This is a genomic window from Nocardioides sp. Z43_10 (assembly GCF_059766615.1).
Map to the genome: position 1 here is coordinate 53647 of NZ_JCBAJY010000006.1, position 57525 is coordinate 111171.

At 71.9% G+C, this 57525-nt stretch carries 45 protein-coding genes and 2 tRNA genes (2 of these 47 cut by a window edge); 25 read left to right on the plus strand and 22 right to left on the minus strand.

Features of this window, described 5'->3' with window-relative positions; all coding sequences use genetic code 11:
- From AC6EI4_RS12300 to AC6EI4_RS12310, 3 genes are all read left to right on the plus strand, one after another.
- Nucleotides 1-1770: the 3' portion of a penicillin acylase family protein gene (locus AC6EI4_RS12300; protein ID WP_498451641.1), read on the plus strand. The gene continues 288 nt to the left of window position 1, outside the view; only the last 1770 of its 2058 coding nucleotides appear in the window; its start codon lies off the left edge, out of view; the stop codon is at nt 1768-1770.
- The gene (locus tag AC6EI4_RS12305) at nt 1767-2309 is read left to right on the plus strand and encodes a GNAT family N-acetyltransferase (protein ID WP_498451642.1); all 543 of its coding nucleotides are present in this window, start codon (nt 1767-1769) and stop codon (nt 2307-2309) included. Before AC6EI4_RS12300 ends, AC6EI4_RS12305 begins: the two co-directional genes overlap by 4 nt.
- Nucleotides 2310-2404: 95 nt before the next feature.
- A complete protein-coding gene (locus AC6EI4_RS12310; RefSeq protein ID WP_498451643.1) occupies nt 2405-2719 on the plus strand; it encodes an STAS domain-containing protein in 315 nt (104 codons plus the stop codon).
- Nucleotides 2720-2773: 54 nt separating this feature from the next.
- On the opposite strand, the gene AC6EI4_RS12315 is transcribed toward AC6EI4_RS12310, so the two are convergent.
- Nucleotides 2774-2849 (minus strand) — tRNA-His (locus AC6EI4_RS12315).
- 46 nt (nt 2850-2895) lie between these two features.
- Nucleotides 2896-3543, minus strand: a complete 648-nt coding sequence (gene orn / locus AC6EI4_RS12320; protein ID WP_498424273.1) for an oligoribonuclease — start codon at nt 3541-3543, stop codon at nt 2896-2898.
- Between the two features lie 86 nt (nt 3544-3629).
- Between orn and AC6EI4_RS12325 the strand changes: the two genes are divergently transcribed.
- The 4 genes from AC6EI4_RS12325 to AC6EI4_RS12340 all read left to right on the plus strand — a co-directional run bounded on the left by AC6EI4_RS12325 (nt 3630) and on the right by AC6EI4_RS12340 (nt 8317).
- The gene (locus AC6EI4_RS12325) at nt 3630-4124 is read left to right on the plus strand and encodes a MauE/DoxX family redox-associated membrane protein (protein WP_498424272.1); all 495 of its coding nucleotides are present in this window, start codon (nt 3630-3632) and stop codon (nt 4122-4124) included.
- On the plus strand, nt 4108-4851 hold the full coding sequence (locus tag AC6EI4_RS12330; RefSeq protein ID WP_498424270.1) for a DsbA family protein: 744 nt from the start codon (nt 4108-4110) through the stop codon (nt 4849-4851). The genes AC6EI4_RS12325 and AC6EI4_RS12330 overlap by 17 nt, the downstream gene beginning before the upstream one ends.
- Nucleotides 4848-5873, plus strand: a complete 1026-nt coding sequence (locus tag AC6EI4_RS12335; protein WP_498451758.1) for an adenosine deaminase — start codon at nt 4848-4850, stop codon at nt 5871-5873. The genes AC6EI4_RS12330 and AC6EI4_RS12335 overlap by 4 nt, the downstream gene beginning before the upstream one ends.
- 182 nt (nt 5874-6055) lie before the next feature.
- Entirely contained in the window at nt 6056-8317 is a 2262-nt protein-coding gene (locus tag AC6EI4_RS12340; protein ID WP_498451644.1) for a catalase, read from the plus strand.
- A gap of 64 nt (nt 8318-8381) precedes the next feature.
- Here the strand turns inward: AC6EI4_RS12340 and AC6EI4_RS12345 are convergent, their stop codons facing one another.
- From AC6EI4_RS12345 to AC6EI4_RS12365, 5 genes are all read right to left on the minus strand, one after another.
- Complete coding sequence (locus AC6EI4_RS12345) at nt 8382-8573, minus strand: DUF6767 domain-containing protein (protein ID WP_498424267.1); 192 nt, start codon at nt 8571-8573, stop codon at nt 8382-8384.
- Nucleotides 8574-8650: 77 nt separating this feature from the next.
- On the minus strand, nt 8651-10156 hold the full coding sequence (locus tag AC6EI4_RS12350; protein ID WP_498424369.1) for an FAD-dependent oxidoreductase: 1506 nt from the start codon (nt 10154-10156) through the stop codon (nt 8651-8653).
- A 2-nt stretch (nt 10157-10158) separates the two neighbouring features.
- Nucleotides 10159-11259 (minus strand): YihY/virulence factor BrkB family protein, encoded by a 1101-nt coding sequence (locus AC6EI4_RS12355; RefSeq protein ID WP_498424266.1) that lies wholly within the window; start codon nt 11257-11259, stop codon nt 10159-10161.
- Nucleotides 11260-11324: 65 nt separating this feature from the next.
- Nucleotides 11325-11555 carry a hypothetical protein gene (locus AC6EI4_RS12360; protein WP_498424264.1) on the minus strand — a complete coding sequence of 77 codons (231 nt, stop codon included), beginning with the start codon at nt 11553-11555 and terminating at the stop codon, nt 11325-11327.
- A 66-nt stretch (nt 11556-11621) separates the two neighbouring features.
- Nucleotides 11622-11695: transfer RNA gene (locus AC6EI4_RS12365), tRNA-Arg, on the minus strand.
- Nucleotides 11696-12453: 758 nt separating this feature from the next.
- Here AC6EI4_RS12365 and AC6EI4_RS12370 point away from each other — a divergent pair.
- The gene (locus tag AC6EI4_RS12370; protein ID WP_498451645.1) at nt 12454-13539 is read left to right on the plus strand and encodes a hypothetical protein; all 1086 of its coding nucleotides are present in this window, start codon (nt 12454-12456) and stop codon (nt 13537-13539) included.
- Nucleotides 13536-14138, plus strand: a complete 603-nt coding sequence (locus tag AC6EI4_RS12375; RefSeq protein WP_498424260.1) for a hypothetical protein — start codon at nt 13536-13538, stop codon at nt 14136-14138. Before AC6EI4_RS12370 ends, AC6EI4_RS12375 begins: the two co-directional genes overlap by 4 nt.
- Before the next feature lie 145 nt (nt 14139-14283).
- On the opposite strand, the gene AC6EI4_RS12380 is transcribed toward AC6EI4_RS12375, so the two are convergent.
- Together AC6EI4_RS12380 and AC6EI4_RS12385 are read right to left on the minus strand one after the other, a co-directional pair.
- Nucleotides 14284-14916 (minus strand): potassium channel family protein, encoded by a 633-nt coding sequence (locus AC6EI4_RS12380; RefSeq protein WP_498424259.1) that lies wholly within the window; start codon nt 14914-14916, stop codon nt 14284-14286.
- A 91-nt stretch (nt 14917-15007) separates the two neighbouring features.
- The gene (locus tag AC6EI4_RS12385; protein ID WP_498451646.1) at nt 15008-17035 is read right to left on the minus strand and encodes a TerD family protein; all 2028 of its coding nucleotides are present in this window, start codon (nt 17033-17035) and stop codon (nt 15008-15010) included.
- A 162-nt stretch (nt 17036-17197) separates the two neighbouring features.
- Here AC6EI4_RS12385 and AC6EI4_RS12390 point away from each other — a divergent pair, with 162 nt between their 5' ends.
- Nucleotides 17198-18193, plus strand: a complete 996-nt coding sequence (locus AC6EI4_RS12390; protein WP_498451647.1) for a GmrSD restriction endonuclease domain-containing protein — start codon at nt 17198-17200, stop codon at nt 18191-18193.
- A gap of 183 nt (nt 18194-18376) precedes the next feature.
- On the opposite strand, the gene AC6EI4_RS12395 is transcribed toward AC6EI4_RS12390, so the two are convergent.
- Nucleotides 18377-18787 carry a hypothetical protein gene (locus AC6EI4_RS12395; protein ID WP_498451648.1) on the minus strand — a complete coding sequence of 137 codons (411 nt, stop codon included), beginning with the start codon at nt 18785-18787 and terminating at the stop codon, nt 18377-18379.
- Between the two features lie 300 nt (nt 18788-19087).
- Here AC6EI4_RS12395 and AC6EI4_RS12400 point away from each other — a divergent pair, with 300 nt between their 5' ends.
- Nucleotides 19088-23944 carry a CLIPPER-2 domain-containing protein gene (locus tag AC6EI4_RS12400; RefSeq protein ID WP_498451649.1) on the plus strand — a complete coding sequence of 1619 codons (4857 nt, stop codon included), beginning with the start codon at nt 19088-19090 and terminating at the stop codon, nt 23942-23944.
- A 4-nt stretch (nt 23945-23948) separates the two neighbouring features.
- Here the strand turns inward: AC6EI4_RS12400 and AC6EI4_RS12405 are convergent, their stop codons facing one another.
- From AC6EI4_RS12405 to AC6EI4_RS12415, 3 genes are read right to left on the minus strand one after another with little or no spacing between them, the layout of a single operon-like run.
- Entirely contained in the window at nt 23949-24758 is an 810-nt protein-coding gene (locus AC6EI4_RS12405; RefSeq protein ID WP_498451650.1) for an ABC transporter permease, read from the minus strand.
- Nucleotides 24758-25783 (minus strand): aliphatic sulfonate ABC transporter substrate-binding protein, encoded by a 1026-nt coding sequence (locus AC6EI4_RS12410; protein WP_498451651.1) that lies wholly within the window; start codon nt 25781-25783, stop codon nt 24758-24760. Before AC6EI4_RS12410 ends, AC6EI4_RS12405 begins: the two co-directional genes overlap by 1 nt.
- A 40-nt stretch (nt 25784-25823) precedes the next feature.
- Nucleotides 25824-26636, minus strand: coding sequence for an ABC transporter ATP-binding protein (locus tag AC6EI4_RS12415; RefSeq protein ID WP_498451652.1), 813 nt, complete (start codon nt 26634-26636; stop codon nt 25824-25826).
- 147 nt (nt 26637-26783) lie between these two features.
- Between AC6EI4_RS12415 and uvrA the strand changes: the two genes are divergently transcribed.
- The 3 genes from uvrA to AC6EI4_RS12430 all read left to right on the plus strand — a co-directional run bounded on the left by uvrA (nt 26784) and on the right by AC6EI4_RS12430 (nt 33707).
- Nucleotides 26784-29234 carry an excinuclease ABC subunit UvrA gene (gene uvrA / locus AC6EI4_RS12420; protein WP_498451653.1) on the plus strand — a complete coding sequence of 817 codons (2451 nt, stop codon included), beginning with the start codon at nt 26784-26786 and terminating at the stop codon, nt 29232-29234.
- A 231-nt stretch (nt 29235-29465) separates the two neighbouring features.
- Complete coding sequence (gene recQ, locus AC6EI4_RS12425) at nt 29466-31289, plus strand: DNA helicase RecQ (RefSeq protein ID WP_498451654.1); 1824 nt, start codon at nt 29466-29468, stop codon at nt 31287-31289.
- A gap of 81 nt (nt 31290-31370) precedes the next feature.
- Nucleotides 31371-33707 carry a heavy metal translocating P-type ATPase gene (locus tag AC6EI4_RS12430; RefSeq protein ID WP_498451655.1) on the plus strand — a complete coding sequence of 779 codons (2337 nt, stop codon included), beginning with the start codon at nt 31371-31373 and terminating at the stop codon, nt 33705-33707.
- Nucleotides 33708-33710: 3 nt separating this feature from the next.
- Here AC6EI4_RS12430 and AC6EI4_RS12435 read toward each other — a convergent pair whose 3' ends face one another.
- The 4 genes from AC6EI4_RS12435 to AC6EI4_RS12450 form a co-directional block, all read right to left on the minus strand.
- A complete protein-coding gene (locus AC6EI4_RS12435; protein WP_498424250.1) occupies nt 33711-34748 on the minus strand; it encodes a hemolysin family protein in 1038 nt (345 codons plus the stop codon).
- Nucleotides 34741-36066, minus strand: a complete 1326-nt coding sequence (locus AC6EI4_RS12440) for a hemolysin family protein (RefSeq protein WP_498424249.1) — start codon at nt 36064-36066, stop codon at nt 34741-34743. The genes AC6EI4_RS12435 and AC6EI4_RS12440 overlap by 8 nt, the downstream gene beginning before the upstream one ends.
- A gap of 109 nt (nt 36067-36175) precedes the next feature.
- Complete coding sequence (locus AC6EI4_RS12445) at nt 36176-38338, minus strand: SpoIIE family protein phosphatase (RefSeq protein ID WP_498451656.1); 2163 nt, start codon at nt 38336-38338, stop codon at nt 36176-36178.
- A gap of 96 nt (nt 38339-38434) precedes the next feature.
- Nucleotides 38435-39883, minus strand: coding sequence for an aminopeptidase P family protein (locus AC6EI4_RS12450; RefSeq protein WP_498451759.1), 1449 nt, complete (start codon nt 39881-39883; stop codon nt 38435-38437).
- 57 nt (nt 39884-39940) lie between these two features.
- Between AC6EI4_RS12450 and AC6EI4_RS12455 the strand changes: the two genes are divergently transcribed.
- The 5 genes from AC6EI4_RS12455 to ettA all read left to right on the plus strand — a co-directional run bounded on the left by AC6EI4_RS12455 (nt 39941) and on the right by ettA (nt 46929).
- Nucleotides 39941-41062 (plus strand): PrsW family intramembrane metalloprotease, encoded by a 1122-nt coding sequence (locus AC6EI4_RS12455; RefSeq protein ID WP_498451657.1) that lies wholly within the window; start codon nt 39941-39943, stop codon nt 41060-41062.
- A complete protein-coding gene (locus tag AC6EI4_RS12460; protein ID WP_498451658.1) occupies nt 41059-42849 on the plus strand; it encodes a dynamin family protein in 1791 nt (596 codons plus the stop codon). The genes AC6EI4_RS12455 and AC6EI4_RS12460 overlap by 4 nt, the downstream gene beginning before the upstream one ends.
- A gap of 47 nt (nt 42850-42896) precedes the next feature.
- Nucleotides 42897-44549 carry a GTPase gene (locus AC6EI4_RS12465; RefSeq protein ID WP_498451659.1) on the plus strand — a complete coding sequence of 551 codons (1653 nt, stop codon included), beginning with the start codon at nt 42897-42899 and terminating at the stop codon, nt 44547-44549.
- 128 nt (nt 44550-44677) lie between these two features.
- Entirely contained in the window at nt 44678-45166 is a 489-nt protein-coding gene (locus AC6EI4_RS12470; protein WP_498424244.1) for a single-stranded DNA-binding protein, read from the plus strand.
- A gap of 80 nt (nt 45167-45246) precedes the next feature.
- On the plus strand, nt 45247-46929 hold the full coding sequence (gene ettA, locus AC6EI4_RS12475) for an energy-dependent translational throttle protein EttA (protein WP_498424243.1): 1683 nt from the start codon (nt 45247-45249) through the stop codon (nt 46927-46929).
- Between the two features lie 33 nt (nt 46930-46962).
- Here ettA and AC6EI4_RS12480 read toward each other — a convergent pair whose 3' ends face one another.
- Complete coding sequence (locus AC6EI4_RS12480) at nt 46963-47451, minus strand: MarR family winged helix-turn-helix transcriptional regulator (RefSeq protein ID WP_498424242.1); 489 nt, start codon at nt 47449-47451, stop codon at nt 46963-46965.
- Between the two features lie 124 nt (nt 47452-47575).
- Complete coding sequence (locus tag AC6EI4_RS12485) at nt 47576-48793, minus strand: acetyl-CoA C-acetyltransferase (protein ID WP_498424241.1); 1218 nt, start codon at nt 48791-48793, stop codon at nt 47576-47578.
- Nucleotides 48794-48895: 102 nt separating this feature from the next.
- On the opposite strand from AC6EI4_RS12485, the gene AC6EI4_RS12490 reads away from it, so the two are divergent.
- Entirely contained in the window at nt 48896-49759 is an 864-nt protein-coding gene (locus AC6EI4_RS12490) for an acyl-CoA thioesterase (RefSeq protein WP_498451660.1), read from the plus strand.
- A 36-nt stretch (nt 49760-49795) separates the two neighbouring features.
- Here the strand turns inward: AC6EI4_RS12490 and AC6EI4_RS12495 are convergent, their stop codons facing one another.
- A complete protein-coding gene (locus AC6EI4_RS12495) occupies nt 49796-50179 on the minus strand; it encodes a globin (protein WP_498424238.1) in 384 nt (127 codons plus the stop codon).
- 92 nt (nt 50180-50271) lie between these two features.
- Here AC6EI4_RS12495 and AC6EI4_RS12500 point away from each other — a divergent pair, with 92 nt between their 5' ends.
- Nucleotides 50272-50697: an OsmC family peroxiredoxin gene (locus tag AC6EI4_RS12500; protein ID WP_498424237.1), complete on the plus strand. Its 426-nt coding sequence runs from the start codon at nt 50272-50274 to the stop codon at nt 50695-50697.
- A 71-nt stretch (nt 50698-50768) separates the two neighbouring features.
- Here AC6EI4_RS12500 and AC6EI4_RS12505 read toward each other — a convergent pair whose 3' ends face one another.
- A complete protein-coding gene (locus AC6EI4_RS12505) occupies nt 50769-51731 on the minus strand; it encodes a mechanosensitive ion channel family protein (protein ID WP_498424236.1) in 963 nt (320 codons plus the stop codon).
- A 187-nt stretch (nt 51732-51918) separates the two neighbouring features.
- Here AC6EI4_RS12505 and AC6EI4_RS12510 point away from each other — a divergent pair, with 187 nt between their 5' ends.
- Complete coding sequence (locus AC6EI4_RS12510; protein ID WP_498424235.1) at nt 51919-52281, plus strand: hypothetical protein; 363 nt, start codon at nt 51919-51921, stop codon at nt 52279-52281.
- Nucleotides 52268-52633 (plus strand): DUF5130 family protein, encoded by a 366-nt coding sequence (locus AC6EI4_RS12515; protein ID WP_498424234.1) that lies wholly within the window; start codon nt 52268-52270, stop codon nt 52631-52633. Before AC6EI4_RS12510 ends, AC6EI4_RS12515 begins: the two co-directional genes overlap by 14 nt.
- A gap of 84 nt (nt 52634-52717) precedes the next feature.
- Here AC6EI4_RS12515 and pepN read toward each other — a convergent pair whose 3' ends face one another.
- A complete protein-coding gene (pepN, locus tag AC6EI4_RS12520) occupies nt 52718-55264 on the minus strand; it encodes an aminopeptidase N (RefSeq protein ID WP_498424233.1) in 2547 nt (848 codons plus the stop codon).
- Between the two features lie 155 nt (nt 55265-55419).
- Between pepN and AC6EI4_RS12525 the strand changes: the two genes are divergently transcribed.
- Together AC6EI4_RS12525 and AC6EI4_RS12530 are read left to right on the plus strand one after the other, a co-directional pair.
- Nucleotides 55420-57012, plus strand: a complete 1593-nt coding sequence (locus tag AC6EI4_RS12525; protein WP_498424232.1) for a CHAP domain-containing protein — start codon at nt 55420-55422, stop codon at nt 57010-57012.
- A 70-nt stretch (nt 57013-57082) separates the two neighbouring features.
- A protein-coding gene (locus tag AC6EI4_RS12530) for a mycothiol-dependent nitroreductase Rv2466c family protein (protein WP_498424231.1) crosses the window boundary here: on the plus strand, nt 57083-57525 show its 5' portion. 157 nt of this gene lie beyond the right edge of the window; the window shows 443 of its 600 coding nt (coding positions 1-443); the start codon lies at nt 57083-57085; the stop codon falls past the right edge of the window.

Below are 57525 nucleotides of genomic sequence, written 5' to 3' on the forward strand. Positions count from 1 at the left end.
GACGCCCTGCACGCCGAGACCCCCGAGTTCGCGGCGCTCGGCGCGCAGCCCCTCGCCTGGGAGCCGTGGACCCCGGTGGCGGTGTTCCTCTCCCAGCACCTGCTGTTCGCCAACCTCACCGCCAAGCTGTGGCGCACCCATGCCCGCAGCGTGCTGGGTGAGGAGGCCGACCTGCTCTCGCACGAGGGGCCGAGCAGCAGCGGCAGCAACGCGTGGGCGGTGGGCGGGCAGCGCACCGCCAGCGGGAGCCCCCTGCTGGCCGGCGACCCGCACCGGGTGATCGAGGCCCCCGGGGTGTACGCACAGGTCCGGCTGGCGTGCCCGGAGTTCGACGTCGTGGGGTTCGCCTTCCCCGGGGTGCCGGGCATCCAGCACTTCGGCCACGCCGGCTCGGTGGCCTGGGCGATCACCAACGCGATGGCGGAGACCCAGGACCTGTACGCCGAGCGGCTGCGCCGCGACGGCGAGGGCCGGGTCGAGGCCCGGGGGCCGCAGGGCTGGGAGCCCGCCCGCAGCCACACCGAGACGATCCTGGTGCGCGGCGCGGAGCCGGCCACGGTGGAGGTGGTGCTCACCGCGCGTGGCCCGGTGATCTCCGGCGAGGTGGGCGAGGGCCGGGCGATCAGCCTGCGCACCCCGCCCGACGTGCTCGGCCAGTGCGGCTTCGACGCGCTGCTGCCGCTGCTGCGAGCGCGCACCGCCGACGACGTCGACGCCGCCCTCGAGCACTGGGTGGAGCCGGTGAACAACGTGCTGGTCGCCGACACCGCGGGCACGGTGCGCTACCGGATCGCCGGCCGGGTGCCGGTCCGGGCGGAGGCGAACCGGCACACGGTGGTGCCCGCCGACGCGCCCGGGGGCGAGTGGACCGGCTGGCTGGGCGAGGACCACCGCGAGGACGTGGCACCGGTCGGGCACGTGGTCACCGCCAACGAGCGCCGCGGCCCGCACAGCGCGCGCCTCGGGGTGGAGTTCGCGCCACCGCACCGGGCCCACCGGCTCGCCCAGCTGCTCGAGGGGCGCACCGGGCTGTGCGCCGAGGACCTCGCCGCCATGCACGGCGACACCCTGCTGCTGGCGGCGCCGGCCTTCCAGGACCACGTGCGCGGGCTGCGCCCGGACGGCCCCGGACAGGGCGTCCGGGCCCTGATCCTGGCGTGGGACGGCCGGATGGACGCCGACTCGCCCGGGGCGGCGGCGTTCGCCGCCTGGCGCTCGGCCCTGACGCAGCGGCTCGTGGCCCAGGGCCCGCTCGCCGAGCTCGCCGCCACCCCCGCCCCCTACGACGAGGCGTTCCGGCCCTGGCTGGATGTGCGGGCCCGGGTGGGCCTGGCCCTGGAGGCGCTGCTCGCCGCGGACCGGCCGTTCGGGCTCGACGTGGCGCGGGCCGCGACGCAGGCCCTCGACGACGCGGCGGAGCACCTCGACCCCTGGGGAGCCAGGCACGTGCTGACCCCGGTGCATGCCTTCGAGGTCGCCGACGCCGATCTGCACCCGCCCGCGCTGGCCTCCGCGCCGCTGTCCGGGGACAACGACACCGTCCGGTGCACCTCGTCGCTGCCCGGCCTCACCGACGAGTGCTGGCGCGGATCGGCCGCGCGCTACGTCTGGGACCTCACCGACCCGGCGGCCAGCCTCTGGGTGGTGCCGCTCGGCGCCGCCGGCGACCCACGCAGCCCGCACCACGACGACCAGCAACGGGCCTGGCTGGAGGCCCGACTGGTGCCGGTCGTCACCGACTGGGCCCTACTGAGCGAGGAGCACGCATGACCTGGAGCACCCGGCTGCCCGACCTGGGCCGCCTGGACGTCGCGCCGGTGGACCCGCCGGCCGACGCCGCGCTGCTGCACGCCTGGGTGACCCAGGAGCGGGCCCGCTTCTGGATGATGGCGGACCACACCGTCGAGGAGGTGGGCGAGGTGTACGCCTGGATCGACCGCCAGCCCACGCACCACGCCTGGCTGGTCCGCCTCGAGGGTGAGCCGGTGGCGCTGTTCCAGGACTACGACCCGCGCGCCGAGGCGGTGGGGGAGACCTACCCGGTCCGCGAGGGCGACCTCGGCATCCACCTCTTCCTGGCCGAGGCCAGGAACCCTCGCCCGGGGTTCACCGCCACGGTGGTCGCCGCGCTGCTGGCGAGGTCGCTGGCGGCGCCCGGCGTACGACGCCTGGTCGCCGACCCCGACGTGCGCAACGGCGCCGCGCTGGCCCGCTTCGCGCGGCTCGGCTTCTCCCGCGGGCCGGTCGTCGAGCTGCCCCAGAAGACCGCCCAGCTGCTCTTCCTGCAGCCGCACGCCGCCGGGGCCTAGACCACCACCGCGCGCCGCGTAACCTGCGCGGCGGCGCAGGGTTGTCGGTGCGTCGTCCCTGTTCCCGTCTCGGGCACGCGCAGAAGAGAAGAGTCATGAACGCCAGCATCACCACGCTCTCCGGCCCGACCACCACGATCCGCGTCACTGGTGCGCTCGACCTCCCGGCCGCCGCCCGGCTCACCCTGGCGCTGCAGGACGTCGACCGGGCCTCGTGTCGCCGGCTCCAGCTCGACCTGGCCGGCGTCACGTTCGCCGACTGCGCGGGGCTGAGCGTGCTGATCGCGGCGCACCGCCAGTTCCGCGGGGCGCCCACCCGGCTGCGGGTGGGGCCGGTGAGCCCCGCCGTACGGCGCATCGTCGCGCTCGCCCGGGTGGAGCGGATCCTGGACCCGCTGATCGCGGCCTGAGAACGAGAAAAGACCCCCTCCCTCCTGCGTGCAGGGGAGAGGGGGTCTTTTGCTTGGGGTGAACGACGGGACTTGAACCCGCGACATCCGCGACCACAACGCGGCGCTCTACCAACTGAGCTACGCCCACCATGGTTCCGGCGCAGGGCCGGAACGCAGAAGAAGTGTAACGGGTGTCAGACGCCGGGTTGACCACCGGGGGTCGGAGCGGGATCGGCGAGCCCGGTCAGCGCCCCGCCGTGGCGGGCGGCGATCGCGCGGGCGGTCTCGCTGTCGGGGCCCGGCGGCGGCACGAAGACGGCCTCGCGGTAGTAGCGAAGCTCCTCGATGCTCTCCTGGATGTCGGCCAGGGCGCGGTGGTTGCCGCGCTTGGCCGGGGCCTGGAAGTAGGCCCGGGGGAACCACCGGCGGGAGAGCTCCTTGATCGAGGAGACGTCCACGATCCGGTAGTGCAGGAACGACTCGAGCGTCACCATGTCGCGCGCCAGGAAGGCCCGGTCGGTGGCCACCGTGTTCCCGGCCAGCGGCGGGCGGCTGCCGTCGGGGCAGTGCTCGCGGATGTAGCCGAGCACCTGCTCCTCCGCCTCGCCCAGGGTGAGGCCGCGCTCCAGTTCGGTGAGCAGACCGGACTTCTCGTGCATGTCGCGCACGAAGTCACCCATCTGGTCGATCGCCTCGGCGGGGGGCTTGATGATCAGGTCGACACCCTCGCCCAGCACGTTCAGGTCGAAGTCGGTAACCAGGGCGGCGACCTCGATGAGGGCGTCGGCGCGCAGGTCGAGGCCGGTCATCTCGCAGTCGATCCAGACAAGTCGTTCGTTCACGATCAACCACACTACCCACGGGACTTATGGCCTGCTTGCAGGGTGTTGCTCAGCAAGCCCTCAGCCGAGCCGTCTAGGGTCGAGGCGTGTGGCACTGGCTGGGACTCCTGGGGCGCGTCGTCGTCGGTGGCATCTGGATCGTCGCCGGGGCGCTGAAGATCCCCGATCCCGCGGCCAGCGTCCGCGCGGTGCGGGCCTACGACCTGCTCCCCGAGGCGATCGTCCCGGCGGTGGGCTACCTGCTGCCGGTGCTCGAGGTCGTCGTCGGCGTGTGCCTGGTCCTCGGACTGCTGGTGCGCTTCAACGCGCTGATCTCGGCGCTGCTCAACGCGGCGTTCATCGTGGGCATCTCCGCGGCCTGGGCGCGCGGGATGTCCATCGACTGCGGGTGCTTCGGCGGCGGTGGCGTGCAGGCGGGGGCCGAGGACAAGTACCCCGGGGAGATCGCCCGCGACGTCGTGCTGATGCTGGTCTCCCTCGCGCTCGCCTGGCGCCCCCGCACCAGGCTTGCGCTCGACAATTGGCTGTTCGGGCTCTCCCGCCCGGTCACGAGAGGAATGACGAATGTCGAAGAAGGCTAGCCAGCAGTCCCGCGCGGAGCGTGCGGCGGCGGCGTTGCAGGAGCAGAGGGCGCGTGAGCGCAACTCCCGGTTGGCCATCGTCGGTGCCGTGATCGCCGTGCTCGTGGTGATCGTGGGAGGTGGGGTGTGGTGGAACGCCTCACGCGACAGCACCGGCAGCGAGCCCTCCGCGGCGCCCGCCGGCACCACCGACGACTACGGCATCGTGCTGGGCGAGGAGTCCGCGCCCAAGACCGTCACCATCTACGAGGACCTGCTCTGCCCCAACTGCGCGATGTTCGAGGAGGTCGTCAGCGACGACCTGCGCGAGGCGGTCGAGGCGGGCAAGATCAAGCTGGAGTTCCGGCTGGTGTCCTTCCTGGACCAGGCCTCCACCAACGAGTACTCCTCGCGTGCGCTCAACGCCGCGCTGGTCGTCCTGGACACCTCCGGCAAGGACGTCTTCTGGGACTTCCACGACATGCTGATGGACCAGCAGCCCGCCGAGGGCGGCCCCGGCCAGAGCGACGACGAGCTGATCGAGATGGCGGTCGAGGCCGGCGCCGACGAGGACGCGATCCGCAAGCCGATCGAGGACAAGGTCTTCGAGCAGTGGGGTGCCAACGCCACCGACGAGATGTCGAAGAACGGCGTCAACGGCACCCCGACCACGCTGGTGGACGGCGAGGTGCTCGAGGGCGAGACGCTGCAGGAGATGGCGGACAAGCTCAACGAGGCCATCTCCTGAGCGCGCCGGGCGACCACTCGGAGTTCATCGCCGGGTTGCCGAAGGCCGAGCTCCACGTGCACCAGGTGGGCTCGGCCTCGCCCCGGATCGTCTCCGAGCTCGCTGCCCGGCATCCCGGCACGGTGCCCGCCGACCCCGAGGTGCTGCGCGAGTTCATGACCTTCCGCGACTTCGCGCACTTCATCGAGGTCTACGTCGCGGTCGTCGACCTGATCCGGACCCCCGAGGACATCCGGCTGCTGACCTACGAGGTGGCCCGGGAGATGGCGCAGGGCCAGCAGGTCCGCTACGCCGAGCTCACCTGCACGCCGTACACCTCGGTGCTGGCGGGGGTGCCGATCGAGGCCTACACCGAGGCCATCGAGGACGCCCGCGTGCACGCCGAGCGCGACTTCGGGATCAGCCTGCGCTGGATCTACGACATCCCCGGGGAGCTCGGCCTGCCCGCGGCGGAGGCGACCTTGGAGTACGCGCTGAGGCACCGCACCGAGGCGCTCGTCGGGTTCGGGCTGGGCGGTCCCGAGATCGGCGTCCCGCGCGCGCAGTTCCAGCCGCACTTCGACGCCGCCCGCGCGGCCGGGCTGCACAGCGTGCCGCACGCCGGCGAGACCACCGGCCCGGAGACGATCTGGGACGCGCTGCGCCTGCTCGGCGCCGAGCGGATCGGGCACGGCACCTCCGCGGTGCGCGACCCGGCCCTGGTCGCGCACCTGGCCGAGCACCGGATCCCGCTGGAGGTCTGCCCGACCTCCAACCTCGCCACCCGGGCGGTGCCGAGCCTCGCGGAGCACCCGCTGCGCGCGCTGCACGAGGCCGGCGTCGTGGTCACCGTGAACAGCGACGACCCGCCCATGTTCGCGACCACGCTGAACCGTGAGTACCAGCTGGCCGCGGGCCTGCTCGAGCTCGACCGGGCGGGCGTCGCGGCCCTCGCGGTCGCGGCCGTCGACGCGTCGTTCCTCGACGAGGCGGGCAAGGCAGGCCTGCGCGCCGAGATCGCGGCGTACGCGGCGAGCGTCTGAGGGGGGTCATGCCCGGCCCCAGGGCCAGGCGCACGTCGTCCCCGGCGTGCCTCTCCTGATGGCGCCGCCTTGTCTGGAGTCGTTCCATTTCTTGTCTGCTTCGCGGGGTGTGTTCGAGGCCCCATCGGGTACTGCGAATCGCGTTGACCGAACGCAGCCAGAGGCACGAGAAGGAGACAGGAATGGATCCGAGCAAGCCGGCCAAGGCCGTCAAGGAAGCACTCGAGGCGACCGCCGAGAAGGCGGCCGACATGGTCACCCCCAGAGTTCCCGGTACGCCGGGAGCCGCCCCGGCGACCCTCGAGGAGCCGACGGAGCCCACACCTCCGCTGCCGCCCAAGGACGACCAGGGCACACCCGAGACGCGCACCCCCACGGGTGCCGAGACCGGGGCACCGCCCACCGCGGTCGCCCAGCAGGGCGCCTACCTGACCACCGCGAACGGCGCGCGCCTGCGCGACACCGACCACTCGCTGAAGGCGGGTCCGCGCGGCCCGACGCTGCTGCAGGACCACCACCTGCGCGAGAAGATCATGCACTTCGACCACGAGCGCATCCCGGAGCGCGTGGTGCACGCCCGCGGAACCGGCGTGCACGGCTCCTTCGAGGGCTACGGGACGGCCGAGAACGTGACCAAGGCCGGGTTCCTGGCCAAGGGCAAGAAGACCGACGTGTTCGTCCGGTTCTCCACCGTGCTCGGCTCGCGCGGCTCCGCGGACACGGTGCGCGACACCCGTGGCTTCGCGACGAAGTTCTACACCGACGAGGGCACCTTCGACCTGGTCGCCAACAACATCCCGGTCTTCTTCATCCAGGACGGCATCAAGTTCCCCGATGTCATCCACGCGGCCAAGCCGCACCCGGACCGCGAGATCCCGCAGGCCCAGAGCGCGCACGACACGTTCTGGGACTTCGTCTCGCTGCACACCGAGGCGCAGCACCACACCATGTGGAACATGTCCGACCGGGGCATCCCGCGCTCCTACCGGATGATGGAGGGCTTCGGCGTGCACACCTTCCGCCTCGTCAACGAGGCGGGGGAGACGGCGCTGGCCAAGTTCCACTGGAAGCCCAAGCTCGGCGTGCACTCGCTGACCTGGGAGGAGGCGCAGCTGATCGGTGGTCTGGATCCGGACTACCACCGCCGCGACCTCTTCGACGCGATCGAGTCGGGCGCCTACCCCGAGTGGGAGCTGGGCATCCAGGTCTTCCCGGACACCCCCGAGGAGATGTTCGAGGGCATCGACCTGCTGGACCCGACGAAGTTCGTGCCCGAGGAGCTCGCGCCGGTGCAGGCCGTCGGCAAGCTGACCCTGAACCGCAACACCACGAACTTCTTCGCCGAGACCGAGCAGGTCGCGTTCCACGTGGGGCACCTGCCGCCCGGGATCGACGTCACCAACGACCCGCTGCTGCAGGCCCGTCTGTTCTCGTACCTCGACACTCAGCTCACCCGCCTGGGCGGGCCGAACTTCGTCCAGATCCCGATCAACCGCCCGCACGCGCCGGTCAACGACCTGAACCGGGAGGGCTTCCACCAGCACGCCGTGCACGGCGGGGTGGCGGCGTACAAGCCGAACTCGCTGGACGGGGGGAACCCCTCGCCGGCGAGCACCGAGGAGGGCGCGTTCATCGACGTGCCGGTGCGGGTGCCCGAGGCGACCAAGGTGCGGGAGAACCCGGCGACCTTCGACGACCACTACAGCCAGGTGCGTCTGTTCTGGCGCAGCATGAGCCCGGTCGAGCAGGAGCACATCATCCGGGCCTACACCTTCGAGCTGGGCAAGTGCTACGAGCAGGCCATCAAGGAGCGCCAGCTCCAGTGCCTGGCCAACATCGACCCGGTGCTCTGCTCGGAGGTGGCCACGGGTCTCGGCCTGCCGGTGCCCAACCCCACCGTCGAGCTCGTCGACTCCGACCCGAGCCCGGCGCTCTCCCAGGTCGGCCAGGTCTGGCCGCCCGACGGCCGGATGGTCGGCATCGTGGTCGACCCCGACGGTGACCTCGACGGCGTCCGCGCCCTGCGCCAGGCGGTCTTCGCCGCGGGCATGGTGCCGCTGCTGATCGGGCCGCACGGCGGGATGGTCGGCGAGATGCCGATGCAGCGCAGCTTCTCCACCGGTCGCTCGGTCGAGTTCGACGTGCTGCTGCTCGCCGGCTCCCCGGTCCCGGCCCCCGACGCGCTGCCGGCGCGTGAGGCCGAGGCTGCTGCCGCGAGCACGACGTCGCTGGACCCGCGTGTCGTGATGATGATCGAGGAGTCCTGGCGCCACGCGAAGGTCATCGGCGCCTGGGGTGCCGGCGTCGACGCGCTCACCACGACCGGTGTGGTGGGCTCGCCCGGCGTGGTCACCGGTGAGGACGCCGCGAGCGTCTTTGCCGAGGTGCAGCAGCTGATGGGCTCGCACCGCGTGTGGGAGAGGTTCCCCGCCACCGTGGCGTGATGCCTACGAACGGCGATACGTGCCGGTCACCCCGCCTGGGGTGGCCGGCACGTCGTCGTTCGGGTCAGGCCGTTGAGCGCTGCTCGGCGCGGAGCTCGGCGAGCCGCTCGCGGAGCTCGGGGTCCTCCATCACCAGGTAGACCAGTCCGCAGTCCTCGGGGCCGGCGGCGCCGGGGAAGCACAGCAGGCAGTCCTCACCCGGGCGGATCGGGCACTTCGGGTTGGGGCGCACCTTCGTCCGGTGCAGGTCGCTCATCGCCCATCACCTCCACTCCCAGATTAGCCCCGGCGCACGGGGCCAGCCGGGTGGCGGTGGCTCTCCTGCCCGGTGGGTCAGTGGGCCCGCAGGCCGCAGGTCGCGGGCCCCTCGAGGAGATCGCCGTCGGCGGCGAAACGGGAGCCGTGCAGCGGGCAGTCCCAGCTGGTCTCGGCGTCGTTCCAGCGCAGGATGCCGCCGAGGTGCGGGCAGACCGCGGAGACGCGATGCAGCTCGCCGTCCACCCGGGAGACCGCGGTGGGAGCGCCCGCGTGGTCGTAGCGGACCGCGCCTTGGCCCTCGGCCGGGTCCTCCGCCTGGCTCCACGGGCCGAGCCCCGCTACCGGTCGCAGCCAGCCGCGGGCCATCTCGAAGCCGACCTCGGCGTTGATCCGGGCCGCGTCCACGGTGCCCCGCAGGACGCTGGGGGTCCATGTCTCGAAGGTCTCCGCCCACTCGGTGTGGCCACCGAGGATCCGGCTGCTCAGCGCGAGCGCCGCCGCCACGCCGTTGGTCATGCCCCACTTGGCGTAGCCCCCCGCGACCAGGAGGTCGTCGCGACCCGGCAGCACCGGACCGACGTAGGGGAGGGCGCTCGCGCTGACGTAGTCCTGCGCCGACCACGCGTGCGTCTCGTGGGCGCCGGGGTAGTGGACGTGGGTCCAGCGGCGCAGGTCCTCGACCAACGCCTGCTCGGAGCGTGCGCGTCCGACGGTGTGGCCGTTGCCTCCCACCAGGAGCAGGCTCCCGGTGCCGTCCGACCCGCTGTCCGGTACGTCGCGCAGCGAGCGGCTGGGGGAGTCCGCGGAGAGGTACATGGCATCGACCGCGGGCGTGGGCGTGCGGAAGGCGAGCAGGTAGGAGCGCTCCGGGCTGGCCCGGGCGAAGAAGCCGCCGCGATCGAGGATCGGCATGTTGGTCGCGACCACCACGTGGCCGGCGCGCGCCTCGCCCGCGGTGGTGGACACCCGCAGCGGGGAGCGTCCGGTCACCCGCCGGACCCGGGCGCCCTCGATCAGCGTCGCGCCGTGGCGCACCGCGTCCGCGGCCAGCGCGTCGAGCAGCTCCATCGGGTCGAGCTGCAGCTGGTCGTCGAGGCGCACCGCGCCCTGGGTGTGAAAGGGCAGGTCCAGGTCGTCGACCCAGGTGACGGGCAGCCCGGCGCTGGAGGCGACGTCGTACTCGCGGCGCGCGGAGCGGCGCCCGGAGGCCCCGTGGGCGTAGGTGTACGCCGCGCGGTGCTGGACGGCGACCCCGTGCTGGGCGCAGTACTGCTCGACCCAGGCCTGAGCCTCGTGGTTGCCCTGGACGTACTGCTCGACCATCCGCTCGGTGTGGCGCCGCCTGATCCGCGACAGCGTCGTGCCCTGCAGCAGGCTCAGCTTCGCGGTGCTCGCGCCGGTGGTGCCGGCACCGACGTGGCGCGCCTCGATCACGGCGACCGAGCGGCCGGCGCGGGCCAGCAGCAGGGCGGTGGTCAGCCCGGTGATGCCCGCGCCGACCACGACGACGTCCCACTCGCCATCGACGGTGGACTGGACGGGCGCGGGGAGGGGACGGCCCTCGCGCCACAGCGAGGTCATCGTCACGAGTTCTTCTCGTCCTTCTGCGCGGAGGCCGCCTCGAGCCGGATCGCCCGGCCCTTCGCGATGTCCTGCTCGTCCTTCTCGCGCTTCTTGTCGATGTTGCGGGTGTCGCGCGGCGGCAGCTGCACGGTCTCCTCGGCCTCCATCCCGGCCTGCAGCTCGCGGCCGCGCTCGAGCTCGGAGTCGAGCTCGGCACCGAAGAGCAGGGCGATGTTGGTCAGCCACAGCCACAGCAGGAACGCGATGATGCCGGCCAGCGAGCCGTAGGTCTTGTCGTAGGAGGAGAAGTTGGCGACGTAGAAGCCGAACGCGGCCGAGAGCAGCGCCCAGGTCACGATGGCCAGGGCGGCGCCGACACTGATCCAGCGGAACTTCGGCTGCTTGACGTTCGGCGTGCCCCAGTAGAGCAGCGCCACGATCACCACGACGACCACGGCCAGCACGGGCCACTTGGCGATCTGCCAGACCAGCACGGCAGCGTCGCCCACCCCGATGGCCGAGCCCACGGAGTCGGCGACCGGGCCGGTCAGCACGAGCGCGAGCAGCGCGACCGCCGCGAGCACGACCAGGAGCAGCGTCAGCACCAGGTTCGCGGGCCGCAGCTTCCAGATCGGGCGCCCCTCGTCGGTCTCGTACATCCGGTTCAGAGCCCGCCCGAACGCCCCGACGTACCCGCTGGCAGACCACAGCGCGCCGGCGAGACCCAGGATCAGGGCGAACCCGACGCCGGGGGTGTTGGAGAGCTCCATCAGCGTGGGCTCGATGGTCTTGGCCATCGAGCCGGCGCCGAGGTCGCGCAGGATGCTCATCATCTCCTTGATGATGCGCGGGCCCTGCCCGACCAGCCCCACCAGCGAGAGCAGCGCGATCGCCGCGGGGAAGAGCGCCAGGACGGCGTAGTACGTCAGCGCGGCGGCGAGATCGGTGCACTGGTCCTTGGAGAACTCGCGCATCGTCTTGCGCAGGACGTAGACCCACGACCGCTTGGTCAGGTCGGTGGGGGAGTCCACCTTGTCCGGGTGATCGGGGTCGAGGTGCTCGCGGTCCTGGGGGTCGTTGGCCCGGTTGTCGTGATCGCGGGACTCAGAGCGCAGCTTCATGCGAGCACGGGTACCCACCCGGCCACGGGCTCATGCCGCGGCCGGTGGGTCACCTGCGGGAGTGCTCAGGGGTTGCCGACGTCCGAGGGGGAGTCGTCGGTCATGAAGTTGGGGTCCTCGAGGATGTGCGCGACCGTCTTCTCGAGCCAGGGCTGGTCCTTGGTCTGGATGTCACGCTGCTCGAGCTCGTCGGTGAGGCGCTTGACGAGCTCGGCGGTGTCACTGTGGCCCTGATCGCGGAAGATCGAGGTGGCGTCGATGGCGGCCTGCACGGAGGCATTGATCTGATGCATCATGGCGGACACTCTGGCATGCCCGGGCAAGAACGGCGCGGGCGGTGCGCCGCTTGCGGGTGGTCGGTGCGCCCCCGGCAGGATTCGAACCTGCGACCGGCGGATTAGAAGGCCGCTGCTCTATCCAGCTGAGCTACGGGGGCGGGGGGTAGACAGTACAGTCGACAATAACCCTGGGAATCCATCCCTGTGGTTCACGTCGTCCGGACCAGTGCACCCGTGGATCAGTATGTAGCACTCGTTGCGCAGCGTTGCACGGAGTCGCTCCTTGGAGAGAGTGGACTGCTGGAGGTCCAGGTTGTCACCTGACTTCTTGGGCCATCTGTCTCGGCTGGAGGGATGTCGACCATGCCTGCTCCACATCCCAAGGAGTTCCGCGACGACGTCGTCGCGGTCGTCCGACTCGATGAGTTACCGATCGCGCAGATCGCGAAAGATTTCGGGATCAGCGACTCCTGCCTGCATAACTGCTCACGAAAGCCGAAGTCGAGGACGGCGTGAAGGCCCGGTGACGCACGCCGAGAATGCCGGACTACGCGATGACCCGCAAGAATATTCGGTAATCGAGCATGAAAACGAGGTCCTGCGCCGCGCCGCCGCCCAGCTCTTCCAGACAAAACCTGATGCTCGCCCATCCCCCAGAATGACGTTCCCGCTGGTTCGTGACCATGCCGCCGACGGGACTCCCGTCGCGGCGACTGGCCGGGTGCTGGGTTTCACTCAGGAGGCGGCTACCACCCGCCCGCTGCCAGCCCGCGTAGAGACCCACGACTGGAGGAGACCCATCCTTCTGCGCCGAGTAGGTGTGGGTCGCCGAAGCGAATTGGTCTCGGGGGCACGAGGGGGGGGGCACGTTCCGATAGCGGGCGCCGCTCCGCAGGCGGTTCCGCTGGTGGAAGGGGTGCTTCTCGACGAGGACGGCAAGCCTGAGCCGCACGCGTACGTGCGTGTCACTGCGGTCCCGCAGACGCCGCGAACGAAGTTGATCAAGCCGGTGTTGGTGGACCAGGCGAAGACGGATGCGGCCGGGCGGTTCTCCTTGGGCGGGAAGATCCCCACGGGGCGGAAGTTCCGCAAGTCCGACGGCCAGGTAGAGCTGGAATTCACCGGGCTGTTGAACAACGAGAGGCACGAGGTGGTCTACCGCGTCAGCGTCGACCCCAAGGCAAAGGTGTCCGCGTCAACTCGCACAGCGACGTCGGCCACTGGCGATGGGCGCGGCATGCGGATCCAGCTCGGTGTCGGCCGTGTCGAGGACTCGTCCGCGTTCTCGGGGCGTGGCTCCAGCGGTGCAGGCGCCTCTATCGAGTGGGGCCCTCATGCAAGGCGAACCACGCAGTCACTGGCCCGGGGGCAGCTGCCGCTGACTCACTGTGGGCGTGCGCTGGGGTCGTGGAAGTACACAGGCATCTCGGCCAAGCGGTACGTGCCCGCACAGCGGCTTACCACGGCGAAGCACAGCTCGGCGACGTACTTGTGGGAGACGGGGAGGAAGACGGAGATTGCCTACGTCATGGACTTCGGCGCCAGCGAGTACCTGGGCGGTATGACAGGAGGTCTCTCAGTAGGCACCGAGCTCGACGTCGATATGTCCGTGGGGAACAACGTCTCGAAGCTGCTGAAACCACAGTGGCGCCTCCGCAAGTACGAACACGTGTGCCACGGGAAGGGCACGGGCAACTACATGTGGTGGCCCTACGCTCCCACGGGCGGATCGCTGCCGAAGAAGAAGTCCAATAACCCGGCAACGTGGACGTGTAAGCCAGGCACAGGCACCATCATCGGGAACACCACGGTCATCGCGAAGGAGTCCGCGGTGAACTGGAACGGCTACTTCACCCTCGCCGGGGTAGGGGTCGACGCCAGGCAGGAGAACTCGTCGAAGCACACGCTCAGAATCGTCCCCGACGCGCGCGAGCGCGCGCCCCGCTACTGCGGTGACAACGATGACCCGTACAGCGCGAACCGGGTCAAGGAGGTCGGTTGAGCCGGAAGTCCCAGTCTCTCGTAGCCGTGATCGTCGCTGTCCTGGTCGGAGTCGGGTGGGCGGTTCTAGCGCCTGGTGGCGTCGGCGCCCCCACCCCGGGGGGTCTGCTCGACGCCGGCGGCGAGCACGGGCAGTCGTTCTCGACCACCGACGGGCACGTGTTCATGGATGGCGCGGAGATCCTCAAGCTCGGCGGCGACCAGTCAGCGAAGCTGCTGGAGGTCCGTTCGGTCGGCGCCGGTGATGCACTTGAGCAGACCGGTGCTCTGCTGGCTGGGCCGAAGCGTCGGCATGCGGCGGTCACATACCTGCCCACGTGGCCGCCTCGGCAGGCAGCGTTCGGTGAGCTCGTTGAGGCCGAGGGGGCGACGATCGAGCCTGACCGCGGTGAGGAGGACTACCGCGGGTACAACCTGCTGATCGGCTACCGCGTCACCGACGCTTCGAAGGTTGCTGCGCGCCACGAGATCGTGATCCGCTACGAGGTCGACGGCGAGGAGTACGAGGTGCGCCGGCCGGCACGGTTGGTGCTCTGCCCCTCGACGGTGACCGACGAGGCGTGTGCGGGGAAGCTGACAGACATGTTCTTCAACGACTGACTGCGGCCTGCGCAGCCGCAGCACCATGCCCTGATGTGGCTACTCCTTTCGTGGCGGACGCGGCTGAACCGAACCTTTCAGCAGTCCCGTGGTTCTGCTCCAGCCTTCGACAGAGCCCCATCGCTTGGCGGGCCTGACCGCGCGCTTAGACAGTTCGGTCCTGCTGGACCTGGGCGACCATCCAGGTGGCGACAGAGGCGGTGATCGCGCCTACGAGAGCGATCCCCACGACCATGAGCGCGACGGCGATGAGCCGCCCTTCGGTGGTGACTGGAAAGCGGTCCCCGTATCCGACGGTGGTCACCGTCGAGGCCGCCCACCACAGGGCGTCGCCGAACGTCGTGATGTTCGCTCCTTCAGCCTCCTGCTCGGCGTCGAGGACGGCGATGGCCCCCAGCACCAGGGCCATGACGCTTGTCCCCACGACGTAGGTCATCACTCTCCCGACAAGGGAGCTGCTGGCCGAGCGGTTCAACATCCGAGCAAGAGCCAACAGCCGCAGAAGCCGCAGGGGGCGGAGCATGGGCAGCACGATCAGCGCGACGTCGTACCAGTGTTGCCGGAGATAGGACGCGCGCGCCTCGGCAATGTTGACCCGCCACGCGAAGTCGATGGCAAAGGCAACCCAGACCGTCCAGGAAACGGCGTTGAGTCCACTGCGCAGCGTGACGTCCATGGAAGGGTCGAGAACGGGCCAGGCGTAGGCGATGAGGAATGCGCCGGCCAGGAGCATGAGGGGGATCTCGGTGCGACGTTCCCACCGCTCGACACGCGTCATGTCCGGGAGGATAGGGGCCCATTCCAACCACCCCCGACCGACCCAATGCGGCGGCAACCCACCGCTGCAACGCGGTTGCGGTCTGTCCCGCTCAGGTTCGCTTGTCTGACCACGGTCGAAGGTGTTGCACGACATCGGCGTAGAAGGTCGTGGTGACGCTCTTGACCGACCCGATGAGGGTGCCGGTGCCGGCGGCTCTCTTGGCGCCGAGGGGGAGGTCGAGGGAGATGGTGAACGCCTTGATCTCGCGCTGATCGTCGGGGAGGAGACACGTGGGATCCTGGCGGGCTTTGCCGAGCAGTGCCGCGGTGGTGTTGGACCTCGGTCCGGCGAGATGGGCTTCGAGGCGGATGGAGTCCTTGGCGTGGTCGGGAAGCTGGCGAAGCAACCAGCTCACCCGTGTTTGGGGACGTGTCTCTCCGCGGGGAGCTCGGATGGTGATCGCCGCACTGGCCTTGTCTGCGCGCAGGTCTGCGCCTACGACGACGACGTCGACCGCGCCGGGGACCTTGAGGCGTCCGAAGAGGAGTCCGGAGTCTGCGAGTTGCTGGCGGCGGCTGGCGTGGTCGGGCGTTTCGCGCGGGGCCAATGCCTGGACTTCGACGCCGAGGAGGCCTGAGAGGTGGTGGCCGAGGTGCTGGACGAGTTCATCGAAGCGGGCGCTGACCTCCCCGGTGGCCTTGTCAGAGGGTCGTGCGGTCTTGGCTTTCACGGCGTCGCGGACCTTGACCCAGTTGGGACCCATGTCACCCAGGCCACCCATCCCGGAGCGGGCATGGGCCATGTAGCGGATGAACTCCTCAAGCACCTTGCCCTGAGTGGCATCGGCGACACCTCGGTGACGAGCGGTGAGGATCGCCTCGGCCCGGATCTGGTCCCACGAGAGGTGATGCAGGGTGACCTTGCGCAGCTTTCTCCTATCGACTGCGACGGGGTGGTCGGCGTCTCCGCCGGCCAGTTCGTTGCTGATGGTGATGACGGCGTCGAAGCCCCGGCTGCGGGCGATGTCGAGGTAGTTGTCGATCTGCTGGGCGTCGAGCTTGCCGGTGGAGGTCTTGACCTCGACCAGCGCGGTCCAGGTCCGTTGGCCGCGGGTGACCTGGAGGACGCCGTCGGGTCGGTAGGCCTCCTCGTCTTGGCCGAAGGGAACCTCGATGAAGGTGGTGAGGGGACCTCGGGGTGCTCCGCACCGTGTGGTGAGAGCTGCTCCGAACTCCCGGACCGTGCTCATGACGGCTAGCAGGGCGGAGGTGGCGCGACGCTCTTGCTCTTCGCCGCTGCCGATGCCCGCGACGGGGAACAAGCGCGCGGGCTGCCAGTCGTTGCCATCGGCAGCCGGGATGGATGCGTTCCAGTCGGCCGGCAGCCGCGGCGCTCTCGTCGGGCGGCGAACAGACACGCCCCGCTTGGGTGTCTTCAGCTCGGCAGGCTCAGTGGCAGCGGACGAGGGCTCGCCGTCTCGGACTTCGTCGGGGGCGGCGGTCGCGGCGTCGGCGGCGTCGTCGGGTTCGGCCGCGTCGGCGGAGACTTCGACCCCGTGCGCTGACACGAGGGACGCGAGGCCGTCGGCGTAGCCGCGACCGACCGCACGGATCTTCCATTCACCGTTGCGTCGATAGAACTCGCCGAAGACCAGCGCCAACTCGGTGGCGGCGTCGTCGATGTTGAAGATCAGCAAGTCGGTTGCGTCGGCGGTGCGCTGCACGCGCATGCGGATGGTCTCGGCGTCGCCGAAGGTGGTTCCGGTGGCGGGGTCGAGGCTGGCGGAGATCACGATCCGCTCGATCTCGTCAGGCACGTCGTCGAGCTCGAGGGTGACGACGTCGGAGGACCAGCCCTGTTCGGCCTCGAGCGTGCCAGGTTGCGGTTGCAGTTTGTCGCGCAGATGCACAGCACCGGCGAGGGCGATCGGTTGGTTGTAGAACACGAAGTCCGAGCTCGAGCGGACCTTGCCGGCCGCGTCGAGCAGGAGCACGCTCACGTCGGCGTCGATGTTCTCAGCCTTGCGACCGCGGCTGTCGAGAAAAACGGTGAGGGCACCCAGTTCGGTACCCAGGGCGCCGAGCGCGACGTTCTGTCCCTTGCGAAGTTCCTGAGCAGCCGTGATCTCGTCAGTCACCTCGCGAGACTCCCATAACTGTGGCCCGCGATGGTCCGGAATGGAACGGTTCGGCGCGCACCCGTCCCTTTGACCGCGTTCTCGCCCGCTCCGGTCCGGGGGCGGCGACACTTGGCGCTGCCCGGTGAGACAGATTCCCTCGCCGGAGGCGAGAGGGTGAGGATGCGACGAGGTACCTGGGCGATCGCGGCAGCGCTGGCAGTTCTGGCCTTCACCACCGGTTGCCAGGAGGACACCGTCGTCGGCGCCGTTGAGGTCCAGAGCGAGGACGCCACCTCGGCCTCGGCCCGGCCTACTGGGCAAGGGACGACCTCCCCGCAGGCGACGGACCCCACCGCGCCCGCGAGCACTGCTACGACCGTGGCCGAGCCGCGCGGAGAAGCGCTCGATGCGCTCGCTGGCCTCGAGGTCAAGGGCCGCGCGCCGATGACCGGCTACGCCCGCGACCTGTTCGGCCCGGCGTGGCTGGACGCGGACCGCAACGGATGCGACACCCGCAACGACATCCTCACCGCCCACCTGGCCGGGATCCGCAGCGAGAACTGCCGGGTCCTCACCGGAGTGCTGGATCCCGAGGCCTACACCGGAGCACGCATCGACTACGTCTACGGGGACGGCACCCTCCTCGATATCGACCACGTCGTGGCCCTAGGCAACGCATGGGCCACCGGTGCGACGCCGTGGGACATCAAGATGCGCGCCGCCTTCGCCAACGACCCGCTCAACCTCTTGCCCGTCGACGCCTCCGCGAACCGCACCAAGGGCGACGGTGACGCCGCCACCTGGTTGCCGCCCAACAAGGCTTACCGCTGCGACTACGTGGCCCGCCAGGTCAGCGTGAGAATGAAGTACGAGCTGTGGGTCACCGCTGCGGAGAAGGACGCGATCAGCCGGGTGCTGACCAGCTGCCCCGACCAGGCGCTCATCGTGGACTCGATCCGCGCGCCGGTGCGGGTGAATCAGAACGTGACCACTCCGGCCCCGAAGCCCTCTCCGAAGCCCGCGCCGGCCCCCAGCGCCCCCGCGGCGCCGCCCGCGCAGGTCTACTTCACCAACTGCGACGCCGCCCGCGCTGCAGGCGCCGCCCCGGTCCGCCTCGGCGGTCCCGGGTACGGCACCCATCTCGACCGCGATGGCGACGGCGTCGGCTGCGAGTAGCAGCCGGGCGATAGCCTCCACCCGCCGGAGGCCGGGGCCAGAGGGCTGACGTAGCCCAGTCCGACGAGGACGGGGGCCTCGATGGGTGGGCCGACGACGCCGGCGAGGGCTTGGCCGCTGGTGACGCCGAGACCGCGATTGAGACAGCGAGGGCAAGGTCGAGATTGCCCGGCTGTCCTTGGTTCAACGGGAGGGCGGCTGCTTCTGCCACGGCTCCTGCGGCCGGGGCGGCGGAGCGGAAGGCTGCGGGGCGCCCTGGGGTGCCGACCTCAGCGGCGGCTGCGTGGGCGGGCGGTATCTCGGTGCCGGGGTGAGGACGAGCATCAGCAGGCCCGCGAGGGCGGTGCCCCCGCCGACCACGGTTCCGACGATCAAGCGTTCCCACGACTGGCGCACGCAGGAGTCGATGATGCCTTGCTCGATCCTCTGCACCAGCGGGCCCGAGTCTTCTGAGGCCTCGGTCACCAGGACGCGCAGCGCCGGGGGCCCGCACGAGGTGCTCTCACCCATCACGGTGACGCTCGGCGGGATGGCGGCGAGCCCGACGAACACCATGAATGCGGCAAGCAACGTCAGCGCGCCGGCGACCTTCATGTGCGTCACCCTAGGGGTGCGGCTGCGGGTCTGGGGCTGATCCGGGTGCTGAGGTCGCCAGCGCTCCCCGAGGAGGCCCCGGCGGGCCCGCCGCTCGCCGTACCGGTGGGCGACCGGACAGGCAATACCTGATGTTGTCGGGCGAAGTTTCGGCCGACAAGATCAGCGTTCCCCGGCCGGCCGGGGAAACCGGCAGCCCCCGGCCACCCCCGAGATCGTTTTCGCCCGCTCTGTTGTCAATGCGGCGTTCTGCCCTGACAGTGGAGTAGGTGTGATCCACGCCACTCGGGAGGAGACGCCGTGCTGAGAGTTCGCCGGGCGACCGTCGCGGCCGCAGTCTGTGCGGTAGCGGCAGCGACGCTCTCGGTCGTCCCTGATGCGGCGCGCGCCCCGGCGTACGCCGACCCGCCGACCGGTGGCACCACGATCGTGGAGGAGACGTTCACCGGCTCCTCCGTGCCGGATCCGGCGTGGACGGCCCAGGGCACCACCTGCCTGACCGGCGCCACCGCGGCCCCGCCCGCCGGCGCGGCCCAGATCCCGACGTGCCGGACGCATCGGACCGGCCCGGTGCCGGCGATCGGTGCGACTCCCGGCTACCTGCAGCTGACGGACGCGAGCCTGCAGGCCGCGGGCAGTGTGCTGTACAACCGGCCGATCCCGGCGACGGCGGGGGTGACGATCACCTTCGACCAGTACCAGTACGGCGGCACCGGGGCCGACGGCATCGGCTTCTTCCTCGTCGACGGCGCCGTCGACCTGACGCGGACCGGAGCGCCTGGCGGCAGCCTGGGGTACGCCCAGCGGACCGCCGAGGGCAGCGTCGACGAGCCGGGTATCGAGGGCGGGGTGCTCGGGGTGGGGCTGGACGCCTTCGGCAACTACTACGACGACGGCGAGAGCCGCGGGAGGGGCTGTCCCGAGGGGGAGCGCTCGCCGTCGACCGCGGAGGGGGCGGTGGCTCCGAACGTGATCACGCTGCGTGGCCCGGGGGAGGGCCTCATCGGGTACTGCTACCTCGCCTCGACGACGCCCGCGGACGCTGAGGACCCCGACAAGCCGGGCACCACGCTCAACGGCGGCACCGGGACGCTGCGGGCCGGTACGCGCGCCGGGTCCTGGCGCCAGGTGAACGTCACGGTCACCCCCGCGCCCGACCCGCGCATCATCGTCCAGGTCCGCTACAACCCCGGAGTCGCTGGTGACCCGTGGATCACCGAGCTCGACGTACCGGCGCCGCCGGACCTGCCGAGCACCTACAAGTTCGGCCTCTCGGGCTCCACCGGCGGTCAGACCGACGTTCACCTCATCCGCAACGCCGTCGTCCGGTCGGTCAACCCCCTCGCCGAGCTGACGCTGGAGAAGCAGGTCGACCGCAGCGCCGGCACCCTGCCCGCGGTGATCACCGCCGGCACGGTCATCCCCTACCAGTACACCGTCACCAACGCCGGCACCGAGACACTGTCGACCCTGGCAATCGCCGACGACACGATCACCGGCCCGATCACCTGTGACGCCAGCACGCTCCCTCCAGCGCCGGCGGCCGGCTCGACCACGGTGTGCCGCGGCAGCTACACGGTCACCGCGGACGATGTCGCTGCCGGCGAGGTCGTCAACACCGCCACCGCGAGCGCGGTGAACCCGGGCGGCGACACGGTCACCTCGCCGGAGGCCACGGTCACCGTCCCGCTCATCTCGCGCCTGGACCTGACCAAGACCGTACAGACCGATCCGCCGTACGCCGCCGGCCAGGAGGTCGAGTACCTCTACACCGTCACCAACACCGGCGGGTCCACGGTGACGAACATCGCCGTCAGCGACGACCGCGTCTCCTCCGAGGCGCTGCTGTGCGAGGCGAACGTGCTGGCCCCGGGGGCCTCGACCACCTGCACCGGCACCTACACCGTCGACACCCGCCAGGCCGACGCCTCCGGCGCCATCGTCAACACCGCGGTCGCCACCGGGGAGTCCCCGGCCGGCCAGGCGGTCGAGTCGCCCGAGGCCCAGGCCACGATCGGGGTCAACACCGACATCGCCGTGACCAAGACGGTCGACGACCCCACCCCGAGCGTCGGTGACACCGTCACCTTCACGGTCACCGCCACCAACAACGGACCCGCGGCCGCGACCGACGTCGTCCTCACCGACCAGTTGCCCGAGGGCCGTCTCACGCTGCTCAGCTCGAGCACCGGGGGACCACAGCCGTCCACGTACACCCCCGGCACCGGCATCTGGTCGATCCCCGCGCTGGCCGTCGGGAACGCCGTCACGCTGACGATCACCGCCCGGGTCGACACCAACAGCGTGGTGTCGAACACCGCCAGCCTGACCCGGCTCACCCAGCTCGACACGAACGACGCCAACAACACCGCCACCGTGACCCTGAACCCGGCCTCGCTGGACCTGGCCGTGACCAAGCAGGTCATCGGCTCCCAGGAGGTCGCGGCCGGGGAGACGGTCACGTTCCGGGTCACCGTGACCAACGACGGGCCTCGCCCGGGCACCGGGATCACGCTGAGCGACGCGTTGCCGCCGGGGCTGACCTACCGGCCCGGTGACTCCTCGGGCACCGGCACCTACACGCCGGCCACCGACACCTGGAACGTCGGGGCGCTCGCGGTCGGCGAGTCCGCGTCGTACGACTTCGTCCTGGACACCACCAGCGTCGGAACGTTCACCAACGTGGTCAGCCTGGCGACCGTCTCCCCGGCGGACATCAACAACGCGAACAACTCGGCCTCGGCCACGGTCCAGGTGCGCACGCCGCAGGCCGACCTCGTCGTGGTCAAGGGGGTGACGCCGCAGGAGGCGGTGGTGGGCGACACCGTCACCTACTCGGTGACGGTCCTCAACCGCGGCCCCGACCCGGTCCGTGGCGTGTACGTCACCGACACCGGCCCCGAAGGCGTGACCTTCACCGCGAGCGACCCGTCCCAGGGCACCGTGGACCTGGACGGAGCCCGGTGGGACGTCGGTGCTCTGGCCTCCGGTGCCTCCGCCGAGCTGTTCGTGACCGCCCGGCTCGACACGGTGGGAACCAAGGTCAACGTCGTCGTCGTCGACGCGCCGCTGCTCGACGACCCCACACCGGAGAACAACGAGTCCACCGCCACCCTGACCACCCTGGCACCGGCCGTCGACGTCGGCGTCACCAAGACGGTCGCGCCCGCCGACGGCTCCGGGCCGGTCTCGGCCATCCCGCTGGGCCAGGACGTGGTGTTCACCCTGACCGCGACCAACAACGCGGTGGAGGGGCAGAGCGCCGCCACGGTCACCAACGCGGAGTTCGCCGACGTCCTCGACGAGGGGCTGACGTTCGTGTCCTCGACCGGCGACGGCACCTTCGACCCCGACACCGGTGTCTGGAGCGTCGCCTCCATCCCGGTCGGGACCACCGTCACCCGCACCATCCGGGCCACCGGCACCGTCGTCGGCCAGCGCGCCAACACCCACGCCCTGAGCAGCCTCGACCAGCGCGACACCGATCCCACCAACAACTCCGCCGAGGCCACCGCGACCTTCGTGGAGCTCGCCGACCTCGAGATCACCAAGAGCGCCGACCGGGAGGTCGCCCAGCCCGGCGACACGGTCGTCTACACGATCACCGTCACCAACAACGGCCCCAACGCCACCGACGACACGATCACCGACGACCCCGCCCTGATCCGGGCGAACATCACCGGCCACGAGACCGACAACGGCACCTTCGACGAGGAGACCCACGCCTGGACCATCCCGCGCCTCGAGGCCGGCGAGACCGCGACCCTCACCGTCGACGTGCTGATCGGTCCCCGCGCACAGGGGAACTACACCAACCTGGTCGCCATCCAGGAGTCCCGGGTGGACGACCCCGATCCCGACAACAACACCGCAAACGAAGAGCTGTTCGTGCCGGCCGCGGACATCGCGGTCACCAAGACCGTCGACGACCCCAGCCCCAGCGTCGGCGACACGGTCGTGTTCACCGTCGGGGTCCGCAACCTCGGTCCCGACGCCGCCGACGAAGTCTCGGTCGCCGACCTGCTTCCCGCCGGGCTGACCTACGTCAGCAGCACGGCGAGCGTGGGGACCTACGATGCCGCGACCGGTGTCTGGGACATCGGTGGCCTCGAGCCGCTCGACCTGCCGGCGACCACGGACCAGGCGGTGCTGCGGATCACCGCGCGCGTCACCGGCGACGGCACATTCACCAACACCGCCTCCTCCGATCGCGAGGGCGCCGGCCCCTACGACCCCGACCCCAGCAACAACACCGACTCGGTGTCGGTCTCCACGACCCAGCCCCAGCCCGGCACCAGGCCGCAGATCGAGACCCGCACCTCGGACAAGCGGGTCAGGCCCGGGCGGCCGTTCTACGACCGGGTCCGCCTCACCGGGCTCGCGCGGGGGACGACGGTGCCGGCCACGGCCCGCCTCTACGGTCCCTACGCGTCCCGCGCGGCGGCGACCTGCCGGCCGGGGGACCTGGCGCGCACGGTGACCTGGCGTGCGGGGGCGGGGTGGAGCCGGACGCGGGCGGTGCGGGTGCGCGCGCCGGGCGTCTACACCTGGCAGGTGAGCACGCAGCAGACCGCCGCGAACGGCTCCGCCACCAGCCGGTGCGGGCTCGCCGCGGAGACCACGACGGTGGCCAAGCGGCAGTACCCCGCTCCGGTGGTCAACGGCGGGTTCTCCGGCACCCTGCCGCGCTCCGGGTCCGAGCGGCAGGCGCCGACCCAGGTGCGGGCTCCCGCCTTCGGCCTCAACGCGAGCGTCGTGGCCACCACGGTCCGGCGCGGGCAGGTCGTTCTGCCCGCCGACGTCGCCCTGACCAGCTGGCTGCGCCGCTCGGCCGGGTTCGGTGACCGGATCGGCGCCGCCGTGGTGGCCGGTCACGTCTCGGACCGGCGCGACCGGCCTGGCGCGATGTGGGGCCTGAGCCGCGCCAAGCGCGGTCAGGTCGTCACCGTGGCCAAGGGCGCCACGACCTACCGCTACCGGGTGAGCAGCACCGCCAAGTTCGACCGGACGCGGCGCCTGCCGCAGCGGTACTTCACCACGACCGGCGCGCACCGGCTGGTGCTGATCAGCTGCACCGACCGGGTCGTCTACGGCAACGGACGCTTCCACTACACCAAGTACCAGGTGGTCATCGCCAAGCCGGTCGGCGGGCAGTAGGCACTCAGGCCCAGCGGCGCACCGCCCACCGCTCCACCAGCCCGAGCGCGGCGTCGCTGGCCTTGCCGAGCGCGGCCAGCAGCACGATCGCGAGCAGCAGGCGGTCGGTGCGACCGTTGTTCTGCGAGTCGGTGAGCAGGTAGCCCAACCCCTGCGAGGAGGCGATCAGCTCGGCGGCGACCAGGAAGAGCCAGGCTTGGGCGAGGGCGAGACGCAGGCCGGAGAAGACCGCGGGCACCACCGCGGGCAGCTGGACCGTGCCCAGCAGTCGCAGGCCGCGCAGCCCGAACGCCCGGGCCGCCTCGAGCACCTGCCGGTCGACGTGGCGCAGCGCCAGGTAGACGGTGGTGAAGACGGGGAAGGTGGCGCCGATCGCGATCAAGGTGATCTTGGAGTCCTCGCCGATCTTCATCCAGAGGATCAGCAACGGCACCCACGCCAGTGACGGTACGGCGCGCAGCGCGCCGATCGTCGGCGCCAGCAGCAGGTCGGCCACCCGGGACAGGCCGACCAGCGCGCCCAGGCAGATGCCGATGGTGGCGCCGATCGCGAAGCCGATAAGCACCCGCTGGGTGGAGATGTGCACGTGGCTGATCAGCTCGTCGCGCTGCAGCAGGCCCCGAGCGGCGTCGACGACCGCGCCCGGCCCCGGCAGCTGCACGGCCGAGAACACCCCGGCCGCGGTGCTCAGCTGCCACAGGGCCAGCAGCGCCGCCGGGAGCAGCGCGCCCCCGACCACGCGGACGACAGGATGGCTCAGCCACCGCTCGCCGCGGTCGGGGACGGGCCGGGCGCGGACCTCGGTCGCGCTCATCAGCCGGCGTTGTCCGGATCCGCGGCGGCGGCGTACTCGTCCTCGAGCAGCTCCTCGAGCGCCTCGTCGATGCTGCTCTGGTCCTCCACGTCGCCGGACTCGACGAAGATGGGGCCCACCTTGGCCAGCACCTCGAGCTGCGCCTGGCCGGGCACGTGGTCGAAGTCCAGGGTGGTCCGCTCGGTGAGCACCGTGCGCGCCACCTCCTCGTCGACGCCGGCCTCCGCGGCCAGGATCGCCACCGCCTCCTCCGGGTTCTCCAGCACCCAGGCGCGCGCCCGGGCGTAGGAGTCCACGACCGTCTGGGCGAGCTCGGGCTCCTCCTCGAGGAACTCCTCGGTGGCGTTGAGGAAGCCGAAGGTGTTGAAGTCGACGTTGCGGTAGATCAGCTTGGCGCCGTCGACCTCGGCGGCGGCCATGATCGGGTCCAGGCCGGCCCACGCGTCGACCGCTCCGTTGCTCAGGGCGGCGGCGCCGTCGGCGTGCTGGAGGTTCTCGACGGTGACCTGGGCCGGGTCCACCCCCTCGGCCTCCAGCGCCTGGAGCAGGAAGAAGTAGGGGTCGGTGCCCTTCGTCGCGGCCACCTGCTTGCCGGCGAGGTCCTTGACCGAGCGGATCTCGGAGTCCGCGCCGACGACGATCGCGGCCCACTCGGGCTGGGAGTAGATGTCGATGGCCCGGATCGGCGAGCCGTTGGCCCGGGCCAGCAGGGCTGCCGAGCCGGCCGTGGAGCCGACGTCGATCGCTCCCGAGCGCAGCGCCTCGTTGGCCTTGTTGGAGCCGTCGGACTTGACCCAGGTGACGTCGACGCCGTCGTCGGCGAGTGCGTCCTCGAGCCAGCCCTTCTCCTTGATCACCAGGCTCAGCGGGTTGTACGTCGCGTAGTCGATCTCGAGGGCGCGCCCGCCGTCACCGGCGGCCTCGCCCTCGGCGCAGCCGGCGAGCGCCAGCACGGCGCCCCCGGCGATCAGCAGGGCCAGGGTGCGGATGGGGGAGGGGCGGGCGGCGCGGGCGGTGGTGGTCATGCGTGGTCCTTCGGGCGAGTCGGGCGGATGGGGTGGGAGGTCACTGGCGATGGGCGTCGACGCCCAGCCGTTCGAGGAGCCGGCCGCGGATCCGGGCCAGCTCCTCGGACCCGCGGTCGCGAGGGCGCGCGCCAGGAACGGTCAGCGAGTCGAGGACGCCGGCGGCGGGCTCCCGGCCGGCTCGACCCAGCACCACCACGACGTCGGCCAGCTGGAGCGCCTCGTCGACGTCGTGGGTGACCAGCAGCACCGTGGTCGGAGTGGATCTGTGCACGGCGAGCAGCAGGTCCTGCATCTTCATCCGGGTCAGTGCGTCGAGCGCCCCGAACGGCTCGTCGAGCAGCAGGACTCCCGGGCGGCGGGCCAGCGCCCGGGCGAGGGCGGCGCGCTGGGCCATGCCCCCGGAGACCTCGCGCGGCCGGTGCCCCGCGGCGTCGCGGAGCTCCACGAGGTCGAGCAGCTCGGCGACCCGCCGGCTCCTCTCGCGCCTCGGGGTGCTGCTGGCGAGCCCCAGGGCGACGTTGTCGCGCAGCGTGCGCCAGGGCAGCAGCCGCGGCTCCTGGAACGCCACCCCGCACCGCGCGTCGTAGCGCTGGACGCGCTCCTGGCCGATGAGCACCTCGCCCGCGCTCGGCAGGTCCAGGCCCGCGGCGGCGCGCAGCAGCGTGGACTTGCCGCAGCCACTCGGGCCGAGGAGGGCGACGACCGAACCCGGGGCCACCGTCAGGTCCACCCCGCGCAGCACCTCGTGGGCGGCCGCGCCGGTCCCGAAGGTGCGGCCCACCGACCGGAAGGTGAGGGGGAGCGCCTCGGTGGCCTCGCCCACCGCCACGGCCGCGCGTGGCGCCGTCACACGCCGAACCGCAGGAGCGAGCATCGTCGCCGCACCTCCTTCTGTTTAATGTCTACTGACTTACTGCATATTAGTAGCACAGTTCCGTTCCTGCTCAGGGCAGGCGCTCCTGGTGTCCGCTTCGGAAGCGTCGGATAGACAGTGGGGATGAGCATCGAGGAGCGGGACGGCTACGTGCGCGTCCGGGGAGCACGCGAGCACAACCTGCGCGACGTGGACGTCGACCTGCCGCGCGACGCGATCGTCGCCTTCACCGGGGTGTCCGGCTCGGGGAAGTCGTCGCTGGCCTTCGGGACGCTGTACGCCGAGGCGCAGCGCCGCTACTTCGAGTCGGTCGCGCCGTACGCGCGTCGCCTGCTGCAACAGGTCGGCGCACCGCACGTGCGGGAGATCTCCGGGCTGCCGCCGGCGGTGGCGCTGCAGCAGCGACGCGGCGCGGCCAGCTCCCGATCGACGGTCGGCACCATCACCACGCTGTCCAACCTGCTGCGGATCCTCTACTCGCGGGCCGGGACCTACCCGGCCGGAGCCGGACACCTCGCCGCCGAGGCGTTCTCGCCGAACACCGCCGCCGGCGCCTGCCCCGAGTGCCACGGGCTCGGGGTCGCCCACGACGTCGCCGAGGACCTGCTGGTCCCCGACACCTCGCTGAGCATCCGCGACGGTGCGATCGCCGCCTGGCCGGGAGCCTGGCAGGGCCACAACCTGCGCCGGGTCACCAAGAACCTGGGCATCGACGTCGACCGGCCCTGGCGCGAGCTGTCGCGCCAGGACCGGGACTGGCTGCTGTTCACCGAGGAGGAGCCCTCGGTACTGATCCGGCCGCAGGACAAGGACGGCGGCGGGGGGCGCGACTACATGGGCACCTTCCGCAGCGCCCGCAGCCACGTGCGCCGGGTGCTCGCCGGGTCGCCGAGCGAGAAGATGCGCGAGAAAATGCTGCGCTTCGTGCGCAGCACCCGCTGTGCGGCGTGCCAGGGCAGCGGGCTGCGGCCCGAGGCGCTGGCGGTGACCTTCGCCGGGGCGTCCATCGCACAGGCCAACGCGCTGCCGTTCCTCGAGCTCGCCGAGCTGCTGCGCCCCTGCGTCACCGATGACGTCGACGACGTCGCCGGGAGCATCAGCGGGGACCTCGTCGCCCGGATCGAGGTGCTGGTGGACCTCGGCCTGGGCTACCTCTCGCTGGGACGCGGCTCGACCACCCTCTCGCCCGGCGAGGCCCAGCGCCTGCGGATCGCCACCCAGCTGCGCTCGGGCCTCTTCGGCGTCGTCTACGTCCTCGACGAGCCCTCCGCGGGGCTCCACCCGGCCGACGCGGAGCCGCTCCTGGCGGTGCTCGACCAGCTCAAGGCCGCGGGCAACTCCCTGTTCGTCGTGGAGCACGACATGGACGTCGTACGGCGAGCCGACTGGGTGGTCGACATCGGGCCGGCGGCCGGCGAGGGCGGCGGCCAGGTGCTCTACTCGGGCCCGATCGCCGGGCTGGAGAAGGTCGTGGAGTCGCCCACCAGCGCCCACCTCTTCGGCCGCGCCGAACGGTTCGTGCGCGAGCCACGGACGCCGTCGGACTGGCTGCACCTGGGCGGGGTCTCGCGGCACAACCTGCAGGACGTCTCGCTGGACCTGCCGCTGGGCGCGCTGACCGCCGTCACCGGCGTCTCCGGCTCCGGGAAGTCCACCCTGGTGACCCAGGTGCTGGCCGAGGTCGTGCGCCGCCACCTCGGCCTCGCCCCGGCCGAGGGCGACGAGGACGACGACGCCCCGGCCGTCCTCGACGTCGACGTCCGCGAGGCCCGGGGCGTCGACTCCTTCGACCGCCTGGTGGTCGTCGACCAGCGCCCGATCGGTCGGACCCCCCGGTCCAACCTCGCGACGTACACCGGCCTGTTCGACGCGGTGCGCCGGCTGTACGCCGCCACGCCCGAGGCCAAGGCGCGTGGCTACGGCGTCGGACGGTTCTCGTTCAACGTCGCCGCCGGGCGCTGCGAGACCTGTCAGGGCGAGGGCTTCGTCTCCGTCGAGCTGGTGTTCCTGCCCAGCACCTACGCGCCGTGCCCCACCTGCCACGGGGCGCGCTACAACGCCGAGACCCTCCAGGTCACCCACCGCGAGCGCACCATCGCGGACGTGCTGGCGATGTCGGTCGACGACGCCGCCGAGTTCCTCAGCGACGTGCCGGCGGCGGCGCGCGGCCTGCAGACCCTGCGCGAGGTCGGCCTGGGCTACCTGAGGCTGGGCCAGCCCGCCACCGAGCTCAGCGGCGGCGAGGCCCAGCGGATCAAGCTGGCCACCGAGCTGCAGCGCACGAACCGGGGCCACAGCCTCTACCTGCTCGACGAGCCCACCTCGGGTCTGCACCCGCGCGACACCGACCTGCTGCTGCGTCAGCTGCACCGCCTGGTGGACGCCGGCAACACCGTCGTGCTGGTCGAGCACGACCTCGACACGGTCGCCACCGCCGACTGGGTGGTGGACCTCGGCCCCGGCGGGGGCGACAACGGCGGACGGGTGGTCGCCACCGGCACCCCGCGCGACGTGGCGGCGGCGGGCGTCGGGCTCACCGCGACGTACCTGGCGCGCCGTCTGGCGCAGCGCTAGGGCGGCTGCGTCCGGGGTTCCCGGTGTGCCCGCTGGGGCTCGAGCGATCTGAGGTGACTCCTGGGGTAGGGCCGGGTGTCAACCACTGATGTTGTCGGGCGAAGTTTCGGCCGACAACATCAGGCTTCCCCGGTCGGCCGGGGAAACCGACAGCCCCCGGCCACCGACCCCCCGGCTGTCCTGTGGAGCCGGGTTTCGCCAACCGCAGGCCGGCCGGGCACGATGTCGCCCATGACGTTGACCTCTGCGGCCACCGCGCTGGACGTGCTGAGCACAGTCTTCGGCTACCCGTCGTTCCGGGGCGAGCAGGCCGAGATCATCGAGACGGTGTGCGCCGGCGGCGACGCGCTGGTGCTGATGCCCACCGGCGGCGGCAAGTCGCTGTGCTACCAGATCCCCGCCCTGGTCCGCCCCGGCACGGGCGTGGTCATCTCGCCGCTGATCGCGCTGATGCAGGACCAGGTCGACGCGCTCGCCGCGCTCGGCGTCCGCGCCGCGTTCCTCAACTCCACCCAGTCTGGCGAGGAGCGGCGCCGGGTCGAGGCGGCGTACGTCGCGGGCGAGCTGGACCTGCTCTACCTGGCGCCGGAGCGGCTCTCGGCGCGCGACACCCTGGGCTTCCTGGACCGCGGACGGATCGCGCTCTTCGCGATCGACGAGGCGCACTGCGTCTCGGCCTGGGGACACGACTTCCGGCCCGACTACCTGCAGCTGGCGGTGCTCGGGGAGCGCTGGCCCGACGTGCCCCGGATCGCGCTCACCGCCACGGCCACCGCCGCCACCCGCACCGACATCGTCGCCCGGCTCAATCTCGGCGGGGCCCGGACGTTCGTGTCGAGCTTCGACCGACCCAACATCGAGTACCGCATCGTCGCCAAGGACAACCCGCGCGGCCAGCTCCTCGCCCTGCTGCGCGAGGAGCACCCCGGCGACGCAGGGATCGTCTACTGCCTCTCGCGGCGCTCGGTGGAGGAGACCGCGAAGTTCCTGACCAAGAACGCGATCCCGGCGCTGCCCTACCACGCCGGCCTGCCGGCCGAGGTGCGCGCCGCCCACCAGTCCCGGTTCCTGCGCGAGCCGGGCCTGGTGATGGTGGCCACCATCGCCTTCGGGATGGGCATCGACAAGCCCGACGTGCGCTTCGTGGCCCACCTCGACCTGCCCAAGTCGGTCGAGGGCTACTACCAGGAGACCGGCCGCGCCGGCCGCGACGGCCAGCCCGCCACCGCCTGGCTGGCCTACGGCCTCGCCGACGTCGTCCAGCAGCGCAAGATGATCGACTCCTCCGAGGGCGACGCCGCGCACCGGCGCCGGCTCGGGCAGCACCTGGACGCGATGCTGGCGCTGTGCGAGACCGTCGAGTGCCGCCGGGTCCAGCTGCTGGCCTACTTCGGCCAGCAGGCGGCGCCGTGCGGCAACTGCGACACCTGCACCGCGCCGCCACAGACCTGGGACGGCACCGTCGCGGCCCAGAAGCTGCTCTCGGCGGTGGTCCGGCTCGCCCAGCGCCAGCAGCGCTACGGCGCCGGGCACGTCATCGACATCCTCCTCGGCAACGAGACGCCGCGGGTCGTCCAGCTCGACCACACGACGCTCACGGTGTTCGGGGTCGGCGCCGACCTCTCGGCCGCCGAGTGGCGCGGGGTGGCCCGCCAGCTCCTGGCCCAGCGGCTGCTGGCGGTCGGCAACGACGGCTACGGGACCCTGGAGGTCACCGAGGAGTCCTGGGAGGTGCTGCGCGGCGACCGGTCGGTGGCCCTGCGCCGCGAGGCGCCGAAGGCCGCCCGGGTGCGGTCGGCCAAGCGGTCCAAGGCGGCCGACACCGTCGTGCTGGACGCGCCCGCCGAGGCCGTCTTCGAGAGGCTGCGCGCCTGGCGGGCGGCCACCGCCAAGGAGGCCGGGCTGCCGGCGTACGTCATCTTCCACGACGCCACGCTGCGCCACGTCGCCGCCGCGTCGCCCGCGACGCTGGAGCAGCTGGGCACGATCTCGGGGATCGGCGCCGGTAAACTCGAGAAGTGGGGCGCCGCGCTGCTCGAGGTGGTCGCGGCCTAGCCTCTGCCCGCGGGACCTAGGACCCTGGAGCGCCGGGGCGCGGGCGATGAGGCTGGGAGATCGCTCCAGGAAAGAGGACCCATGCCCGCCGTGGACAGATCCGAGCACGTGCCGATGCTGTTCTTCGTCTCCTCGGCGGTGCTGCTCGGGCTGGGCGGGCTCGCCTGGGCGCTGGAGCGTGACCCGCTCGCCACCGGCCTGTGGGTGGCCGGCGCCGTCCTCGGGCTGGCCCTCTCCACCTGGACCACGGCCGCGGCGCTGCGCCGGCGCGAGCCGAGCGTCGACGTCATCGCGGTGCTCGCGCTGGTGGGTGCGCTGGTCGTCGACGAGGCCTTCGCCGGCGCGATGATCACCGTCATGCTCTCCAGCGGGCAGTTGCTCGAGGCGCGCGCGGACCAGCGCGCCCGGCGCGAGCTGAGCCTGCTGGTCGAGCGGGCCCCGCGGGTGGCCCGGCGCCGGGTGGGCGACGCCGTGACCCAGGTGCCGATCGAGGAGGTCGGCACCGGCGACCGGCTGCTGGTCGGCACCGGAGAGGTGGTGCCCGCCGACGGGCGCCTCACCTCGCCCGCCCTCCTCGACGAGTCGGCGCTCACCGGGGAGCCGCTGCCCGTCGAGCGGCTCGCGGGGGAGGACGTGCGCAGCGGTGTGCTGAACGCCGGCGGCCCCTTCGAGCTGGTCACCTCGGTGGCCGCCGCGGAGTCGTCGTACGCCGCGGTGGTGCGCCTGGTCGAGCAGGCACAGGCCTCCTCGGCGCCGCTGGTGCGCACCGCCGACCGGTTCGCGATGCTGTTCGTGCCGCTGACCCTGCTGCTGGCGGGGGCGGCCTGGCTGCTCACCGGCGACCCGGTGCGCGCGGTGGCCGTGCTGGTGGTGGCCACGCCGTGCCCCCTGCTGCTGGCGGCGCCGGTCGCGATCATGTCGGGGCTCTCGCGCGCCGCCCGGGTCGGCGTCGTGGTCAAGGGCGGCGGGGCGCTGGAGAGGCTGGCCGAGGGTCGGGTGGTGCTCTTCGACAAGACCGGCACGCTGACCCGGGGACGCCCGACGCTGCGCGACGTGGTCGTCGCCGGCGAGGGGCCCGACGCCGACGAGGTGCTGCGCCTGGCCGCATCCCTCGACCAGGTCTCCGCGCACGTCCTGGCCAGTGCCATCGTCGCCGCCGCCTCGCAGCGCGAGCTCGCCCTGGAGATGCCGCTCGAGGTGGTCGAGGAGCACGGCTACGGACTGCGGGGCACGGTCGGCGGCCACGAGGTCAGGGTGGGCAAGTCCGCCTGGATCCTGGGTGCCACCCCGCCCGCCTGGGCCCGGCGGGTGCGCCGGCGGGTCGAGCTGGACGGGTCGCTGAGCGTCTACGTCGCCGTCGACGGCGTCCCCGCAGGGGCGCTGCTGTTCGAGGACCCGATCCGCCCCGGTGCCCCCCGGACGATCCGGGCGCTGCGCCGGGCCGGCCTCGAGCGGGTGGTGCTGGTCACCGGCGACCACACCGACACCGCCGAGATGGTGGGTCGCATCGTCGGCGCCGACCGGGTGCTCGCCGAGTGCGACCCGGCCGACAAGCTGGCCGCGCTCGCCCAGGAGGCGGCCCACGGCCCCACGATCATGGTCGGTGACGGCATCAACGACGCGCCGGCGCTGGCGGCGGCCGGCGTGGGGGTGGCGCTGGCGGCCCGCGGCGCGACGGCCTCCTCGCAGGCCGCGGACGTCGTGCTGACGGTGGACCGCATCGATGCGCTGGGCGAGGCGATCGTGATCGCCCGCCGCTCACGGCGCATCGCCCTGCAGGCGGTCTGGGTGGGCATGGGCCTCTCCCTGGTGGCCATGGTCGCCGCCGCCCTGGGCTGGCTCGCGCCGGCCGTGGGCGCGGTGGTCCAGGAGGTCATCGACGTGCTGGCGATCGGGATCGCCCTGCGCGCGGTGCTGCCCGGTCGCGCGGGCGCCGTGACGATGCCGGCGGCCGATGTCGCCACCGCGCAGCGGCTGCGCGCCGAGCACGACGCGGTGCTCCCGGTGGTGGAGCAGTTCCGCACGGTCGCCGACACGCTGAGCACGCAGGCCGCAGACCTGGGGCCTGCGCGCGCGCTGATGGTGCGCCTGGACGAGGAGCTGCTGCCGCACGAGCGGGACGACGAGGCCGTGCTCGTCCCCCTGCTCGAGCGGGCCGGCGGCGGGAGCGAGGCCGCGATGGCGCTGAGCCGTACCCACGCCGAGATCGAGCACCAGGCGACCCGGCTGCGCCGGCTGCTGGGGCTGCTCGAGGGCGCCGCGCCCGAGGCCGAGGACGTCGTGGAGCTGCGGCGCCTGCTCTACGGCCTCTACGCGATCCTGCGCCTGCACAACGCCCAGGAGGAGGAGGAGGCGTTCAGCCTGCTCGCCGAGCGCCCGCTCCCGGTCGGGGCGCAGAGTCCCGCCCCGACCGGGTGAGCCTCACGGGCGGATCGCGTCGTTCACCTTGCCCACGAGCACCTCGAGCACGTCCTCGAGGAAGAGCAGGCCCAGCGTCGAGCCGTCCGCGTCGACGCTGCGCGCCACGTGGGCGCCGTGCTGGCGCATCCGGGCCAGCGCGTCCTCGATCTCGGTGTCGCGTGGCACGGCGATCAGCCGCCGGATCCGCTTGGCGGGCACCGGCTCCTCGAACGCCGCGCCGCCGATGTCCATCACGTCCTTCATGTGCAGGTAGCCGGCCGGGCGGCCGAGCTCGTCGGTCACCACGTAGCGCGAGTGGCCGAACTCCAGGACGGCCCGCTGGACATCGGCGGGGGTGGTCCCGGCGGGCAGCAGCACCATCTCGGCGAGGGGGACGTCGACGTCCGCGACGGTCTTGTCGGTGAACTCGAACGCCCCGGCCAGCGTGCCGGAGCGGTCGGTGAGCGTCCCCTCGCGCCGCGACTGCTCCACGATGCCCGCGACCTCCTCGAGGGTGAACGTGCTAGTCGCCTCGTCCTTGGGCTCGACGCCGAAGGCGCGCAGGACCAGGTTCGCGATCCAGTTCAGGGTCCCGATCACCGGCCGGAAGACCCGGGAGACCAGCACCAGCGGGGGCGCCAGGATCAGCGCGGCGCGGTCGGGCACCGAGAACGAAAGGTTCTTCGGGACCATCTCCCCGAACACCACGTGCAGGTAGGTCACCAGCACCAGGGCGATGACGAACGCGGCGACGCTGATCAGGTCCGCCGACAGCGGCGTCAGGCCCAGCGGGTGCTCCAGCAGGTGGTGGATGGCCGGCTCGGAGACGTTGAGGATCAGCAGCGAGCACACGGTGATGCCCAGCTGGCTGGTGGCCAGCATCAAGGTGGCGTGCTCCATCGCCCACAGCGTCGTGCGGGCGGCGCGGCTGCCCTGCGCGGCGAGGGGCTCGATCTGCGAGCGGCGAGCGGAGATGACGGCGAACTCGGCGCCGACGAAGAACGCGTTGCCGGCCAGCAGCACGACCAGCCAGGCGATCCCGGGCAGGTACTCACCCATGGGCGATCTTCTCCTCGATCTCGGAGGGAACGAACTGCAGCCGGACGATCCGTGGACCGTCCAGGCGCTCGACCCGCAGGGTTCCGCTGTCGATGTGGACCTCGTCGCCGAGCTCGGGCATGTGCTCGAGCTCGGCGAGCACGAAGCCGGCGACCGTGTCCCAGCCGTCGTCCTCGGGCACCGTCACGCCGGTGCGCTCGCGCAGCTCGTCGGGGCGCCAGGAGGCGTCGAACGACACAGACCGACCGCGCCGGGTCACCCCGGACCTGGCCCGGTCGTGCTCGTCCTCGAGCTCGCCGATGATCTCCTCGACCAGGTCCTCCAGCGTGACGATCCCGGCGGTGCCGCCGTGCTCGTCGGTGACCACGGCGATCTGCAGGCCCTCGGAGCGCAGCAGGGCCAGCAGCACGTCCGCGCCCATCGCCTCGGGAACCCGGCTGGGCTCGAACATGAGGTCCGCGGCGGTGGTCGTGACGCGCTCGGGCAGGGGCACGGCGAAGGCCTGCTTGACGTGGACGAAGCCGACCACGTCGTCGGGGCCGTCGTCGAGCACCGCCAGCCGCGAGTGGCCGGTGCGCGCGGAGACGGCGATGATCTCGGCAGCGCTGTCGGTGAGGTCGACCGACGTCATCCGCACCCGCGGCGTCATCACGTCCGAGGCGTCGTAGGAGGAGAAGCGCAGGGTGCGGTCGAGCAGCGTGGCGTCGTCGTGCTCGAGCAGCCCGGCCAACGCCGAGTGCCGGATCAGGTAGGTCAGCTCGTCGGCGCTGCGCGCCCCGCTGAGCTCCTCCTTGGGCTCGATGCCCATCGCTCGGATGAGGGCGTTGGCGGTGTTGTTGAGCAGGGACACCACGGGCCTGAAGGTGGCGGTGAACGCGCTCTGGAAGGGGATCACCAGCTTGGCCGTGGCCAGCGGCACCGCCAGTGCGAAGTTCTTCGGGACCAGCTCGCCGACGACCATCGAGAAGAGTGTCGCCAGCAGGACGCCGATCACGGTGCCGACGCCGGTCACGGCAGCCTCCGGGAGCCCCGAGGCGGTGAGCGGATCGGCCAGCAGGGAGCTGACGGCCGGCTCGAACGTGTACCCCGTCAGCAGGGTCGTCAAGGTGATGCCCAGCTGGGCGCTGGAGAGGTGGGTCGAGGTGATCCGCAGTGCGCGGATCGTCGGCTCCAGCCGCTTCTCACCGCCCTCGGCGCGCTTCTCGAGGTCGTGGCGGTCGAGGTTGACGAGCGCGAACTCGGAGGCGACGAAGAGTCCCGTGCCGACGGTCAGCAACAGTCCGACCGCGAGCATCGCCCACTCGTTCAAAGTGTCCACCCCCCGACGCGGGCTGGGCTCTGGGTGAGCCGTGGGTCAGGGGGGCTGGTACTGGGAGGGTGATCGTCCATCGTGGGAACAGGCTAGCGAAAGCTCCCAACCGCCCGGTTCAGCAGGGGAGCACCGCCCACACCGTCTTGCCGACGCCGGCACCCTCGACGCCCCACTGCGCGGCCAGGGCGTCGACCAGCAGCAGGCCGCGACCGCCCAGGGTGTCGGGACCCGCGGCGCGCGGGCTGGGGTGCTGCGCCTCGCGGTCGGTGACGCAGATGCGGATCCCGCCGTCGGTCGGCACCAGCTCGAGCTCGGCCGGGCCGTGCGCGTGGATGAGCGCGTTGGTCACCATCTCGCTGACCAGCAGCGCGGCGGTGTCCTCCACCTCCGCGTGGCCCCAGTGCCGCACGGTGTCACGGGCGAACGCACGGGCGCCGGCCACGTCGGCCTCGCTGCGGACCGTCAGCCGGGCGGGGGCCGCGGCGGCGACGTCGGTGAACTGGGCGATGAGCAGTGCGACGTCGTCCTCGGGGCAGAGCATCACCCGCTCGAGCACCAGGTCGGCGGCCTCCTCCACGCCGCCGTCACCGTCGCGGACGGCGTCCAGGAGCCCGGCCACCGCGGCGTCCAGGTCGCCGGCGCGGTGCTCCACCAGGCCGTCGGTGTACAGGATCGCGCGATCGCCGGGCTGCACCCGGCCCGTCGACACCGGCCAGGTGGCGCCCGCGACTCCCAGCGGCGGTCCGGAGTCGTGCCCGACCTCGAGCACGGTGCCGTCCGCGCGTCGCAGGATCGGGAGCGGGTGGCCGGCTCGCACCAGCGCCACCAGTCCGGTGGCGGGGTCCAGGGACGCCAGGCAGCAGGTGACGATCACCCCGGCCTCCTCGACCAGCGGGTTGACCCGGGCGAGCGCGACGTCCGGGGGGTGCCCCTCGGCGAGGTAGGCGTGCAGGGCGGTGCTGACCCGTCCCATCACCGCCGCCGCGGACAGGCTGTGCCCTTCCACGTCCCCGACGACGAGGGTGACCTGGCCACCTGCTCCGAGGACCACGTCGTACCAGTCGCCTCCCACCTCTGCCCCCGCGGTGCCGGGCAGGTAGCGCACCGCCACGTCGAGGCCCGCGATGTCGGGCAGGCGCTGCGGCAGCAGCGAGCGCTGCAGGGTGGTCGAGGATTCCATCAGCTCGGCGACGTGGCGGTGCAGCTCGCGCCGGGCCGTCGCCTCCGCCTCGTGCAGGCGAACCCGCTCCAGCGTGGAGGCGAGCTGGCCGGCGACGGCCTCGAAGAAGCGGAGCTGGGAGTCGCTGAAGCCGCGCGGCTCGGTCCACTGCAGGACCAGCGCGCCGCGGGTGGAGGCGGTGACCGTCAACGGCAGGGCGAGAGCCGAGGCGATGTCGGGGAGGCTCTGCGCGAGCTCGGGATAGCGCTCGAGGAACTCGGCGCGGCAGGTGACGTGGGTGGGGGAGCCGGTCAGGGTCGCGTCGCGCACCAGCGACGGGAAGGTGGCCGGTGCGTACTGGTAGTAGGGCCCGTCGTCGGTCGCGGAGGCGGTGCGGGTGCCCAGCGAGCGGAACTCCTCGCCCTCGCGCAGGAACACCGTGATCCGCGCCGCACCGAGCTGGGAGAGCAGGGTGTCGGCCATCGCGTCCAGGGCGTGCTCGGCGGTGAGCGCGCTCGCCAGGCGCGCCGTGGCGCCCTGCAGCATGGTGAGCTTCTGCGCGGTGCGCTCGGCCCCCATCCGGGCGGTCTGCTCGCGGCTGAACAGCCGGGCGTTCTCGACGGCCACCGCGGCGTGTGCGGCGACCGCGTGGACCAGGCGCTCGGTGCTGGCGGTGAACATCGCGGGCTCGGGGTGGCCGAAGAGCAGGGCGCCGACGACGGCCCCGTGCCCCGAGACGACCGGCACCCCCAGGTAGCTGCGCAGCGGCAGGTGCCCCGCCGGCAGCCCGCCGGCGCGCGGGTCCAGCGCCAGGTCGTCGACGCGGGTCAGCGCGGAGCCGGCGAAGGTCGGCTCGAAGAGGGCGGTGATCCGTGGCGTCGGCATCCGCTCGAACTGGGCGGCGTCGGCCCCCGAGAGCACGTGCAGGCGATAGGCGTTGCCCCGCTCGTCGACGGCGTTGTAGAAGAACGCTCCGAAGGTCGCGCCGGAGAGTCGGGTGCCGGTGTCGGTCACCGCCTGCAGGACCACCCGCAGGTCGAGGTTCGAGTTGATCGTCTCGGTCAGGTGGACGATGAGCTCGGTGGCATCGCCGCGCGAGGACGGCAATCCCTCGTCCACGATGTGTCCCGTCGTCCGTCCCGGTCGTCGGCGGGGCTCGCCGACGACCGGGAGGCTACCGGAGTCGGCTCGAGACGCGCACCGTTTCCGGGGGGCTCAGCCGCGCAGCCGGGCCATCCACTCCTCGACCGCGCCCGCCTCCCGCGGCAGCGACTCCGACAGGTTCCGCGACCCGTCCTGGGTGACCAGGATGTCGTCCTCGATCCGGATGCCGATGCCGCGCAGCTCCTCGGGCACCAGCAGGTCGTCCTCCTGGAAGTACAGGCCGGGCTCGACCGTGAGCACCATCCCCGCGGCGAGGTCGCCCTTGGGGTAGACCTCGACCGCGGCGCGCCCGCAGTCGTGCACGTCCATGCCGAGCATGTGGCTGGTGCCGTGCAGGGTCCAGCGGGCGTAGACCCGGCTGTCGGGGTCGAGCGCCTCCTGCGCCGGGACCGGAAGCAGGCCGAGGTCCTCCAGGCCGTGGGCGAGCACGCCCATCGCCGCCTGGTGGGCGCCGAGGAAGGGGGTGCCGGGCCGGACGGCGTCGATCCCCGCCTGCTGGGCCTGGAGCACCAGCGTGTAGAGGTCGCGCTGCAGGGGCGTGAACGTCCCCGAGATCGGCAGGGTGCGGGTCACGTCGGCGGTGTAGAGGTTGGTGCCCTCGACGCCCATGTCCAGCAGCGCCAGCTCGCCGGGGACCATCGGACCGGTGTTGTCGATCCAGTGCAGCGTGGTGGCGTGGCGACCGCCGCCGACGATCGAGTCGTAGCCGATGTCGTTGCCCATCGCGCGGGCCCGGCGGAAGAAGGTGCCCTCCACCCAGCGCTCCCCGTAGCGCAGCACGTTGTCCCAGTCGCGCAGGGAGTCCTCGAAGCCGAGCGCGGTGATGTCGCAGGCCGACTGCAGCTCGGCGACCTCCCACTCGTCCTTGATCAGGCGCATCTCGGAGATCACCCGGGCCAGCTCGCCGTCGCGGCTCTCGTCGGGCGCCACCAGGGAGTCCACCCGGTGGTCGACGCCGCGGTGCACCCGGGTCTTCCCGGTGGCCTCGAGCACCCGGGGCAGCTCGTCGAGGTGGCGCACCGCGATCCCCAGGGACGACGCCATCTCGTGCAGCGACGGGCGACGGCCGGCCCACAGCTCGCCGTACTGGCGGTCGCGGAAGAACTCGTCGCTGTCCCGGCTGGAGCGGGGGCGCGCGAACAGCACCGCCTCCTGGTCGTCGAGGACCAGGACCGCGTCGGTGGTCTGGTTGCCGCAGAAGTAGGTGTGCGCGGTGTCGGGGCGGAAGCGGTAGTCGGTGTCGTTGGCGCGGACCTTGAACGTCCCGGCCGGCAGCACCAGCCGCTCGCCGGGGAAGGCGTCGCTCAGCCGCCGGCGCCGCGCCGCGGCCCAGGCCGCGACGGGATGCGGCGGCAGGTCGAGCTCACGGTCGCCCCAGCCGGTGCGCATGAACGCGGCGTAGGCCTCCGGCACCGCGGGATCGTGCGACTCCGTCGCGTTCTGCGCCACCACCTCGGATTCGGGCGTGACGGCGGGATCGGTGGGCTCGCTGGAGGTCATGTCGCTCACCCACCTCACTCTACGCCGCGCCCCCGAGGGCTCCGTTAGGCTTCGCCCATGCCCGTGCGTCGCCGCGACAACGTCGTCTTCACGGCCGTCGTGGCGGTGCTGGTCGTGCTGTGCGCCCTCCCGATGGCGGTGATCATTCTGCTGTCCGGGGCCCCCTCCACGCTGTTCCTGGCGACGCTGCTCGCGGCGCTCCCGGTGGTGCCGCTGGTGGGCTGCTACCTCTGGCTCGACCGCTACGAGCCGGAGCCCCGCTCGCTGCTGGCGCTGGGCCTCGCCTGGGGCGCGTTCGTGGCGACCGCGGCGTCGTTGCTCCTCGGCGGCGTCGGTGGGCTGGTGGCCGGGTTCTCCCAGGCGGAGAGCCTCGCGGTGGTGGCCCCGGTGACCGAGGAGGCCACCAAGGGGGCGTTCCTGCTCCTGCTGCTGTGGTGGCGTCGCCACGAGCTGGACGGCGTCCTCGACGGCATCGTCTACGCCGGGATGGTCGGCATCGGCTTCGCGTTCGTGGAGAACATCCTCTACCTGGCCGCGGCGTACGACGGGACGGACGGGCTCGGGCCCGGCGGCACCGAGGCGGTGACCGGGACCTTCGTGGTCCGGTGCCTGGTCAGCCCGTTCGCCCACCCGCTGTTCACCGCGTTCACCGGGATCGGCGTCGGCATCGCGGTCAACGCGCGCTCGGGCGCGACCCGGGTGATGGCGCCGGTGACGGGGTACCTGCTGGCCGTGGCTACGCACGCGTTGTGGAACGTCTCGACCATCGACGGGTTCGGCAGCTTCGTCGCGACCTATGTGGCGGTGATGGTGCCGGTGTTCGTCGGGCTCGTCTGCCTGGCGATCTGGGCGCGCACCTCCGAGGAGCGGCTGCTGGCGTCCGCGCTGCTCGACGCCAGCGCCCGGGGCCTGCTGCCGGCCACCGACATCGGCTGGCTGGTCAACCTGGCGGCGCGTCGCCGGGCCCGCGCGTTCGCCCGGAGCCTGGGCGGCCCCGCGGCCGAGGGGGCCATGCGCGAGTATCAGCAGGCAGCGGTGGAGCTCGGCTTCCTGCACCACCGCTACCTGCGCGGCACGCCTCCGCCCGACTTCGCCGCTCGCGGCGCCGACTTCGCCGCACGGCTCTCCGCCGTGCGACCCTTCATCTCCTTCCCCGGACAGGTGGTACCTCCCCGATGACCGATCAGCCTGACCCGCCGAGCAGGACGCAGGCGGGACCCGGCGCCAGGACAGCCGAGTCGCGCGACGCGAACCGGATGCTCACCGCGCTGGTGCGCCTGCGCAGCACGCTGCAGGGAGCCCGGCTGCCGCTGGAGATCCCCCGGGTGGAGGAGCTGCGCGCGGCCCGGGCCGAGATGGTCGACCAGCTCGAGGACTACGTGATCCCGCGGCTGATGACCATCGACGCGCCGCTGCTCGCGGTGGTCGGCGGGTCGACGGGCGCCGGCAAGTCGACGCTGGTCAACTCGCTGGTCGGGCGACGGGTCACCGAGCCCGGCCTGCTGCGCCCGACCACCCGGTCGCCGGTGCTGGTGCACAACCCCGCGGACGGACACTGGTTCGGCCAGGACCGGCTGCTGCCCGACCTCGAGCGCGTCGAGCGCAGCACCAACGACCCGAGCGCCCTGCAGCTGGTGGCCTCCGACACGATCCCGCCCGGCCTGGCGATCCTGGACGCACCCGACATCGACTCCGTCGAGGAGCGCAATCGGAGCCTCGCCGCGCAGCTCCTGGCCGCCGGTGACCTGTGGCTGTTCGTGACCAGCGCGGCGCGCTACGCCGACCAGGTGCCGTGGGGCTTCCTGCGTCAGGCCGCGGAGCGCTCGACGGCGGTGGCGATCGTGCTCGACCGCACCGCCCCCGAGGCCGTCGAGACGGTGTCGATCCACCTGGCGCGGATGCTGGCCAGCCGCGGGCTGAAGGACTCCCCGCTGTTCACCGTGCACGAGGGGGCCCTGGACCAGGACGGCCTGCTGGCGCCCGAGGAGGTCGAGGACATCCGAGGATGGCTCGACTCGCTGGCCGCCGACGCCGATGCCCGCGCCGACGTGGTCCGGCAGACCCTCCAGGGCGCGATCCGCACGCTGGCCCGCCGCAGCCACGCGATCGCCGACGGCGCCGGTGAGCAGGTGGCCGCCTTCCAGCGGCTTCGGGCCGACGTCGACGAGGCCTACGACGCCGCACAGGACGACATCTCCCGGGCCACCGCCGACGGCACCCTGCTGCGCGGGGAGGTGCTCGCCCGCTGGCAGGAGTTCGTCGGCACCGGAGAGCTGCTGAAGTCGCTGGAGAACAAGGTCGGCTGGCTGCGCGACCGGATCGTCAACGCGGTCAAGGGCAAGCCGCAGCAGGCCGAGCGGGTCACGGTCGCGGTGGAGTCCGGACTGGAGACGCTGCTGCTCGAGCACGCGGAGGCCGCTGCCGAGCGCGCCGCCGGGTCGTGGCGCTCGCTGGCCTCCGGCGAGGCGCTGCTCGCCGACGCCGGTGAGGATCTGGCCCGTGCCTCGCGTGAGTTCCGTCGCCTCGCCGAGCGCGCCGTACGCGACTGGCAGCAGGGCGTGGTGGAGATGGTCCGCACCGAGGGCGCCGACAAGCGCTCGACCGCGCGGTTCCTGGCCTACGGGGTGAACGGGCTCTCGGTCGCCCTGATGGTCGTGGTCTTCGCCAGCACCGGTGGCGCCCTGGTGGTCGCGGAGGTCGGGATCGCCGGCGGGTCGGCGCTGCTGGGCCAGAAGCTGCTCGAGGCCGTCTTCGGGGACCAGAGCGTCCGGACCCTCGCCGACCGGGCTCGCATCGACCTCGAGCGGCGCGTCGCTGAGCTGCTGGAGCGCGAGCGCGCCCGCTACACCGACCTCCTGGACTCGCTGGCCATCGAGGCGAAGGCGGCCGACAACGTGCGTGCGGCGGCCCGTGCCGTGGACGACCTGCGCTTCGCCGCCGTCCAGCGTTCGGGTGAGCACAGCTGAGCACATAGGGTGGCCAGGCACGCATCACCGAAGCTTCGAGGGAGAACATGACGTCCTTGCTCGAGGGGGCCAAGAATCTGGTCACCCGGAGTACCGACATCGGCGCACGGGTCGAGTCGCTCGAGTCCGCCGTCGCGCTGGCTCGGGGGCGCCTCGACGACGGGCTCGTCGACGCGGCCGCGGCGACGGTCGAGAAGGCCACCGGACGTCTGCGTCTCTCCGCCGACCACACCGTGGTCGCCATCGCCGGCGCCACCGGCTCCGGCAAGTCCTCGACCTTCAACGCCCTCACCGGCCTGGAGCTGTCCGCGACCGGCGTGCGCCGTCCCACCACCTCGTGGGCCACGGCGTGCATCTGGGGCCGGGAGGGCGCCACCGAGCTGCTCGAGTGGCTCGGCATCCCGGAGCGGCACCAGACCACCCGCGACTCCATGCTGGACACCAAGCGCGAGGGCAACGCCCTCGACGGCGTGGTCCTGCTGGACCTGCCCGACCACGACTCGACCGAGGTCTCCCACCACCTCGAGGTGGACCGCCTCGTCGAGCTCGCCGATCTGCTGGTCTGGGTGCTCGACCCGCAGAAGTACGCCGACGCGGCGATCCACGAGCGCTACCTCGCGCCGCTGAGCCAGCACGGCGAGGTGATGGTGGTGGTCCTCAACCACCTCGATTCCGTTCCCGAGGCCCGTCGCGCCGGCATGCTCGACGACGTACGCCGCCTGCTCGAGGCCGACGGGCTGCACGACGTCCCGGTGATCGGGCTCAGCGCCCGCGAGGGCTGGGGCGTCGACGAGCTCAAGGGCGAGATCGCCTCGCGGGTGAAGGCGAAGAAGGCCACCCGGGCACGCCTGGCCGCGGACCTGCGCACCGCCGCGGAGCGGCTCAGTGACGCCTCCGGGTCCGCGCAGGCTCGCCAGCTGCCCAAGCAGCGCGTCGCCGAGCTCGACGACGCCCTCGCCGACGCCGCCGGGGTGCCGACCGTCGTCGACGCCGTCAAGACCTCGACCCGTCGGCGCGCCGCCCGCGCGACCGGGTGGCCGGTGGTCTCCTGGTTCTCCCGCCTGCGCCCCGACCCGCTCAAGCGCCTGCATCTCGACCTCGGCAGCGCCGGCAAGGAGCTCTCGGGCCTGGCCCGGACGTCGGTGCCGGAGGCGACCCAGGTCCAGCGGGCCCGCGTCGACGCCGCCGTGCGCCGGGTGGCCGACGACGTCTCGGCCGGTCTGGCGCCGCCGTGGGCAGCGTCGATCCGGGGGGCCTCGGTCGCCCACCTCCCCGAGCTGGGCGACCGTCTCGACGCCACGCTGGCCAGCACCGACCTCGGAGCGGGGCGCGTCCCGATCTGGGCCAACCTGGTCCGTGTCCTGCAGTGGCTGCTGATGCTGACCGCCCTGGTGGGTGGCGTCTGGCTGCTGGCGCTGGCGGTGATGGGCTATCTCCAGATCGACGTCTCCGCTCCTGAGGTGACCGGCCTGGCACTGCCCACGCTGCTGCTGCTGGGGGGAGTGGCGCTGGGGATCGTGCTGGCCCTGGTGTGCCGGGTGCTGGTCGAGGCGACGGCGCGACGCCGCGCCAGGTCCGCGGACCGCCGGCTCCGTGAGGGCATCCACCAGGTGGCCGAGGAGCTCGTGGTCGGGCCGGTCGAGCGCGAGCTCGAGGTCTACACCGAGCTGCGTGCCCAGCTGGCCCGCGCGCTGAAGTAGCCACCGGGCGTCCACAGCCGCCGGGCAGCACGGAGTTCTCCACAGCCGGCGCAGCGTGCCTCCCACGGCCCGGGTTCGTCGACGAGTCTGATCCGCATCCGCCATCGAGATGCGAAGGAGACACGAGGATGAACGACACCTACATCACGTTCCAGGGCTGGGTCGGCAGCGAGGTCACGCTCACCGAGGTGGGCGGGGGAGTGCAGGTCGCCTCGTTCCGGGTCGGCAGCACCCCGCGCCGCTTCCGCGGCGGGCAGTGGGAGAACGGGCAGACCGCCTGGTACACGGTCAAGGCCTGGCGCGCCCTGGCCACGCACGTGGAGAGCTCGGTGCGCAACGGCGACCCGGTGGTCGTGCACGGCCGGCTCGAGGCCGACGTGTGGCAGCGCGAGGACGGCCAGACCTCGACGCGCTACGTGGTGGTCGCCACGTCGGTGGGCCACGACCTGGCCAAGGGCACCTCGTCGTTCGTCCGGGCGCCCCGCAACGAGCTGACCCCCGGCGTCGACCAGGGCCCGGTCCGCGAGGTGATCCACTCCTACGACGAGGGCGGGCCGAACCTCGACGCCCACGGGGAGGTGGTGGCCCAGCCGGCGGCCGACAGCCCGGCCGCCTGAGCGCGGGCGTCGCGGCTGCGGCGCCGTGCAGGGACGCCCGGTTGGAGTCGAGAGGGGCGCGGACCGTAGGCTCGTCTGTCATGGCGGAATATGTGTTCACTCTGCGCAATGTGCGCAAGGCCCACGGCGACAAGGTCGTCCTCGACAACGTGACCATGTCGTTCCTGCACGGCGCGAAGATCGGTGTCGTCGGTCCCAACGGCGCCGGCAAGTCGTCGCTGCTCAAGATCATGGCCGGGCTCGACCGCCCCAACAACGGTGACGCGATCATCGACCCCGAGGCGACGGTCGGCATGCTCCAGCAGGAGCCGCCGCTGAGCGAGGGCAAGACGGTCCTGGAGAACGTCGAGGAGGCGGTCGCCGAGATCAAGGGCAAGCTCGATCGCTACAACGCGATCTCCGAGGAGCTCGGGCAGCCCGACGCCGACTACGACACGCTCCTGGCCGAGATGGGCGACCTGCAGACCGACCTCGACCACGCGAACGCCTGGGACCTCGACAGCCGACTCGACCAGGCGATGGACGCGCTGCGCTGCCCCCCGCCGGACGCGATCGTCGACAACCTCTCCGGTGGTGAGCGCCGCCGCGTCGCGCTGTGCAAGCTGCTGCTCCAGCAGCCGTCCCTGCTGCTGCTCGACGAGCCCACCAACCACCTCGACGCGGAGTCCGTGCAGTGGCTGGAGGGACACCTCAAGACCTACCCTGGCGCCGTCCTCGCGGTCACCCACGACCGGTACTTCCTCGACAACGTGGCCGAGTGGATCGCCGAGGTCGACCGCGGCCAGATCCACGGCTACGAGGGCAACTACTCCACCTACCTGGAGACCAAGAAGGATCGCCTCAAGATCGAGGGCCAGAAGGACGCCAAGCGCGCCAAGATGCTCGAGCGCGAGCTGGCCTGGGTGCGCTCGAACGCCAAGGCCCGCCAGACCAAGAGCAAGTCGCGTCTGGCGCGCTACGAGGAGATGGCGGCCGAGGCGGACCGGATGCGCAAGATCGACACCTCCGAGATCAACATCCCCGCTGGCCCGCGCCTGGGCGACGTGGTGCTCGAGGCGGAGGGTCTGACCAAGGGCTTCGGGGACCGGATCCTGATCAACGACCTGTCCTTCTCCCTGCCGCGGGCCGGCATCGTCGGCGTGATCGGCCCCAACGGCGTCGGCAAGACCACGCTGTTCCGGATGATCACCGGGCAGGAGGAGCCCGACGCGGGCAAGCTCACCGTCGGGCAGACCGTGAAGATCTCCTACGTCGACCAGAGCCGCGGCGGCATCGACCCGCAGAAGAACGTCTGGGAGGTCGTCTCCGACGGGCTGGACTTCATCAAGGTCGCCAACTTCGAGATGAACTCGCGCGCCTACGTGGCGTCCTTCGGCTTCAAGGGCCCCGACCAGCAGAAGAAGTCCGGTGTCCTCTCCGGTGGTGAGCGCAACCGGCTCAACCTGGCGCTGACGCTGAAGATGGGCGGCAACATGCTGCTGCTCGACGAGCCCACCAACGACCTGGACGTGGAGACGCTGTCCTCGCTCGAGGACGCGCTGCTCGACTTCCCCGGCTGTGCCGTGGTCACCTCGCACGACCGGTGGTTCCTGGACCGCGTCGCGACCCACATCCTCGCCTGGGAGGGCGACGACGAGGACTCGGCCCAGTGGTTCTGGTTCGAGGGCAACTTCGCGGCCTACGAGGAGAACAAGGTGGAGCGGCTCGGCGTCGAGGCGGCCCGCCCGCACCGCGTCACGCACCGCCGGCTCACCCGCGACTGAGCGCGGGCGCCGTGCTCGGCGCCCGCCCCGGGGTCAGCGGATCTCGACCTCGGGGTGGCCGCCGATGAGCCGGTCGGTGACCGCGTCCATCACCCGGCCGAGCGCGGCGAAGTCCTGCTCGTCGGCCAGGTCGACGAGGTTCTCGCGCACCCCGCGCACGTGCACCGGCGCCGCCCGCACGAGCAGCGCGTAGCCCTTGTCGGTCATCGTGGCGACGATGCCGCGGCCGTCGTCGGCGCTCTGCGTGCGCGCGACCAGCCCGGCGTTCTCCATCCGGGCGACGGTGTGGGTGACCCGGCTGCGGCTGTGCCGCAGGGCGTCGGCGAGCTGCGCCATCCGCAGCTGGCGACCGGGGCGCTCGGAGAGCCGCACCAGGATCTCGTACTCGGTCAGGGAGAGGTCGAACGCGCGACGGAGGTCCTCGTCGAGCCGGTCCATCAGCAGGGTGTTCCCGATGATCAGGGCACGCCACGACCGCTGCTGGTCCGCGTCGAGCCATCGGACCTCTGTGTCGTCTGCCATGGCGCGGAGTTTACTGCTCCGAGCGCACGCCGCCGGCGTTCCGGGGATGTGCACAAGCGCCGGACGCCCGGCCGTGGGTAACGGCCGGGCGTCCGGGTGGAGCTGGGTTGCGGTGCCTGGGGGCTCAGCCCATCCGCTCGAGGATGAGCGCCATGCCCTGGCCGCCGCCCACGCACATGGTGATCAGGCCGGTGGACTTGTCGTGCCAGTCCAGCGAGTTGATCATCGTGTTCTGCAGGCGCGCACCGGTCATCCCGAAGGGGTGGCCCACGGCGATCGCGCCGCCGTTGATGTTGAGCCGGTCGAGGTCGATGCCGAGCTCCTGGTAGGACGGCACCACCTGGGCGGCGAAGGCCTCGTTGATCTCGACCAGGTCGATGTCGCCGATGCTCATCCCGGCGTACTTGAGGGCGCGCTGGGTGGCCTCGACCGGACCGAGGCCCATGATCTCCGGCGACAGGCCGCTGACACCGGTGGAGACGATGCGCGCGAGCGGGGTCAGCCCCAGCTCCTTGGCCTTGGTGTCGGACATCACCACGACCGCCGCGGCGCCGTCGTTGAGCGGGCAGCAGTTGGCGGCGGTGACGACGCCGTCGGGCCGGAAGACCGGCTGCAGCTGGGAGGCGGCCTCGTAGGTGACGCCGGCCCGGGGGCCGTCGTCGGTGGAGACGACCGTGCCGTCGGCCAGGGTGATCGGCGTGATCTCGCGGGCCCAGAAGCCGTCCGCGATCGCCTTCTCGGCGAGGTTCTGGCTGCGCACGCCGAACTCGTCGAGCTCCTTGCGGCTCAGGCCGCGCATCCGAGCGACGTTCTCGGCCGTCTGGCCCATCGCGATGTAGGCGTCGGGCAGCAGGCCGTCCTCACGCGGGTCGCGCCAGTCCTTGCCGCCCTTCGCGTACTCCTCGGTCTGCGCGATGGCAGGGTCGAAGAGGGCGTTGCGGGTGTTGGGGATGTGGTCAGACGTGCCGTTGCGGAAGCGGGACACCGTCTCGACACCGGCGGAGATGAACACGTCACCCTCGCCGGCCTTGATCGCGTGGAAGGCCATCCGCGTGGTCTGCACCGACGAGGCGCAGTACCGGGTGACGGTCGCGCCCGGGACCTCGTCCATGTCGTTGAGGACGTTGACGATGCGTCCCATGTTGTTGCCCATCTCGCCGCCGGGGAGACCGCACCCGAGGTAGAGGTCGTCGACCGTCTTGCGGTCGAGCTCGGGCACCTTGTCCAGGGCAGCCTTCACGATCAGGGCGGCCAGGTCATCGGGGCGGAAGTCCTTGAGCGAGCCCTTGTTCGCTCGGCCGATCGGTGAACGAGCGGCGGAAACGATCACTGCCTCAGGCATGCAAATTCTCCGTTCAAGTGGGGGGTCGGGCCTCGGTGGAACGTGTTCCAACAGGGACCCAGGTCACAGCCTAGTGCCAGGGGGCCTGCCATCATCCGTGGTGTGCGCCACCTTTATCAGTGCCCCCTGCGATGGGCCGACATGGACGTGCTCAACCACGTCAACAACGTGACCTACGTCGACTACCTGCAGGAGGCGCGTGTCGACATGCTGTTGACGCACGATCCGCAGCGCGCCGCCGGTGAGCTCGCCGAGGCCCTCGTGGTGGTGCGCCACGAGGTGCACTACCGCTCCCCGCTGAAGTTCCGCTTCGCGCCGGTGAGCATCGAGTGCTGGGTCACCGACATCCGGGCGGCCACGTTCACGATGTCCTACGAGATCTTCGACGAGACCGCCGAGGGGCGCCACGTCTACCTGCGCGCCAGCACCGTGCTCACGCCGTACGTCTTCGAGCAGGAGCGCCCACGCCGGCTGCGGGGCGAGGAGAGGGAGATGCTCGCCGGGTTCCTGGAGGACCCGCCGGTGGGGGAGCCGGCGGTCCTGGGCGGGGTCCGGCCCAGCGAGCTCGGGCATTACCCCCTGCACGTGCGGTTCTCCGACGTCGACGTCTACGGCCACGTCAACAACGTGAAGTACTTCGAGTACTTCCAGGAGGCCAGGATCCTGCTCGTGGACCGGCTCTCCCACGGACTGGGCCGCACCATCGCCCGCCTGCGGATGGTGGTGGCGCAGACGGACGTGGAGTACCGGGTGCCGATCCTGTTCCGGCCCGAGCCCTACGACGTGTGGAGCACGATCACGCACCTGGGGCGGACCTCGATGGTGATCGAGTCCGAGATCCGGGACGGGGACGTCCTCGCCGCCCGGGCCCGCGTGGTGATGGTCTTCTTCGACCCCGAGACCCAGCGCCCCGCCGCACCGCCGCAAGAGGTGCGCGAGGTGGTGGAGAGGCTGATGCTCGACTGAGCGCCGGCGGTCGGGCCGGTCAGCGCCGCGGTCGGGTCACTGCCCGGTGTTGATCATGAACTGCGCCGCGTGGGTGACGTAGTCCCACAGCTGCGCGTCCTGCTCCGGCGGCAGCGCGACCTCGTCGAGGCCCTCGCGGAAGTGCAGCAGCCAGCGCTCCTTGGAGGCCGGGTTCACCGCGTACGGCGCGTGCCGCATCCGCAGCCGCGGGTGCCCGCGCTGCTCGGAGTAGGTGGTGGGGCCGCCCCAGTACTGCACCAGGAAGCTGGTGAAGCGCTCAGCCGCCGGCCCGAGGTCCTCCTCGGGGTACATCGGACGCAGGATCTCGTCGGTGGCGACACCCTCGTAGAACCTGTCGACGATGCGCTTGAACGTCGGGTAACCGCCGACCTCGTCGTAGAACGTGCTCACCCGCCCCATTGTGCCGACCGGGCCTGACCGAGACCCCCTGGGGTGGGTGCGACGTGGAAGACTCGGGGCGCAACCCGTCCCCGACGCAAGGAGTCAGATCGATGGCAACCACCCGCACCGCCCAGACCAACTGGGAAGGCACCCTCCTCGAGGGGGCCGGCAAGGTGACGCTGCAGTCCTCGGGCGTCGGCACCTTCGACGTCTCCTGGCCCTCGCGGGCCGAGGAGGCCAACGGCAAGACCAGCCCCGAGGAGCTCATCGCGGCCGCCCACTCGTCGTGCTTCTCGATGGCGCTCTCGGCGGCGCTGACGAAGGCCGGCACGCCGCCCACGTCGCTGCAGACCACCGCCGACGTGGAGCTGACCCCGGGCACCGGCATCACGGGCATCAAGCTGACCGTGGTCGGCACCGTGGAGGGCATCTCCGCCGAGGCCTTCGTGGAGGCGGCCGAGGGCGCCAAGGCCGGCTGCCCGGTGAGCCAGGCGCTCGCCGGCACGACCATCACGCTGGACGCCTCGCTGGCCTGAGCCGGCCGAGACGAAGACGGCCGTCGCCTCCCCGACAGGGAGGCGACGGCCGTCTTCGTCGTCCGGGGCGCTCAGCCGGCGGGGTGGTGGGTGTCGCGGGCCGGGTCCGGGCGGGCCTCGGCCTCGCCCTCGCGGTGCCAGATCACCCGCTGGGCGAAGGGGATCTCGATGCCCTCGTAGTCGAAGCGCGCCTTGATCCGCTCGCGCATCTCGCGCGCCACGGCCCACTGCTCCATCGGCGCGGTCTTCAGCGTGACCCGGACGGTCACCGCGTCGGCGGCGAGCGCCTCGACGCCCCACACCTCGGGCTCCTCGATGACCAGCCCCTTGAAGTCGTCGTCCTGCCACAGGTCGTGGGCGACCTCCTGGAGCACGCGGCGCACCTTGACCAGGTCCTCGTGGTAGGCGACACCGACGTCGATCACCGAGCGGGCCCAGTTCTGGCTCATGTTGCCCACGCGCAGGATCTCGCCGTTGCGCACGTACCAGACCGTCCCGTTCACGTCCCGCAGGCGGGTGACCCGCAGGCCCACCGCCTCCACGGTCCCGTTGGCCTCCCCGAGGTCGACCACGTCGCCCACGCCGTACTGGTCCTCGAAGATCATGAAGATGCCCGAGAGGAAGTCCTTGACCAGGCTCTGCGCGCCGAAGCCGAGGGCGACACCCAGGATCCCGGCGCTGGCGATGATCGGCGTGATGTTGACGCCGAACTCCGCCATCACCATCACGGTCGTGATCGCGAAGACGACACCGGTGAGGATGCTCTTGAGCAGCGACCCCATGGTCCGGGTCCGCTGCACCCGGCGCTGGCTGGTCGGAGAGCTGCTCAGCCCCGCGGCCAGGGGCGTCTGGCCCAGACTCATCCGACTTACCCGACTGGGCAGCACGCCCTCCTCGGCGCGCGCCACCACCCGGTCGATCAGCCGGTGCAGCACCCAGCGGGCGAGCAGGCCGAAGAGGATCAGGGCCAGTACGGCGGTCGGCTTGCCCAGCAGTACCTCCGCGGTCTGGGCGGCGGTCTCGTTGCCGCTCATCCACCACACGGCGCGACATGAGATGGCTTGGTTGGGTTCACACGGGTCGACAGGCTCCAGTCCGAACATGACGACCAGTATCGGGGTGGGCTGGTGAAGAGCCGGGAGGGGCGGGGGAGTGGCGCCGGAAAGCCCATCGGGGAGACGCGGGGGAGCGCCGTGGCGATCAGCCGATATCCTTGGCCGCGTGACCGCCCAGTCGAAGACCTCCGCCCCCCGCCGTGCCGCCCGCGCTGTCGTCGTGACGGTGGCGACCGCCGGCCTCCTGCTGACCGCGTCGCCCGCTCTCGCCGACGTCCCCGAGCGCTGGAGCGACCCCGAGCCCGTGAACACGCTCGATGCCATCGGCATCATCGTCGGCGCGCCGGTGCTGCTGGCGCTGGTGATCACCTTGCTGGTGATGCTGCCGTCGCTGGCGAGCGGCAACAAGCGGGCGCCCGGCGCCCACAGCGCCGACGAGTGGTTCGGTGGACCCCGCAAGGGGACCGCCGAGCGAGCCGACCCCGACAACGCCGAGTCCCAGGCCGGTGGCGCTCGTGCCCGCTGGTGATCGCTTCACCGACGCCGAGCGGCGCGACATCGATGCCACCATCCGCACCGCGGAGGAGCTGAGCCGCTGCGAGTTCTCGGTCTTCGTGGGCACCGCAGAGGGCGACCCGCACGCCTTCGCCACCAGCCTGCACAACACGCTGGCCGCACCGGCGCGCAGCGTGCTGATCATGGTCGACCCGGACGCCCGGGTGGTGGAGATCGTGACCGGCCGCGAGGTTCGCCGTCACCTCAGCGACGCCGAGACCGAGCTCGCCGCGATGGAGATGACCTCCGACTTCGCCCAGGACGACCTGGTCGGCGGGCTGCGCCGGGGCATCCAGATGCTGGCCGCCCACGCCCGCCGGGGCTGAGCTCCGGCCGAATCCCCCTGAAACGCGAGCCGCCCCCGTCCGATCTGGACGGGGGCGGCTCGCGTTCTTGGCTTTCGCCTGCGCTCAGGCGCCGGCGTCCTTGCGCTGGGCGGCCAGGGCGCGCGCCATGTCGGAGCGGCCCTCACGGACGTAGCGCTTCGCGGCCGGGTTGGCCTGCGAGGCCGCCAGCCACTCGTCGAGGCGGGCCAGGACCTCCTCGGAGACCAACGGCATCGGGAACATGTACTCCAGCGCCGTGGAGGCGCGCTGGGTGCCCTTGTCCTCCCAGATCGTCTCGGCGACCGTGAGGTACCTCTCCAGGTACGGCGCGAGCAGCTCGGCCTGACCGCTCACCTGGAAGCTCGCGGCGATCTGGCGCTGGGTCTCGTTCGGCACGTCGTCGCGCTCGATCGCGTCGCGCCAGGCCTGGGCCTTCGCCTCGGCGGTGGGGCGCACGGTGAGCGCCATGGCGGCGCGCTCCTGCCCCGAGATGGTGTTGTCGCGCGCGGCCTCCTCGAGGATCCGCGCCTCGTCGGCGCGGCCCTCGCGCGCCAGCGTGGTGAGCAGCGTCCAGCGCAGGTCGGTGTCGACGGCCAGGCCCTCGAGGGAGACCCGGCCCTCCAGCAGGCCCGCCACCCGGTCCAGGGCGGCGTCGCTGTGGGCGGCGGCGGCGAAGGCGCGGGCGAAGGCCAGCTGGTGGTCGGAGCCGGCCTCGGCGGCGTCGAGCAGCTCGTGCAGGCCCTGCTCCCAGCGGGCGGCCAGCGCATCGCGACCCGCGGGGGCGGAATAGTAGCTCACCGCGGTGCGGGCGTAGACGGGCAGCCGACTGACCGCGGTCAGGTCGGTCTCGGTGCCGATGCCGCGCAGCACCAGCGCGACGAAGTCGCTCGCGCTCATCTCCGCGTCGCGGGTCATGTCCCAGGCGGCGCCCCAGAGCAGGGCACGGGCGAGGGAGTCGTCGACCTTGTCGATGTGCGCGACCGCGGTCGCCAGCGAGCGCTCATCGAGACGGATCTTGGCGTAGGTGAGGTCGCCGTCGTTGAGCAGGACCAGATCGGGCTGGGGCTCGCCGACGAGCGCCGGCACGTCGGTGCTGGCGCCGGCGACGTCGATCTCGACGGAGGTCCGTCGCACCAGCCGCCCCTCGACGAGGTCGTAGAGGCCGACGCCGATGCGGTGGCGGCGCAGCGTCGGGAACTGCTCGTCGGCCGTCTGCCGGACCGAGAACGAGGAGAAGGCCCCGTCGGCGTCCAGCTCGAACGCCGGGCTGAGCGTGTTCACCCCGGAGGTCTGCAGCCACTCCTGCGCCCAGGTCGCCAGCTCACGCCCGGAGGACCGCTCCAGGGCCGCGAGCAGGTCGCTGAACTCGGAGTTGGCGAACTCGTGGGCCTTGAAGTAGCTGCGCAGCCCGGCCAGGAACTCCTCGATGCCGACCCAGGCCACCAGCTGCTTGAGCGTCGAGGCGCCCTTGGCGTAGGTGATGCCGTCGAAGTTGACCTCGACCGCCTCCAGATCGAAGTTGTCGGCCGCGATCGGGTGCGTCGAGGGCAGCTGGTCCTGGCGGTAGGCCCAGTTCTTGCGGGCGTTGGTGAAGCCCGTCCACGCCTCGGTGTACTCGGTCGCGTTGACCATCGCGTGGTGCGAGGCCCACTCGGCGAAGGACTCGTTGAGCCACAGGTCGTCCCACCAGCGCATGGTGACCAGGTCGCCGAACCACATGTGCGCCATCTCGTGCAGCACGGTGTTGGCGCGCTGCTCGTAGAACGCGTGGACCTGGCGCGAGCGGGGCAGGTACTCGTCGCGGAACGTCACGCAGCCCGCGTTCTCCATCGCGCCCATGTTGTACTCCGGCACGTAGAGCTGGTCGTACTTGCCGAAGGGGTAGGGGTAGTCGAAGGCCTCCTCGAAGAAGGCGAAGCCCTGCTTGGTGATCGCGACGAGCTCGTCGACGTCGAGCTGGTCCTTGATCGACTGGCGGCAGAAGTGGCCCAGCGAGATCGAGCCGTGCCGGCCCTCGTAGGTGTCGCGCACCTCGTGGTACTCGCCGGCCACCAGGGCGGTGATGTAGGTGGACATCCGCTCGGTGGCGGGGAACGCCCACACGGCCGTGCCGTCGCCCGCGTCGCGCGGCTGCGGCGTCGGCGCGTTGGAGACGACCTTCCAGTGGGACGGCGCGGAGACGGTGAAGGTGAAGACCGACTTCAGGTCGGGCTGCTCGAAGGTCGTGTACACGCGGCGGGCGTCGGGGACCTCGAACTGGCTGTAGAGGTAGACCCGGTCGTCGGCGGGGTCGACGAAGCGGTGCAGGCCCTCGCCGGTCCGGCTGTAGGCACAGTCGGCGCGCACGACCAGCTCGTTGTCGGCCGCCAGGTCGTCGAGCTGGATGCGGCTGTCGGCGTAGGCCGCGGCCGGCTCGATGCTGCGGCCGTTGAGGGTGATCTCGTGGACGGTGGCGCCGACCAGGTCGGCGAAGGTGGAGGCGCCGGGCTCGGTGCACGAGAAGCGGATCGTGGTGGTCGATCCGAAGGTGGTCTCACCCGTCGTGAGGTCCAGGTCGATGGCGTAGGACGTGACGTCGAGGAGAGCGGCGCGAGTGGCCGCCTCCTCCCGTGTGAGGTTGGTTCCAGGCATGCGGGCATCCTCTCACCCGCCGCCGTGGCGGCGCTCCACCGCGCCTGCGGCCGAAAACTACAGCAATGTAGTTGTCCCCTCGGCGTGTCAGGCTTGACTTCTTTCACTAAGGTACTCACGTGCCACAGCCGCCTCATCCTTACCGTCAGCGTCTCGTGGCGACCCTTCTCACCCTCGTGACCGGGGCGGGCCTGAGCCTCGTCGCCCCCGCCGCGCCGGCCTCCGCCGACTCGTCGTACCTGTGCACGGGCTACGCCAAGTGCAAGCAGGCCGGCTATCCGCACGCCGGCTACGCCACCGCGGGCTCGACCATGTGGTGGCGCATGTACTCCGGCCACAACTGCACGAACTACGTCGCCTACCGACTGGTGGCCGGGGGGATGCCCAACACCCGACCGTGGTCGGGCAGCGGCAACGCGACCAACTGGGGCGTCGCGATGAGCCGGCTCACCAACACCACCCCGATGGTCGGCGCGGTGGCCTGGTGGAAGGCGGGCTCGCCCGGAGGCGGGTCCAGCGGTCACGTCGCCTTCATCGAGCAGGTCGTCTCCAGCACCGAGATCGTGGTCTCCGAGGACAGCTGGGGCGGGGACTTCCACTGGCGCCGGATCACCCGCGCGGGCCGCGGCTGGCCGACCGGGTTCATCCACTTCGCCGACAAGGCCGTGGCCGCGACCGCCGCGCCGGCGATCGTCGGCACGCCCGCGGTCGGTACCGCGCTGCGCGCCACCACCGGGACGTGGACGCCCGCGGCCACCACCTCGGTGCAGTGGCTGGCCGGCGGGGTGGCGATCCCCGGCGCGACGACCGAGACGTTCACCCCCGCCGCGGCCCAGCAGGGCAAGCAGCTGAGCGTGCAGGTCACCGCCACCAGCCCCGGCTACGTCACGGCCAAGGCGACCTCGGCGGCCACCGCCGCCGTCGCGCTGGGCACCCTGCGTCCCGCCGCGCCCCCCACCATCAGCGGCACCGCACAGGTCGACGAGGTCCTCGTCGCCTCCCCGGGCTCCTGGCAGCCGACGCCGGCCACCAGCACCGTCCAGTGGCACGCCGACGGCAAGCCGATCCCCGGCGCCACCGGGTGGCGTCTCGAGCTGGGCCAGGAGCAGGTGGACCGCACCATCACCGCCGTGGTCCGGGCCCGCGCGGCCGGCTACCGCCAGGCCGTCGCGCGCTCGAGCGCCGCCGGCCCGGTGCTCGCGCCGGTCATCGAGGTGCAGCGACCCTTCGTGCTGCGTGGGGCGGGGCGGCTGGGCGGTGAGCTCAGCGTCCAGCCGGGCAGCTACGCCCCGGCCGACGCCACGCTGAGCCACACCTGGCTGCGCGACGGTCAGCCGATCGCCGGGGCCACCGGCTCGAGCTACGTCCTGGGTCCGGCAGACCTCGGCGCCCGGATGTCGGTGCGCGTGGACCTGACCCGCAGCGGCTACCGGAGCTCGACCCAGACCCTGACCCTGGGGTCGGCGGTCCGCACCACCTCCGCGCTGGTGCTCGCGACACGCGGTCGTCGCGGCCGCGCGTTGCTCCACATACGTCTCGACGTCGAGGGCACGACGGCACCGACGACCAGGTTCACCCTCAGCGTCGGCGGCCGTCAGCTCACCCGCCGGCTGGTCGCGGGGAAGGCGCGGGTGCTGGTGCGCGGTCTGCGGGCGGGCCGCCACCAGGTGCGGGTGGTCTACGCCGGCAGCGAGGTGATCGGGGGCTCCCGGGCCCGGGGCGTGGTACGGGTCCTGGGGCGGCGCTGATCAGCGCCCGGCCGCGGCCCGGGGCGCCGGTGAGGGAATGACGCTCGACGGCATCGGGTTGACTGCTGGCATGACCAACACTGACTTCTGGTTCGATCCGCTCTGCCCGTTCGCCTGGATCACCTCGCGGTGGGTCCTGGAGGTGGAGCAGGTGCGCGACATCTCGGTCACCTGGCACGTGATGAGCCTGGCCTACCTCAACCAGGACAAGGACATCCCCCAGGAGTACCGCGACCGGCTCGCCGGCGCCTGGGGCCCGGTCCGGGTCTGCATGGCCGCCGAGCAGGCGCACGGCAAGGAGGTGCTCGCCGACCTGTACACCGCGATGGGCAACCGCATCCACCTCCAGGAGCAGCCGATCTCCCGCGAGCTCCTCGCGGCGGCGCTCGCCGAGGCCGGCCTGCCCGGCGAGCTGGTCGAGGCGATGGACAGCACCCAGTACGACGAGGCGATCAAGGCCTCGCACCACCTGGGCATGGACCAGGTCGGCGACGACGTGGGCACCCCGACCAT

What these genes read in the sequence shown, in the direction of transcription:
- AC6EI4_RS12305 (WP_498451642.1), top strand. Translation starts at nt 1,767, where the DNA reads ATGACCTGGAGCACCCGGCTGCCCGACCTGGGCCGCCTGGACGTCGCG.
- AC6EI4_RS12310 (WP_498451643.1), top strand. Translation starts at nt 2,405, where the DNA reads ATGAACGCCAGCATCACCACGCTCTCCGGCCCGACCACCACGATCCGC.
- AC6EI4_RS12330 (WP_498424270.1), top strand. Translation starts at nt 4,108, where the DNA reads ATGTCGAAGAAGGCTAGCCAGCAGTCCCGCGCGGAGCGTGCGGCGGCG.
- AC6EI4_RS12340 (WP_498451644.1), top strand. Translation starts at nt 6,056, where the DNA reads ATGGATCCGAGCAAGCCGGCCAAGGCCGTCAAGGAAGCACTCGAGGCG.
- AC6EI4_RS12345 (WP_498424267.1), bottom strand. Translation starts at nt 8,573, where the DNA reads ATGAGCGACCTGCACCGGACGAAGGTGCGCCCCAACCCGAAGTGCCCG.
- AC6EI4_RS12350 (WP_498424369.1), bottom strand. Translation starts at nt 10,156, where the DNA reads ATGACCTCGCTGTGGCGCGAGGGCCGTCCCCTCCCCGCGCCCGTCCAG.
- AC6EI4_RS12355 (WP_498424266.1), bottom strand. Translation starts at nt 11,259, where the DNA reads ATGAAGCTGCGCTCTGAGTCCCGCGATCACGACAACCGGGCCAACGAC.
- AC6EI4_RS12360 (WP_498424264.1), bottom strand. Translation starts at nt 11,555, where the DNA reads ATGATGCATCAGATCAATGCCTCCGTGCAGGCCGCCATCGACGCCACC.
- AC6EI4_RS12380 (WP_498424259.1), bottom strand. Translation starts at nt 14,916, where the DNA reads ATGACGCGTGTCGAGCGGTGGGAACGTCGCACCGAGATCCCCCTCATG.
- AC6EI4_RS12390 (WP_498451647.1), top strand. Translation starts at nt 17,198, where the DNA reads ATGCGACGAGGTACCTGGGCGATCGCGGCAGCGCTGGCAGTTCTGGCC.
- AC6EI4_RS12395 (WP_498451648.1), bottom strand. Translation starts at nt 18,787, where the DNA reads ATGAAGGTCGCCGGCGCGCTGACGTTGCTTGCCGCATTCATGGTGTTC.
- AC6EI4_RS12405 (WP_498451650.1), bottom strand. Translation starts at nt 24,758, where the DNA reads ATGAGCGCGACCGAGGTCCGCGCCCGGCCCGTCCCCGACCGCGGCGAG.
- AC6EI4_RS12410 (WP_498451651.1), bottom strand. Translation starts at nt 25,783, where the DNA reads ATGACCACCACCGCCCGCGCCGCCCGCCCCTCCCCCATCCGCACCCTG.
- uvrA (WP_498451653.1), top strand. Translation starts at nt 26,784, where the DNA reads ATGAGCATCGAGGAGCGGGACGGCTACGTGCGCGTCCGGGGAGCACGC.
- recQ (WP_498451654.1), top strand. Translation starts at nt 29,466, where the DNA reads ATGACGTTGACCTCTGCGGCCACCGCGCTGGACGTGCTGAGCACAGTC.
- AC6EI4_RS12430 (WP_498451655.1), top strand. Translation starts at nt 31,371, where the DNA reads ATGCCCGCCGTGGACAGATCCGAGCACGTGCCGATGCTGTTCTTCGTC.
- AC6EI4_RS12435 (WP_498424250.1), bottom strand. Translation starts at nt 34,748, where the DNA reads ATGGGTGAGTACCTGCCCGGGATCGCCTGGCTGGTCGTGCTGCTGGCC.
- AC6EI4_RS12450 (WP_498451759.1), bottom strand. Translation starts at nt 39,883, where the DNA reads ATGACCTCCAGCGAGCCCACCGATCCCGCCGTCACGCCCGAATCCGAG.
- AC6EI4_RS12455 (WP_498451657.1), top strand. Translation starts at nt 39,941, where the DNA reads ATGCCCGTGCGTCGCCGCGACAACGTCGTCTTCACGGCCGTCGTGGCG.
- AC6EI4_RS12460 (WP_498451658.1), top strand. Translation starts at nt 41,059, where the DNA reads ATGACCGATCAGCCTGACCCGCCGAGCAGGACGCAGGCGGGACCCGGC.
- AC6EI4_RS12465 (WP_498451659.1), top strand. Translation starts at nt 42,897, where the DNA reads ATGACGTCCTTGCTCGAGGGGGCCAAGAATCTGGTCACCCGGAGTACC.
- AC6EI4_RS12470 (WP_498424244.1), top strand. Translation starts at nt 44,678, where the DNA reads ATGAACGACACCTACATCACGTTCCAGGGCTGGGTCGGCAGCGAGGTC.
- ettA (WP_498424243.1), top strand. Translation starts at nt 45,247, where the DNA reads ATGGCGGAATATGTGTTCACTCTGCGCAATGTGCGCAAGGCCCACGGC.
- AC6EI4_RS12480 (WP_498424242.1), bottom strand. Translation starts at nt 47,451, where the DNA reads ATGGCAGACGACACAGAGGTCCGATGGCTCGACGCGGACCAGCAGCGG.
- AC6EI4_RS12485 (WP_498424241.1), bottom strand. Translation starts at nt 48,793, where the DNA reads ATGCCTGAGGCAGTGATCGTTTCCGCCGCTCGTTCACCGATCGGCCGA.
- AC6EI4_RS12495 (WP_498424238.1), bottom strand. Translation starts at nt 50,179, where the DNA reads ATGGGGCGGGTGAGCACGTTCTACGACGAGGTCGGCGGTTACCCGACG.
- AC6EI4_RS12500 (WP_498424237.1), top strand. Translation starts at nt 50,272, where the DNA reads ATGGCAACCACCCGCACCGCCCAGACCAACTGGGAAGGCACCCTCCTC.
- AC6EI4_RS12505 (WP_498424236.1), bottom strand. Translation starts at nt 51,731, where the DNA reads ATGAGCGGCAACGAGACCGCCGCCCAGACCGCGGAGGTACTGCTGGGC.
- pepN (WP_498424233.1), bottom strand. Translation starts at nt 55,264, where the DNA reads ATGCCTGGAACCAACCTCACACGGGAGGAGGCGGCCACTCGCGCCGCT.